Raw genomic sequence first — 42,330 nt, forward strand, 5'->3', positions numbered from 1 at the left:
GGCGACGCTGTTGCCTGCATCACGTGCTCGAAATACACGTTGTGCTCGTTCACCTAAGAGAGGATCAGGCTGCACGATTATGCAGTCTGTGTGCAGCGGGTTGTCATGGGCACTTTCGGGCACTAGTTCATTGAGTACACTTAACAGCTGTTTTTCTCGAGCGAGGGCAATGGTGTCTTTCGTTGCGTAAAAGGTGACGGCAATTAATGCGGTGCAGACTAATGCGAACACGCCCAATATCGCTCCGTTTTTACCCATGTAACGAATCATCCTACGGTTCCTTTTTCGAATGGATGGCCGATGCTTTGACACGGTGACCATAGGTGCGAGGACGAGTATAATAGTCGATTAGAGGCACAGCCATATTTAACAACACGACCGCAAAGGCGACCGCATCAGGATAGTTCCCCCACGTTCGAATAATGATGATCCAAGCGCCAATAGAAGCACCAAATATGATGCGCCCTTTATTTGTGGTAGATGCCGATACGGGATCTGTAGCAATAAAAAATGCGCCTATAATTAACGACCCATTTAATAAATGAAAGCTTGGAGATGCATGTTGAGAGCTATCAACCAAGAATAGAATCAGCGCAACCGTCATTGCCCCTGCAATCATGCTAATGGGTATATGCCAGTTTATAACTTTGAGTTTTAGCAGCGCAATACCGCCTGCTAAATATGCCAGTGAGATGGGCGCCCATCCAATTCCCCAAGAGCCCGAAAAAATGCTGCTTTGCAAGGCTTCGCCAACAGTATAATTTTGCACCAGCTGGGTTTTCACATGGTCAAGAGGCGTTGCCATGCTCATTCCATCATAGCCAACTCTAAGTTGCGCGATACTGTAACCATCCACCGTGAAGCCAGTAAAAATGGTGTATATTGCATCCATAAATGTAAAGCTCTGCTCAGCTAAACTTAAGGGGGGAAGCCAAGAAGTCATCTGTACCGGAAACGAAATCAGAAGCATCACATAGCCGGCCATGGCCGGATTGAACATATTAAATCCTAGGCCGCCATAGGCTTGTTTGACTACTGCAATTGCAAAAAAGCTTCCGATTACCACCACCCACCATGGCGCAAGCGGCGGAATACAAATTCCTAACAGCAATCCAGCTAAAGCGGCGCTTGAATCTTTTACGACCCGCTCAGTGTTTTTTTTGCGTAGCTCAACGATCAAGGCTTCGGTGACCACCGCAGTGATGATGCCCAATGTGATTTGAAACAAAACGCCTATGCCAAAAAACCAAAACTGCAGCAACACACCAGGAATACAGGCATACATAACAAGGCGCATTACCTGTCCGGTATCGCGCTGATTGTGATGATGAGGGGAGCTGGCCACTTGTAGTTTACTCATCGGACGCTTTGTTTTCCTTTGCTTGTTTCGCTTGCTGTGCTTTTTTCGCTTTTGCTCTGGCAATCGCGGCTGCAACTTTTGCTTTTTTTGCATTAGCGGCATCGTCTGCTGATGAATTAGGTTCAGCGTTTACCTTTAAGGCATCAATATCTTGGGCGTCGCTATCAGTAGGTAAGGCCGCAGACTTAGAAATTTCAGTATTGGCAGAAGGGCGTTCTTTTGCCCTTTCAACATAAGTTTCTTCGCTTACTGCAGAGATTTGCTCATTGTTTTGCTTCGCCATCGCCGCTTTTTTCGCTTTCGCTCTGGCTAATGCCGCTGCGATTTTGTCTTTTGCGGCGCCACCATCGTTCGTCATGGTTTGCGCTCTTGCTTGTGCAGCTAGCCTATGCTTTTCCTCGCGAGCGTCTTTGTCTTTTTGTAAGCGTGCCTTTCTTGCTTCAAAACGGATACGTGCTTTTTCAGCTTTTTCTTTTTCAACTTGCTGCAGGCGAATATCGGCTTTGGCTTTTCGATAATAATGTACTAATGGAATTTCGCTTGGACAAACGTAGGCGCAAGCACCGCACTCTATGCAATCAAATAAGTTATATTCTTGAGCTTGTTCATATTCTTTGGCTTTGCTATGCCAAAACAGTTGCTGTGGCAATAGTGAGGCTGGACAGGCGTCAGCGCAGGCTGAACAGCGAATGCACGCTCTTTCATCTTCAAGGGTTGGCAATTCTTTATTCGCCGGCACCAATATACAGTTAGTAATTTTGACCACAGGCACTTGCACCGAACTCAAGGTAAAACCCATCATAGGACCGCCCATAATAATGCGCGGATATGCTTGTTTATCACTGTCGTAGTTTGCATGTGTCAGTAAGTGCTTTACGGGGGTACCAATCCGCGCCCACACGTTTTGTGGTGTTTCGACGGCATCACCGGTAATCGTTACTACGCGCTCAATGAGCGGTTTGCCTTCAATTACGGCATCGGCAATTGCGTAGCAGGTCCCAACGTTATACATCAAGCATCCTACATCAACGGGTAGACCATCAGCCGGCACTTCCCGCGAGCTCAGCACTTGGATGAGTTGCTTTTCACCGCCTGCGGGATACTTCGTAGGCACACTGACTACCTGATAATTATCTTGCTGCTGGCAGGCGATAGAAAGCGTATTAAACGCTTCCGGCTTGTTATTTTCAACGGCTACGATAACTTGTTTAGGCTGCAATAGGTGATACAAAATATCGATGCCCTGACGAATTTGCCAGGCATGCTCTCGCATCAGCCGATCGTCTGAAGTAATGTACGGCTCGCATTCAATGCCGTTGATAATCAAAAATTCAATGGGTTTTACATTGTTCGATTTTAAGTGGGTAGGAAATCCTGCTCCCCCCATGCCGCTGATTCCGGCTTGGCATATGGCCTCTATAATTTCGTTTTTTGTGCGTTTGGTATAATCACTGAGCGGTTTAAACTCATAAGCGGTATCAAGACCGTCGACTTCTATGCTAATGGTGAGCTCACTGATACCAGAGGGGTGCGCAGCTACATGGTCGCCTATGGCGATGACCTTACCAGACGTGGAAGCATGCACCGGCACAGCGAAGGCACTCTCACTTGCGGTTAAAGGCTGCCCTTTAGCCACTAGCTCGCCCACCTTGACAATGATATCGCCATTCACGCCAATGTGCTGCTTTACGGGGATATGAATAAGGTCGGGCAAGGCAATGCGCTGAATCTCAGTTTGATTTGATTTTGTTTTATTCTGCTGGGGATGAACCCCACCTGGGAAGTCCCAAAGTTGCTGAAGGGCAAGGCGTTCCATAATATGGTCGTAATCTGCAAACATCGTCATGATACCTGCTTAATCTGAATGTCGCCGACCGAAACGCGTTTAAAGTCCCATTGCCATGCTTCACTGCTATCGTTAAGGGGGATCATATCAATGCAGTCTACAGGGCAGGGATCAACGCATAAATCACATCCTGTGCATTCGTCTATAATGACAGTGTGCATCTGTTTTGCTGCACCTAAGATAGCGTCTACGGGGCATGCTTGAATACACTTCGTGCAACCGATGCATTCATCTTCTCGAATAAATGCGACTTTTTTAACATCTTCGACACCATGTGCAGCATCAAGTGGTTTTGCATCAACTCCCATTAAAGCGGCAAGATCTTTAATAGTGGCCTCGCCACCAGGCGGGCATTTATTGATTTCATCACCATTGGCGATTGCTTCAGCATAGGGGCGACAACCGGGGTAACCGCACTGTCCACACTGGGTTTGCGGCAAAATCTGATCGATTTGTTCGACTAGTGGATCACTTTCAACCTTAAAGCGGATTGATGCATAGCCCAATAGTGCACCAAAAATTAGTGCAATTAGCGACACGACCAAAATAGCAATGAGGGTTAGCGTCATTTAATCAAGCCTGTAAAACCCATAAATGCCAATGACATGAGTCCTGCGGTGATCATGGCAATGGACGCACCTTTGAATGGCGTTGGCACGTCTGCAGCAGCCAACCGCTCGCGCATTGCAGAAAACAAAATTAATACGAAAGAAAAACCAACCGCTGCGCCAAAGCCATACACAATTGATTCTAGAAAATTATGTTGTTTAGTGGTGTTTAACAAGGCCACACCTAATACGGCGCAGTTTGTGGTAATGAGCGGTAAAAAGATACCTAACAGTCGATAGAGACTAGGGCTTGTTTTGCGCACGACCATTTCGGTAAATTGCACGACTACCGCAATGACTAAGATAAAGCTTAAGGTGCGCAAATATTCTATGCCCAAGGGCAACAAAATGTACGATTCAACTAAGTAGCTACTCATAGAAGCAATGGTCAGCACAAAAGTCGTGGCCATCGACATTCCCATTGCCGTCTCTAGTTTGCCAGACACCCCCATAAAGGGGCATAGCCCAAGAAACTGAACTAGTACAAAATTGTTAACCAGTACTGTGCCTAAAAGTAGCAGCAATATTTCAGTCATGTGTAAGGTTTATGCCTTTGCGCAAGCGATATATTCATTGGCACTGAGTGTTGCAGGTTTGCAATTGGATGACAAAAACCATCGAGTACCAAAACGATGTGGAATTATCGCTTTTTCAGCTCGATTAAACAACACGTTATCGCTGTGCTTGTATGGATAAATTTGAAAGTTTGTAAAGTTACAACGCAAGTGGTGATGATAAGCACTAGATTTGGAAGCGTGAAGATTTTTAAACAGAAGCTAGCAACGTTGATGGCTCCCCCTCCCCGACTCGAACGGGGGACCTGCGGATTAACAGTCCGTCGCTCTAACCAACTGAGCTAAGGGGGAATTCTCAATGTTATATTCGCTAAAAGATGGCTCCCCCTCCCCGACTCGAACGGGGGACCTGCGGATTAACAGTCCGTCGCTCTAACCAACTGAGCTAAGGGGGACCGGCCTTTTAACGGATGCGCATATTAATGAGCATCTACTTAACTGTCAATAAACAATTGCTGTTTTTTGAATTTTATTGTTACTACTATCGCCTTGAACATATATTTATCGGCGGTAAATCACAGTACATAATTACTGAATCAAAAATGTAATTTTAGTCACTCTGGTATTTTTTTAATGAGCATAGATTTAAAGAATATTTTAAAAGTTAGCAATACCCTCGTTAGGATTGAGATGTTTTTTATAATCACGTTTTTTGCAAGTGCTTTTATCGATTGTATGTAAGATATTAGGCAAAAATTTGTTTGGATATTGTTTTTATTACTTATAACTTATTTATTCTAAATTTAAATTAATTTGAAAAAAAAGTATTAAAATTATATTGATCACTGTGCTTGTGTACAGGTGTTCATAAAAGTGTAATAGAGCAATCGGAATTGAATGGTTAGTAACAACTTACATTAGCTTTTGTAAAAAACTTTGGAGATACCGTCAGTATTAAGGCGTAGCCACTTATCCACTTTTTCTGTGGATAAGTATGTGGATTAAATCTTTTTCAAACGACTTCAAGATTCAATAGATTGTCAATCTAGTTTTTAAAAAATCACTCAAAAATATTAAATTGTATTTTAAAACAATGAGTTAAGTTGAAAAATAAATTTTAATAGTGTTAATCTAAAAATCCGCTTGTTTTATCGTTCTGCCTGTGTGTTATTTTCAGCAGTATTCACAGTGTGAATGCGCAGCGAAGTTCATACGTTTTATTTATGTCAATATATTGACATTTTTATGACATAAAAGTGTCACTGAGAGCTCATCGTTTACACACAAATTACCAAATTTATGAGAGTTAATTCAAATTCATACGCATAACTGATGTATAGTTACCCAATAGCAAATCTTTATCCATAAACCGTGAAACCATTAATGTGAGCTCAGCTTCTACTTCCAGAAATTTGGTCAGTGATGATATCCCCTCGACGCTTCGTAATATGACCGTGCCGATGATTGTTGGGATGATTATGTTGATGACATTCTCATTGGTCGATACTTACTTTGTGAGCTTGTTAGGCACAGACGAACTTGCCGCAATCAGTTTTACTTTTCCTGTTACATTTACTGTTATTAGCCTAAATATTGGGCTTGGTATTGGCACTTCGGCGGTTATCGGCAAATTTTTAGGCAGTGGCGATACAACTCAGGCTAAGGCAATAGCCAGCGGCTCGTTAATGCTGTCGGTATTATTGGTGAGCATTCTGTGTTTGATTGCGTATTTTTTAATAAACCCTGTGTTTACAGCCATGGGTGCAACCGAATCCTTAATGCCCTTTATTCGCGACTACATGAGCGTTTGGCTGTTTTCAGGGGTTCTGCTTGCCATTCCCATGGTCGGTAACAGTATTTTACGCGCATCGGGCGACACTAAAACACCCAGTATAATAATGGCGGTGGGCGGTGGTATTAATGCTTTATTAGATCCCATATTAATTTTTGGGTTTGGACCCGTTCCGGCATTTGGAATTAAAGGTGCAGCTATTGCTACATGCATCGCTTGGGCGGTTTGCGTAGTATGGATTTTATATCTACTGGCGGTTCAAAGAAAACTCATCGAACCCAGACTATTGAGTTTTACTGAATTTAAGCAGTCCGCAAAAGGGGTCATGGGAATTGGCTTACCGGCTGCCGGTGCAAATATGTTTACGCCTATTGCCGGAGGCGTGCTAACTGCCATTGTTGCTGGCTATGGAGCAGAAGCAGTTGCTGCATGGGGAGTCGGCAGTCGCCTAGAATCTATGGCCTGCATTGTAGTGCTTGCTTTATCGATGTCGCTACCGCCGTTCATCAGTCAAAACTTTGGGGCCAGCAAATTTGACAGAATAAAAGAGGCGTACCAAATAAGTTTGAAGTTTGTCATGTTGTGGCAACTACTCATGTTTGCGATCCTCGCTATGACTGCACCTTGGATCGCGAGCATTTTTGCGAAGGATCCTGTTGTTAGCGAATACATTGAATTATTTTTGTATGTGGTTCCCCTAGGCTATGGCCTGCAAGGCATCATAATATTAACCAATTCATCGTTTAACGCTATGCATCTGCCAATTTCTGCGCTAATACTCAGCATATTGAGGCTGTTTGTATGCTATGTACCGATTGCCTACGCTGGAAGCTCGATGTTTGGATTGTTGGGTTTATTTTGGGGCTGCGTAATTGCTAACTTTGTAACCGCTACACTTTCTTACATTTGGTTTCATAAAGATGTGAACCAACAAAAGCGATTATTCGAACAAACCAATATGAAAATTAATCTTATCGAAAAGGTCACCAATGACTAAGGGTTTTGATCTCGTCTCACACTATGCCCCCGCCGGTGATCAGCCTCACGCAATTGCTTCTCTAGTTGAAGGACTCGAGAGCGGTTTAGCAGCGCAGACTTTGTTGGGGGTGACTGGCTCGGGTAAGACATTTACGATGGCGAATGTTATTTCGCAGGTACAGCGTCCAACTTTAATCTTGGCTCACAATAAAACCTTAGCAGCTCAGCTATACGGAGAGATGAAAGACTTTTTCCCAAACAACGCTGTCGAGTACTTTGTTTCCTATTATGACTATTACCAACCCGAAGCATACGTGCCGAGCACCGATACCTTCATCGAGAAAGATGCTTCTATAAATGACCATATTGAGCAGATGCGCTTATCAGCGACAAAAGCGCTAATGGAAAGGCGTGATGTCGTAATTATTGCATCGGTTTCTGCTATTTATGGCTTGGGCGATCCTAAAAGTTATATGAAAATGCTCTTACATTTGCGTAAAGGCGATTTAATGGATCAGCGCGACATTTTGCGCCGACTCGCTGAGCTTCAGTATAAACGTAATGATATTGCCTTTGAACGCGGTACCTTTCGTGTGCGCGGGGATGTCATCGATATCTTTCCCGCGGACTCTGAAAAACAAGCTGTGCGAGTGCAGCTTTTCGACGAAGAAATTGAACAAATCAGTTTGTTTGACCCACTCACCGGCGCTGTCGACAAACATGTTGTGCGTACCACTGTTTTCCCAAAAACTCACTATGTGACCCCGCGAGAAAAGATCGTGGATGCCATCGAATTTATTAAAGCTGAGTTAAAAGATCGTCAAAAGCAGTTAAAAGATAATCATAAGTTGCTCGAAGAACAACGTATCTCGCAGCGCACGCAGTTCGATATTGAAATGATGTTGGAACTCGGGTATTGCTCGGGCATCGAAAACTACTCTCGATACCTGTCTGGCCGTGCGCCGGGCGAGCCTCCACCGACACTGATAGATTACTTCCCCGCCGATGGCCTGTTATTTATTGATGAGTCTCACGTCACTGTGTCACAAATTGGCGCGATGTATAAAGGCGATAGATCGCGTAAAGAAACTTTAGTTGAATATGGTTTTAGATTGCCATCAGCCCTAGATAATAGGCCCTTAAAATTTGAGGAGTTTGAGCATATCTCTCCGCAGACGATATACGTGTCTGCTACTCCAGGTAACTTCGAGTTAGAAAAGTGTCAGGGCGATATTATTGAACAAGTGGTGCGCCCAACCGGCTTATTAGATCCTGAAATTGAGGTACGCCCGGTGGCGACGCAGGTCGATGACGTGCTTTCTGAAATTCATAAGCGCGTGGCGAAAAATGAGCGGGTATTGATTACCACCTTAACCAAGCGTATGTCAGAAGATTTAACCGAGTACTTGAGCGAACATGGTGTCCGCGTGCGCTATCTGCACTCAGATATTGATACGGTCGAGAGGATTGAGATTATCCGTGATTTACGAATTGGTAAATTTGACGTGTTAGTCGGTATCAACTTATTGCGAGAGGGCTTAGATATGCCTGAAGTATCTCTGGTCGCAATTTTAGACGCTGACAAAGAAGGCTTTTTGCGTGCTGAAAAATCTCTTATTCAGACTATCGGCAGGGCGGCGCGTCATTTAAACGGCCACGCTATCTTGTATGGCGACAGAATTACAAATTCAATGCGTAAGGCGATTGATGAAACCGACCGACGCAGAGAGCGTCAGCGGGCCTACAACCTCGCTAACGGCATTGTGCCGCAGCAACTCAATAAACCCATCACCGATATCATGGACTTGGGAGATAGTTCAGCGCATCCTGCTTCAGGCAGAATTAAGCTGAAGAAAGTCGCAGATAAGCAAAAAGCGAAAAAAGCTATGTCGGTCACGGACATGATGGGGCAAATTGGTCAATTAGAGAAACGTATGTTTGAACATGCGCGAGACTTAGAATTTGAAAAAGCCGCCTCGTTAAGGGATGAAGTTGAGACTTTGCGGGCAGAAGTGCTGAAATTGTCTTAATTTTGCACGAATTAATAGAAAAAGGTAAAGTTTAAGTTATATAAAACGATAACTTAATTGATATTGTTGGTGTATGCCTGTCGCGTTAACAGATACTAGATATGCCAACTCAAACTTTACTTTTTGCTATTGAGGAATCACCATGCTTAACCGTTTGCAGGAATCAGACATTAAATTGTTGCGCGTATTTTACGCGGTTGCCTCATGTAATGGTTTTACTGCCGCCGAACCGGTGTTGCGAATGCAGCGTCCTAACATCAGCGCCGCAATCAAAAAACTTGAAGAGCGCTTAGATTTGGTTTTGTGTCATCGCGGTCGTGGTGGTTTTCAAATGACCAAAGAAGGCGAAGTGGTATTTCAAGAAACCAAACGTATCTTCAACGCATTCGATAATTTCGTGTTCAATTTAAAAAGCCTGCACGATGATTATTCCGGACATATCACCATCGTGTTGATGTCAGGTTTGGCCACCTCCATGCAGTTAGCAGTGGCAAAAGCCGTTAAAAGCACCATGAAAAAATTTGATGATATTCATGTGAATATCCAGACGCGTTTATACAATGAAGTTGAGCATGTTGCGCTATCTGGAGAATGTCACCTGGTGTTGTCTACCTATGATATGGTAAAACCAGAGTCGGTCATGTTTCATCCAGTGGGCATTAAAACTGAAGGACGACTGTATTGTTCGCCTACGCATCCTTTAGCGCGCTATCGCGATGTAGAAGCGCTACCAGACTCAGTCAACATCGAAGATTATCCAGCAATTGGTATTTCGGGCTTGTCATCCTCCAACTATATAAACAATGATAAGCGCTTAAGCATTCAAACGTTCTCAGATTCTTTCGAGGTCTGTATGGCAGCGATCATGACCGGTGAATATGTGGGTTTGTTACCCGACTATATTGCCAAAGAGCAGGGCGCCGCAACAGGGCTTGTGCCAATAGCAAAGGGCTCTCTGTTCCCGTTTGCCCATGATTTGTTTGTGATGAACGGCAAGAACACCCGCTTAAATCCGGTACTGCGTTACTGTATTAAAGAAATTGAATACTTTGTCTCTGAGAGCCAAAAGTAGCCCTAAGGTTAACTATAATATTCTATAGGGTCTACCGCGTTGTTTAAGGCAAATGCTTCTAAACGCTCTTGGCAAGACCCACATTTACCACAGGCCTTTTCTAGACCTTTATAACATGTCCATGTTTCTGAATAATCCAATCCTAATGCCAAGCCAATGCGCAATATGTCAATTTTGCTTTGCCCGATAAACGGTGCGCGAATATCTACCGGTTCATAATTTGCAATTTGACACACAGCATTCATTGCCTCTACAAACGAAGTTCTGCAATCTGGATAAATCGCATGGTCGCCTGAATGCGCGCCAAAATATACGGCTTCAGCACCAATTGATACGGCATATCCCACCGCCATCGAAAGCATGATCATATTGCGATTAGGCACCACAGTTTGCTGCATAGAAGCTTCTTCATAATGACCTTCAGGCACATCAATGTCGTCGGTAAGCGCAGAGCCTTTGATTAAGGGGGTGATACTTGAGACGTCAACTAATTGAAACGGATAACCGTATTTTTTGCAAACACCGGCGGCTACTCCCAGCTCCTTGCTATGGCGTTGTCCATAGTTGAATGCAACCGGATGAACCTCAAAACCTTGAGCACTGGCTTGGCGCAGCACGGTATAAGAATCCATGCCGCCTGAATAAATCACCACTACTTTACGACCTAGACCCTTTGTTTGTTCGTCGTGTGTGTTATTTTGCCCGTCGCTCATGCTCACCTTATCTGTGTTTATGTGTATAATCTGGATCTTAAGCCATTGTTATTAAAAAACCCATGTTAAATGCAAGGAAAACGAGATATTTATGACAAGCCTGTTGGTCAACGAAGTATTTGAGTCTATTCAAGGCGAAGGGGCCTTTACAGGAATGCCCTCCATTTTTATTCGCTTGCAAGGTTGTCCAGTGGGATGCCCCTGGTGTGACACCAAACATACTTGGGAAGTAAAGCCAGAATTACTGCGCAAGGATGACGTCATCATGATGCAATCTGAGGATAACGAAGAGTTTTTTAGCGCCGACGTTGATGCCTTGTTTTCACTCTTTGACCGCTACGGATATAATGCCAATCACTTGGTGTTTACCGGTGGTGAGCCATGCATGTTTGACTTAACTGAGGTCACAAGTGTTGCAATAGATAAAGGCTTTTCAGTGCAAATAGAAACCAGTGGCACCTTTGAAGTATTGTGCCATGATGATGTTTGGGTAACCTTATCACCAAAGATTAATATGAAAGGTGGTTTTGAGGTGCGAGACGATGCACTCAATCGTGCTAACGAAATAAAACATGCCATCGCAATGGAAAAACATATTGAAGAGCTAGACGAACTCTTGGCTCGTCCGGCTCGAGAGGGTAACCCGGTGATCTATTTACAACCCATTAGTATGCAAGCTAGAGCGACCGAACTTGCGGTTGCCACTTGCATCGCAAGAAATTGGCGACTATCGTTACAAACGCATAAGTTTATTGGAGTAGAATAAGTGAACGCATATGCCTTAAAGGTAATTGCCGCGCTCTTGCTAATCACATGCCAGACTGCGCACTCTGCTGTGTGGGTAATCACCTATCCGCAGCCAGCGCTTGAAAACGACGTGCGATACGACTACCCCTTGGCGCTTTTGGCCTTGGCCCTAGAAAAAACCAGTGTGCGATTTGAATTAAGGCCATCAGCCCAAGCGATGCGGCAAACTCGCTCACTCAAACGACTCGAAGAGAATTTAGAAATTAATGTGTATTGGTCGATGACTGATATCGTTAAAGAAGAGCAGTTATTGCCAATTCGCATCCCTATTGCAAAAGGCTTAATTGGCTGGCGAATGTTTTTGGCACCCCAAAACAGTCCTTTTTTACGTGCCCGAATTGATACCTTCAGTGACTTATTGGCCTTTGAGGCCGTTCAAGGTATTTCTTGGCCCGATACAAAAATTTTGCAGGCGAATGGCTTCAATGTCGTTACCGCCAGAGACTATGCTGAGGCCAAAGACGTTGTTATTGCAAAGTTAGCGGATGTTTTTCCACGCTCGGTTATTGAGATCGAAAGTGAAATGCAAAGCGACCCTGCTAGCGGATTAGCCTTACGCAAAGATATAGCCTTACAATATCCGAGTGCGATGTATTTTTTTGTGAATAAGCGAAATGTGACCTTAGCTAATTTAATTGAAACCGGACTCGAGCGCGCCATCGCCGACGGTAGCTTTGATTTGCTGTTTGCAGAACATTTTGGTGAAACCATTAAATCATTGGACTTAGATAACGTAAAATATTTTAGACTGGCGAATCCTTTACTGCCTAAACTTACTCCCACCTCAAAGCAGGAACTTTGGTATCAACCTAAGTAGATGCTCAAGCAATAAAAAACGCAGCCAATTGGCTGCGTTTTTGTTTACGGTCAAGAGGTCTTAAGAGCCTTTAAACTCCCCTGTATGCACTGACTTCATTGAGCGGCCAGATGGATCTGCCATTTCTTTAAACGACGCGTCCCACTCTAATGCCTCGACGGTGCTGCAAGCAATAGATTTGCCGCCGGGTACGCATTTTGCGGCAGTCTCTTGTGGAAAGAAGTCCTCAAATATGGTTCGGTAAAAATAGCCTTCTTTTGTGTCGGGCGTATTGATAGGGAAGCGATAGCTGGCAGTCGCTAACTGTTGATCACTTACCTGCACCGCCACATATTCACGAATTGAATCAATCCAAGAGTATCCGACGCCGTCGCCAAACTGTTCCTTTTGACGCCATAACACTTCAGCGGGTAAATAGGTTTCGTCATCAAAGGCTTTTCTTAAGATCCATTTTTCCATGCGTCCGCCTACGCACATTTTATCTTTAGGATTGAGACGCATGGCCACATCCATGAATTCTTTATCTAAAAATGGCACTCGTGCTTCAACACCCCACGCAGACGTCGACTTGTTGGCTCTAGCGCAGTCAAACATGTGCAAGCGGTCGAGCTTTCTGACGGTTTCTTCGTGAAATTCTTTGTCGTTCGGCGCTTTGTGAAAATACAAATAGCCACCAAAAATTTCATCTGCACCTTCACCTGAAAGCACCATCTTAATGCCCATCGCTTTGATTTTTCGGGTCATTAAATACATCGGTGTGGCTGCACGAATGGTCGTGGTGTCGAAGGTTTCAAGGTGATAAATCACATCACGAATAGCATCTAAACCTTCTTGAATAGTGAAGTGGATTTCGTGGTGCACAGTACCAATCATGTCTGCCACTTTACGAGCCGCGAGCAAATCTGGCGCACCTTCAAGGCCTACCGCAAAGCTGTGCAGTCTTGGCCACCATGCATCGCTCTTGTCTTCATCTTCAACCCTCTTCGCTACGTAGCGCGCAGCCACAGCTGAAACCAATGATGAATCAAGACCGCCCGATAACAGCACGGCATAAGGTACGTCTGACATTAAGTGGGATTTCACCGATTTTTCGAAGGCATGTTTTAAATCTTCTAAATTGGTTTCGTTGTCCTTAACGTTTTCGTAGTCCATCCAATCTCGCTGATAGTATTTTACCAGCTTGCCGTTGAGCATGTAGTGCCCGGGAGGGAACTCTTGAACGGTTTTGCAAATAGGCACTAATGCCTTCATTTCAGAGGCAACGTAAAAATTCCCAAATTCATCAAACCCAGTATATAGAGGAATAATACCGATATGATCTCTCGCCACCAAATAGTCGCCGCTTGCTTTGTCGTATAGAATAAACGCAAACATACCTTGCAATTGGTCGATAAAGTCCACACCAAACTGCTGATACAAAGGCAAAATCACCTCACAGTCAGAGCGAGTTGAAAACGCGTAGTCATTGCAATGCTGCTTTTCTAATTCTTTGTGATTATAAATCTCACCGTTGACCGCAAGCACCTGCTGACCGTTGTCGCTAATAAGCGGCTGTGCACCAGTGTCAACATCGACGATAGCCAAGCGTTCATGGCATAAAATTGCGCGCTCATCGTGCCATATCCCAGACCAATCAGGCCCGCGATGACGTAATAACTTTGAGAGTTCTAGCGCTTTAGTGCGCAAATCTGTTACATCGGATTTGATATCAAGGATACCGAAAATACCACACATAAAAAGGGTCGCCTCTGCTAAACGGATAATGTGAATTACATGCTGTTTTCTGTCGGAAGATGTGCAGCTCAGATTGCTTTTGCAGTTTTTATTTTTATTATGTTTCTGCTGCGTTGAATGTGCCACGCTGAATATGAATTGCAAGTGTTAATTGCCTGAAACAGGGACGTTTTGCATAAAAAAAGGTGGATTGTAAACGCATCCACCTTTTTGACTCGCTATGTTTACATTCTATTAACGTTGAAATTCGCTGCTAGCATTCCATTGTGGCCATACGTCAGCATTGGCAATATCAAATCCAACTTCAAATAAAAGCTGAGTGTCTTCGGTTATGCCTGACAAATCCCAGGTGTCGCGAAATTGGTCACAGACTTGATGATAGCAGCCGGTTACAATTACGTTCATACGCTTACGATATTGCGCAGTTTCTTCGTCAATCGATTCGCTGCCGCCCTTCGCATAAAGAGCGGGTACCCCAAATTTCGCAAAACTGAAGTGATCAGAGCGATAGTATAGCCCAGCCTCAGGACGATCTTCTTGGCTGAGTACTCTGCCTTGATTAGCAGCTGCCTCGCGTAAGTAATCTTCGAGCTCTGATTTACCCATTCCCACAACCGCAACATCGCGGGTTCTGCCAAGTACATTCATTGCATCCATATTGATATTAGCTACAGTTTTTGCAAGAGGAATCACAGGGTTTTCTGCATAGTATTTTGAGCCTAATAGGCCCTGTTCTTCAGCCGTTACGATTAATAAACTGATAGAACGTTTTGGTGCAGTCTCGAGCTTTGCGAATGCTCTGGCCATTTCGAGGATAGCGGCAGTGCCGGTGGCGTTATCGTGAGCACCATTGTAAATTTGATCGCCATCTTTGCTGGTATCAACTCCTAGGTGGTCCCAATGCGCTGTATAGATAATATGTTCGTCAGGCTTTTCGCTACCGGGCAAGGTGGCTAAAACATTGTAACTCTTAGATTGTTCAAATTGATTGTTAACGGTTACCGAAGCGCTTAAATCGAGGGCTTTCGCATAAGGACCCGCAAGGGCATTTTGTTTTTCAGTATCAAAATCTAAGCCCGCTTCGGCAAATACTTTCACGGCGGCATCGCGCGATAGCCAGCCTTCCATTTTGACGCGGCTCTTGCCTTGGTCTGGGCTTACTAAGCCATATTGTGCTCCGCTCCAGCTATTTGCCACAACCGACCAACCGTATGAGGCCGGTGCTGCTTCGTGCACAATAAAAACCGCATCAGCGCCTTGACGACTGGCCTCTTCATACTTATAGCTCCAGCGGCCATAGTAGGTCATTGTCGATCCTTGAAATTTACCAGAATTTGGTGCGGCATAGCCTGGGTCGTTAACCAAAACGATAACGGTTTTCCCTTTGACGTCCATCTGAGCGTAATCATTCCACTCATATTCAGGCGCGTTTACGCCATAGCCTAAGAAAACCACTTCTGAATCACTCAGATTGACGGTTTCAACTTCTCTTTTTGAGCCAACCACCATATCGGTTTTATACGCAAATTCAGAGCTACCCATGCGCAGCGTCATATCATCGCTGGCAGTAATTTGCATCAGCTCGACTTGCTGAAAAAAGCTATCGTTATTTCCGGGCTGAAAACCTGCGCTTGTTAATTCTTGAGTTAAATAATCGAGTGTCTTTTGCTCGCCTGCGGTTGTGGGCAAGCGCCCTTCAAACTCATCTGAAGCCAATACTTTAATATCTTGTTTAATGCGTTCTGTTGAAATGCTGTTATAGACTTGCCTAAAATTCGTTTCAATGTTGGTCGCGTTAGCTTGCGAACTTTGCTCTGGTTCACTGCAAGCGCTAAGCAACAGAGTACCGCCTAAAATTAGCGCAATGCTTTTCATTATCTGCGGTTTATTCATATGAGATCTCACTGTTTTGTTGTTATTATTGAGGCTTATGTTTAACGAGGCCTATTAACTGCATCAGGGCTAGGTTACTCGTTCATAGCTAAAAAGTATAAGGTATTTAAATATTCATACAAGATTATCAGAAAACGCAAACTCATTTGTTTATCGCCAACTGTCAGATCTAATCGAGCTAGACGCTTCGCATTTAGATCACGACATTGCATTTATAGATAGGCTTAAAGCGGCGCATCTCAATGATTTAAAAGCGCTTAACGCGCAAAATTTAAAGCATCGTTTTGTCGACCAAGACAGCTTGAGTGACGAACGATATTACGAGCAGATTATTTTTCAGGATAAAATAATACCGACTCGAAATGGCAGTTTGCATGACTACTTTAATGGCCTGATGTGGTTAAGGTATCCCAACACCAAGGCATATCTAAATTCGCTACATTGGCAGGATATCGAACAATTAGGTCATCGGCAACGTTCACCGGCACGAGACAGGATCACGCATTTTGATGAATGCGGGCTGGTATTGGTGACGGATATTCCTGAGTTGAAAGAGAGGATAGCCGCTCACGATTGGCAATGGTTATTTGTTGAAAACAGACAGCGTTGGTTCTCACCAAAAAATGGCATTATGCCCCTACATTTTGGTCATGCGAATTTAGAAATGCTTTGCAAACCATTTATCGGCTTAACGGCGAAAGTTCTCACTATTGAAGACCCAGAAGCGTTGCATTTGACGTGTGCTATTCAAGCCGCAAATATGTCATCGATCAACCATTTTAAGACTTTTCAGAAGCTTGACTTAACTTTGTTGCAGTGCTTACAGGAGCATCGGATATTTGCACAAAAAGGCAGGCTACTTCCACTGCCTTTGTTGGGCATTCCGGGGTGGCATAATGCAGCCCAAGATGCTGCCTTTTACGCAAATAAGGACTACTTTATGCCACACAGGTCAATGCGTTAAATCCCTGCGGTTTAGATGTGCTTCGCGTTTACTATGCTTACATTAAATATAAGAAAGTTAGGGTCCAAATCAGCGTATTTGGAATGGCGGCTACTACAATCGCTTTGGTCATACTGAAGTTCGTCCAAGAGTTCAAACAAATGGCTGCAAGCATCATTGTCCAAAATGTATCAAGGCGAATTGAACTTAACATGCCATACCATTTGTCGGTCATTTCGGTGCCAAAAGCGAAGGCAACAGACAGCGGTGCGAGAGCTGATTGACTGATTTCGGTGCCCGCTTCTTGAGTCATGAGATATAAGCAAGCTAATAAGGCGTTAATAATTGACGGCATTGCCATCCACCACGTAGCGCCATACCAGTCAGTAAATCCATGTATGCTTTTTTCGTCGTTTCTTGTCCAAAGGGTAAAATAACCAGCAAGCAGCACCATGAAAATAGGCACACCTAATGCGATGGATAGCAGAGTGATGAGTTGCGTCATTCCAAACGTTATGTTGTTTGACAAGGCCTCTATTTCAGCGGGACTACCTTCGGGCGACTGCATAGTAGCAAGGGCCACGCGGTACCATTCGAAATCAACAATATTAAAATGCAAATAAACGGGCACTGCCGACACCGCCAGCACTAAAATAAATGGTATCCAGGACCAATTGTCCTTTACTGATAAAGCATTGAACACAGCTCTAGGATGATAAAAAATTTCGCTGGCGGCTTGCAATGGATTGCTAACCGTTAAATTTGTTTCCGATTGTGGCGTGGATTCCTGCATGAAATATCTCTCCTTGTGCTACTTACTCTACGGTAAGCAATATTGCCAAAATATTAGTTTAATTGCCTTAACAATTACCTTATCAATAAGCTTGTATCTCTATGTCAATCATTATGAAGGCCTTTCAGCAATTACTCAATACGGTACTTTGGTTGGGTTTTTTATTTGTGAGCTTGTATTTGTCATGTTTTGAAACAAAAATAGCGCATTGCGATCATGAAAATGGGTCGATTATCAAAGATGAATAGCTTAAGCTAGCGCAGCATTGCACCGAAGAGACACTGATATGATTGAGATTTCTGGATTAGCGAAAAAATTTAAAGTCGAAAATCCCAAGAAACTTAGCGAACAAGACAAAAAAGATCCTCGCCTCGAGGGTCGTTTTTTTCATTCTGTTAAAAATGTGAGTCTGCGCTGTGACAAAGGCGAAGTGTTAGCGCTCTTGGGACCTAACGGTGCGGGCAAAACCACGACACTTCGCTTGCTGTCAACTGCATTGCAGGCCGATGCGGGTAGCATGCTGATTAATGGTATTGACGTAATTAAGGACCCTGTAAGCGCGCGCAAAAAAATTGGTTTTTTGTCGGGGACCACAGGCCTATATGGACGTTTAACAGGAAGAGAGAATATCGCATATTTTGGCCGTCTGAATGGCATGAGCGAGCAACAAATAGAAGAACGGATTGCGATCATTGCTGACAAGCTTGATATGCATTCATTTTTAGATCGTCGCAGCGAGAACTTTTCGACCGGCATGAAGCAAAAAACCTCAATTGCGCGAGCCGTCATCCATAGTCCGGCGGTAGTGGTGCTCGACGAGCCGACGACCGGCTTAGATATTATGGCGGCAAAAACCGTCATTGATTTCATCAATGATTTAAAATCCCAATCTGTACCGGTTATATTTTCTACTCATCATTTAGAAGAAGTAACCGAACTGTGTGACAGAGTCACCGTTATTGATTATGGTGAAACCAGTTTTGACGGCACGTTAGAGGCATTTAAAGCACTCTCAACTCAAGGCCTGCACGCTTCATTTATGGCCAGTTTAAAACAAGGAGTTGCCGTGTAATGTGGTTAGTATTTAAAAAAGAAATATTAGAATTGTTGCGTGATCGCAAAACCCTGTTTTTTATGGTTGCTCTTCCCATCGTGGTGTTTCCACTACTCTTTGGCGGCGCAATTTATTTTACCTCCCAAGCAATGTCAGAAGCGCAAACTAAAACCCTGAGCTATGCGATCGTGGGCAAGCAGTTTGCTCCTGATTTAGTGTCAGAGTTTAAAACCGTCGAAAACTTAGATTTAAAAGAGCTGCCAGTAGGCACAGACACTGAAGAGCAACTTAAGGCTGCCGTCAAAAATGGCAGTTTTGATTTTATAATCGCAATACCAGAAAATTACAGCGCTAACATTGAAAACAGTGGTCAAATTGTCTTCAAAATCTATTTGAATGATGCTGAGTTAAATAGCGTGCAGTCGCGGCTGAGTCAAATTATTGATACCTTCGAAATGCAATATCAGCGCGAAGCCTTTGCTCGCTTGGGAATGGATGAAACCCAGCAAAAAACCTTGCTCGACCCCATGATCATTGAAAAAGTCAATGTTGCCGACGAGCGAGAAAAGGTCGGTGCAATGATTGGCGGAATGATCCCCTATATTCTGTTTTTACTTTGCCTGCAGGGCGCGATGCTGCCGGCTGCCGACATTGGCGCTGGCGAGAAAGAGCGCGGCACCCTTGAAACCCTATTATTATCGCCGATTAGCCGCACTGATATTGTAATGGGCAAGTTTTTGACTATCGCTACCGCTGGTGGCGTATCTGCTCTGGTCACTGTGTTGAGTATGGCGATTTGGAGCGTGATTTTAAGTCAAGGCATGGCAATTAGTTTTGTGAGCAATTTTATGGCCTCTATCGGCTTGTTGGATGTAGCCTTAGTTTTCTTAATGTTAGTGCCTATCGTGTCAATGTTTGCAGCGATCTTGCTGTCATTGTCGATTTATGCGCGCTCCTACAAAGAAGCGCAAGGATATATGACGCCTTTGGTATTTGTGGTTATTGTTCCCGTTATTATTGCGGCAGTGCCCGGCATTGAGCTTAAAGGCATTTGGGCGTGGATACCGCTGACCAATGTCGCGTTGGCGATTAAAGAGTTAATAAAAGGCACGATGGACTACCTGCAATTGTTTGCTATCTTCGGTTCGTCGGTGATAATAGCCGGAGCACTTATCGCGTTTTGCGTGTATTGGTTTAAACAAGAAAAAGTGCTTTTCCGATAGCCGTAATACGATTCAATTTTCGCTCGTGATAGTGAGATGTCGAGCCAAGGTTTGATACCAATGCCGCATTTCCACGCGCCACTACCTATACAGGTTGACGATACATGACAGCAGTAACTGATTTTTTTGACGAAGAGGGTGCACTCGCGTCGATTATTCAGGGATATAAAGTGCGTCAACCCCAAGTGGACCTGTCGAATGCGATAGCCGAAGCAATCGCCACCCAGTCTACCTTAATTGCAGAAGCGGGCACCGGCACGGGTAAAACCTTTGCTTATTTAGTGCCTGCGCTGTTATCAAAGAAAAAAGTCATTATCTCTACGGGAACTAAGAATCTTCAAGAGCAGCTATTTACGCGTGATTTACCTCTCATTAAAAACGCCATCGATAAAACGCAAGACGCGGCCTTGCTAAAAGGCCGTTCCAACTATCTATGCCTGCAACGTTTAAGATTAAATGGCGGTGAGCATATTCGCTTAGAGAAAGAGACGTTAAACGAATATAGCATTATCAAAAAATGGAGCACTACTACTAATACCGGTGATATTGGCGAGATTTCGGCTTTGCCAGATAATGCGAAAGTCATACCTTTAGTTACCTCGACGGTGGACAATTGTTTAGGCAAAGACTGCTCAGATTACCAAGACTGCTATCTATTCAAAGCGCGTAAAAAAGCCATGGAAGCCGATGTCATTGTGGTTAATCATCATCTTTTTTTTGCTGACTTAGCCTTAAAAGAAGGAGGCTTTGGAGAGTTAATACCTGAAGTCGACTTAGTAGTATTTGATGAAGCACACTTGATCCCAGACATTGCCAGTGAGTATTTTGGCGAGGCCATATCTAGTCGCCAGCTCGATGACTTATTATCAGACATGGGTAAGCAGCAGCGAGTGAGTTTAAAAGATGCAGATCAAATTCATCAGGTAGCCGAAAAAACGCGCCAGCTGATTGCTGATTTACGCATGCAGTTTGATATTGACCCTAAGCGCGGTGATTGGGATGAGGCAATAAGGTCAAAGCATCTGCTGCCGATGCTCGAACAAATTCACGGGCAGTTAAAACAGCTTTTAACGGTCTTAGAAGTGCACTCAAGCCGAGATAAAGACATCGACCAGTACGCAGAAAAACTATTGGGCATGACTGAAACCTTTTATCGTTTGATGGACACCAATACCCCAGATGTTAGCTATTGGTTTGAGACAACCCGTAGACACATTGTTTTGCATATCACGCCGCTCAGCATTGCTGATAAATTCTCAAAGATTGTCAGTAAAAGTGATGCTGGCTGGGTATTTACATCAGCTACACTGGCTGTGAACAATTCATTTGAACATTACCAGCAGTTGATGGGTTTGCAGAACGCAAGGACCATTGAAATGGAAAGTCCATTTGACTATCCGAATCAGGCCATGCTTTGTGTACCTCGATATTTGCCTGAACCGCATGAGCGCAGCATCGCTAAACATTTAGTCGACATATCAGTGCGTTTAATTGCAGCGGCAAAAGGCAGGGCATTTATTCTGTTTACCAGCCATCATATGATGCGAGAGGTTGCCCGGCAGGTCAGAGATTTACAAGATTCACCTATTTTAGTGCAGGGTGAGAGTACAAAAACCAGCTTATTAGCGCAGTTTAAGTCAGAGCAAGACGCTGCTTTATTTGCAACCGGTTCATTCTGGGAAGGCATCGACGTTAAAGGAGACGCTCTGCTGTGTGTTATGATCGATAAATTACCGTTTGCGTCACCCGATGATCCTTTATTGCAGGCGCGCATAAAAGACTGCAAGAATAAAGGTGGTAATGCCTTTGCTAACATTCAGATCCCGCAAGCGGTAATTGCACTCAAGCAAGGTGCCGGAAGATTAATTCGTGACAGTGAAGACAGAGGCGTTTTAGTGATTTGTGATAATCGTTTACTCACCAAGCAGTATGGTCAAACATTTATCGCCAGTCTGCCACCTATGCGCCGCACTCGCTCCTTAGACAAGGTGTGCGAGTTTTTAGAAGAGATAGAAGACTAGATGAAGATACTTTGCATAGACACTGCCACTGAGGCCTGTAGCGCAGCACTTTTACTTGACGATACCAGAGACGGTATTTTCGAAATATGCCCTCAGCAGCAAAGCCAACGCATACTGCCGATGATAGATGAGCTGTTAACGCGAAACAATATCAAGTTAAGTCAGTTGGATGCTATCGCCTATGGCCGAGGGCCGGGTAGTTTTACCGGCGTTCGTATTGCCAGCAGCACCATTCAAGGCTTAGCCCTCGGCAGTGACTTGCCCGTGTTAGAAATTTCTACCCTCGCGGCGATGGCGCAGGAGAACTTTGAGCGCTTTGGGGTAAAACAAACCCTCGCGCTCATAGATGCGCGCATGAGCGAAGTGTATTGCGGTGATTATCAGATCAATGAAAATGGTGTTGCCTGTTCAGTTGCGGATGAGTCAGTGCTTCCGCCTGCCGATGTTAAAGCCATCCTTGCGAAACACCGTAGCGAAGAAAGCTATGTAGGAACCGGTTTTCATGCGTATTCACAGGAATTAGGGATACAATTGCAATCAGATGCGTTAGCTGTAAACTATCCGAACGCAGAGTTTATGCTATCTCTTGCACTGTCACAGTATAAAAGTCATCAACGGGTGTCGGTTGAGAATGTTCAGCCGGTGTATTTACGCGATAAGGTGACATGGAAGAAATTGCCAAATAGAGAATAAATATGGAAAGTATTTCGAGTACGCAAAAAAACCTATTTATCAACAGCGATGCCGGCAATGGGCAAAAACCGACTGTTAACCATGCAAATGGTGATGCCGCAGAACAACAGCCGCCGCTAAAAAAGCATGTTGTCAAAACCGGTTCACAGCAGACAATGGCTGATGCTGAGGCGATTTTTTCGCGCGCCAACAGTTATGCAGATGTCTCTGCTAAAGTTCAAAAAAACTTACAGGCCTATGAGACTGTAGAGCTTTCGCAAAAGCGGGAGGCGGTCAGTAAGTTAATGGGTGTCGACATTTACGCTTAAATGTTTACACCTTATGCCTGCCCATAATTTATGCGTATGGAACTTTCGCAACGCGCGAATTGTCTCAACGCCGATGACTACATTAGTTCAATTATCATAGAGGTCGCATCGTGAATAGAGTCTTAATTATCATGTTTGCAGGACTGCTGTTAAGCGGATGCGCTTCGGTGCCCGAGCAAATTAAAATTCCTGAAAATGCGGTATTAGTGCCGTTTAATCAAATTATCAACAACCCAGAAGCGGTCAGTGCTATTGGTGAAAAAGCCCGATGGGGCGGTCGTATAGTCAGCGTACAAAATAAGCAAAAAGTTTCCGAAATCGAGGTTATATTTTTTCCCGAGGCTAGTAACGGTAAGCCCAAAACTGGCGAAGAGAGTCCAGGAAGATTTAAAGCGGTAGTTCCGGGGTTTGTAGACCCATTGGTGTTTGAAAAAGACCGATTAATCACAATTGTAGGCGAAGTTGCAACTTCTGAAACGGGTATTATTGGTGAACAAAACTACACCTATCCCACGCTCAGCGCGGTAGGCTACTTTATGTGGCAACAGACTTCAGATGTGCAAGTGCAAAACATTGGCTATGATCCGTTTTTGTTTGGCATGCCGTTTCATAACCGTGGTTGGAGCACTTGGTATAACCCTTGGCATTCAGGGTTTCATAGCTCTAGAGTCCGCGTAATCCGAAATAACGGACATTCTCAGGGTAGCAGGGTAGAGCGCTCTAGAGGCTCGTCGAGCTCTAGCTCAAACTCAAACCGTCAACCTTCGTCGGCGCAAAGAACAACGCCTTCACAGCCTGCGACACAACAGCGCTAGACATGGTTGATACGCAACTAGAAGAAATTACTCTTTTAAATGGGCGAATAAGTGCATTGCAAAGCGGTAAAGGTAAGTCATCACCGCTATTATTTGTTCACGGCTATTTAGACAATGCAAATAGCTTTGCCGAAATTATACCTTTGTTGCCGTCCTACCACTGCGTGGCTATCGACCTGCCCGGTCATGGTAAGTCTGCCCATCGAAGTCTAGATGCGCATTATCATCTCAGCGACTACGTTCACGATCTATATTGCCTGATTTCAGAAAATAGTTGGAATGATGTCACCTTAGTGGGGCATTCTTTAGGCGGTATTTTGTCTACGATCCTCGCGGCGTGTTTTCCTGAATTGATAAAACAAGTCATCAGTATCGAGAGCTTTGGGCCGCTAACTGAGCCAGAATTTACTAGCACAAAGCAGCTGCGTCAAAGCATGATCAGTCGCCAATTAGCAGATAAACCCATTAAGCAACCGGAGTCACTGGCGAGCATTGTGGCATCTCGACTGCGCGTGAGCGACATGCAGGCTGCCCATGCAGAGCTTATCTTGACTCGCAACACAGAACTTGTAAATGGACAGTTGCAGTGGCGAACGGATAAACGCTTACGCACCAAATCGGCCCTCAGACTGAGCTCTAGTCAAGCTTTGGATTTGCTTGAGAATATTCAGTGTCCCTATCATGTTGTGCTCGGGAGCGAGGGCTTTAAAAAAGTAAAACGTCTTTTTACTCACCGTAGTACAATATTTAAGCAATTACACTGTATTGAGTTAGCCGGCGGTCATCACGTGCATATGGAACAAACAGAGGCAATCGCAACATACATAGAGAATACTCTCAAAAGTCATTAAATTAAGCTTGGTAAGATGTTTTCATGGAATGATACGTTTCATTTTTTCGCATACTCCTTTAGTATTACGATTACGCTTTTCCTAATGGTTTGACCATTCACTCAAGATGTGATGCACGCCATGCAATCAATCGATTTTGTAGGATGTTTTTGTGGAAAAAATTTGGATAAATCAGTACGACGAGTCGGTAGACGCTGAGATCAACCCAGATAGAGTTCCTTCCCTTATAGAGATATTTGAAAACGCTGTCAGCCAATATGCAAATCAAACCGCGTTCATCAATTTAGGGCATAAAATTAGTTTCGAAGATCTTGATGTATTGTCGATACAATTTGCTGCCTATTTGCAGAATTTAGGGCTAAAAAAAGGCGACGCCGTTGCGCTTATGATGCCAAATTTACTGCAGTATCCTGTTGCATTATTTGGTGTATTGAGAGCAGGGCTAACAGTCGTAAATGTGAATCCTCTTTACACGCCGCGCGAACTTCAGCATCAGCTTTGCGATGCAGATGTAAAAACCATTGTGATTGTCGAAAATTTTGCGTCTACCTTAGACAAAGTGTTATCCAACACGCCAGTGCAAAATATTATATTGAGCAATTTAGGCGACATGCTGCCGTTTCCCAGAAAATGGTTGGTCAATTTTACGGTAAAGCATGTCAAAAAGATGATCCCATTGCATGGTTTAAGCAAGACGGTTTCGTTTTCTGAAGCCCTTGCTCGAGGTGAGAAGCAGGAATATACAAGGCCGAGCTTGAGCGGCTCCGATATTGCATTTTTGCAATATACAGGTGGTACCACAGGGGTATCGAAAGGTGCCATGCTCACGCACCGCAATATGGTTGCCAATTTAGAGCAGGTAAGCGGAATTTTAGAGTCAGCGGTCACCCCTGGCAAAGACATGGTAGTAACTGCGCTGCCGCTTTATCATATCTTTGCGCTTACCAGTAACTGTTTAACCTTCTTAAAATACGGTTGTCCCAATTTATTGATCACCAATCCTCGTGATATGCCAGCGTTTGTAAAAGAATTAAGCCGCTATCCTTTTGCTGTGATAACCGGCGTAAATACCTTATTCAATGGTTTGCTCAACACCCCAGGCTTTGCAGAGCTAGATTTTTCTCATTTTAGTTTTGGTCTGGGTGGTGGCATGGCTGTGCAAAAACCAGTGGCTGATAAATGGCAAGCGGTTACCGGTAAAATGCTTATCGAAGGCTATGGCCTCACTGAGTGCTCCCCTGTGGTATCGGTCAATCCAGTTAATGCAAAAGAGCACAAAGGCTCCATCGGGCTACCTTTACCTTCTACCGATATAAAGATATGCGATGAGCAGGGCAATGAAGTTGCCCTCGGGGAAGCTGGCGAACTATATGTGAAGGGACCGCAGGTAATGCTCGGTTACTTAGGGCGGGAAGACGCAACGGCTGAAGTTCTTCAAGATGGCTGGCTGGCTACCGGCGATGTTGCCAGAGCTGACAATCAAGGTTATCTCTATATTGTTGACCGCAAGAAAGATATGATTCTAGTGTCTGGCTTTAACGTATTTCCAAACGAAATTGAAGAAGTAGCCGCCATGCACGACGGCATTCTAGAGGCTGCCGCTATCGGTATACCGCATGAGGTTTCTGGAGAAGTGGTAAAATTGTTTGTAGTAAAAAGTGACAGTAAACTGACCGAGTCGATGGTGATTGCCCACTGCAAGTCCTTGTTGACCGGTTACAAAGTACCGAAGATTATTGAATTTAAAGACGAGCTACCCAAAAGCAACGTGGGTAAGATACTCCGCCGTGAACTTAGGGATTAATCAGGTTTGAATAGCGCCGAAATAGCGAATCTACATCAACTAGCATATGAATACATATGCGACGAAGCTGCCTTGAACAATCTATGTGACGACTTGCGACAGGCCAGTGTTGTCACTCTCGATACAGAGTTTGTGAGAACGCGCACCTTAAAGCCTCAACTTGGGCTATTGCAGGTTTATGACGGTAAGCGACTCGCTCTCATTGACCCGGTTTTAATCTCTGATTTATCGGCATTTACGCAAATTTTGACGAATGAAAATATTGTCAAAGTACTGCACTCTTGCTCAGAAGACATCGAAGCGCTGCATACCAATTTGGGCGTGACGCCAAATCCACTTTTTGATACGCAGTTTGCTGCAAGCATACTCGGAAAAGGCGCGAGTATTGGCTATGCCAATATGGTTGAAACATTTTTTTCTATTAGCTTAGATAAAGGCGAGTCAAGAACCGATTGGATGGCACGCCCTCTATCGAATAATCAGCTTGACTATGCTGCTGCCGATGTAACGTATTTAATGGCAGCCTATGATGAGCTAGCAAGCGAGCTTGAGGAGCGAAATCTGACTCACTGCGTTTTTTCAGAGTCAGAAGCACTGATCTTAAAAAAGACCCATCCATTTCCAGCGGAATATGCGTATTTGACGCTATCGAACAATTGGAAACTAAGCCCGCGTAGTTTGTATGCACTTAAGCATTTAGCGCACTGGAGATTAGACTTAGCAAGGTTAGAAGACATCGCCATCAACTTTGTGATCAAAGAAGCTTCTATGTTCGAAATTGCTATGAAATTGCCACAAAACAGCAGTCAACTGCATCAAATTCACGGCTTGTTTGGAAAACAGCTGAGGCTGTATGCGAATGATATTTTAAGAATTGTGAATGATGCCAGATCGGCATCTGAAGAAATGTTCCCTGCAAAGCCGCAACGACTGATTGACTTTCAAGTACATAAAAAAGCCACTGCCGATATTAAATTGATCATTGAAGAAACCGCTGAAAAAACCGGCATCCCCTCGCCGGTATTGGCCTCTAAAAAGCAAATAGGGCAAGTGTTAAGATGGTGCTGGGTTACACAAGACGAAACTGAGCTACAGGGGCTTAAACCCGACTTGCTCACAGGCTGGCGAAGAGTCTTATTCATCGAGCGTTTAGAAGCATTATTTAGCGAACAAGGAACATATGAAACTTTGCGCGGTTTATAAGGCCTCAAGAAGAGCCGACACTTATTTGTATGTGCCTGAAAAAGGTGACTTCACAAAAGTACCTTCGGCGCTTTTAAAGGCGGTGGGTACGCCATTATTTGTGATGTTAATTCCCGTTGGCAAGCGCGAGCACATTGCCAATTTGCCCCGCGACACTTTTATTGAAAAAGTCCAGGCTGAGGGTTTTTATCTGCAGTTACCGCCTAAGGTTGAAAGCTTGTTAGAAAGTCACCGCCAAGATCTAGGACACGATCCTAAGCCGTAAAAGGAAGCATAAATGAAATTGATTTACCAATTTACGATATGTGTTGCCTTGCTAATGCTAACGGGCGCGCGATTTGCTGAAGCGCAATCAGAACAACAACTTGATTTCGAAGACTATGTTGCCTCACTAAAACAGCAAGCACTTTCGAAGGGATATTCCGAAGCGTTTTTGGGTCCTATTTTTGCAAGTATCGAACAGCGCGAGAAAGTCGTAAAAGCAGATCGAAATCAACCAGAAAGGCGCCTTACCCTTGATACTTATCTAGAAACCCGTGTACCAGACTGGAAGGTTAAACAGGCCATGGAGCAATATGAACTTCACCGTGAAACTTTAGAGAGAGTAGCTTCACAATATAATGTTCAGGCGCGCTTTATTGTTGCGCTGTGGGGCAATGAAAGTAATTTTGGCCGTATTCAAGGCAACCATCCAATCATATCGTCCTTGGTTTCTCTAGCTCACGAGGGCAGGCGACAAACCTTATTCGAATCTCAGTTTTTTGCTGCTTTGGATATTTTACAGCAGGGTCATATTGCTTTAGAAGACTTCAATGGCAGTTGGGCCGGAGCTATGGGTCAAAGTCAGTTTATGCCTAGTTCCTTTCTTAATTTCGCAGTCGATGCCAATGGTGATGGTAAAAAAGACATATGGGGCACCCCAGAAGATGTTTTTGCCTCTATTGCAAACTATCTAAATAAAGAGGGCTGGAACGGCTCACAAACTTGGGGCCGGCAGGTGAAATTGAGCGATACCTTTCCTATCGATAAAATAGAGGATTTAGAAGGCTTAAGCTCAACTCGCAAAAAAACACTACAGCAGTGGCAAGAGCTCGGCGTAACGCGTTTTGATGGCTCAGCTCTACCCAGTGCATCGCTTAGCGCGGGATTAATCTTGCCTGATGGTCCTACGGGCAGGATTTATTTAGTATATGGTAATTTTGATACTCTTATGCGCTGGAATCGCTCTTATTACTTTGGAGTTTCCGTGGCATACTTATCGGAAAGGATCGCGAAAGGCATAGGCGAAGGGTTGTAATACAGTGGTTAAGCATATTGTATAAAAACATACTGAGTTAAAGTTTAGCCCTTTTTAAACCCGAGTATTGAAACCGAATTGACGTTAAAGTTGTAGCAGCCATCATGACAGAACTCTATCAGCATCTTAACTTACAAGGCCAAGCCTTTAGGGGCATTAAGTCTGGCCAATTTCCCGTTGGCAAAGTAGTGTGCGTTGGCCGCAATTATATGGACCATATAAAGGAGCTAGGCAATGAAGTGAGTGAATTGCCTATTTTGTTTATGAAACCTGCTTCTGCGCTGGTGGATATCAATCAAGGTATTACGCTGCCAAAGCATGCTGGCGAGTGCCATAATGAATTAGAGCTTGCGTTTTTAATTGGCGAAAAGCTGAGTAATGCAAGCGAGCAAGAATGCGCAGACGCGATTGTTGGAGTCGCGTTGGCCCTTGATCTTACCTTAAGAGACCTCCAAAACCAGCTCAAAAAAGCAGGGCAACCATGGGAGCGCGCAAAGGCTTTTGACGGCAGTTGCCCGATAAGTGGTTTTATGCCGATTGCACAGTTTGAGGAGCCACAGTTTGAATTTACGCTGCATGTAAATGGGGAGCTTCGTCAGCACGGCAATTCGCAGCTGATGCTTCATAAAGTGCTACCCTTGGTTGCAAATATATCGAAGACATTCACGCTGATGCCAGGCGACATTGTGCTCACCGGCACCCCTAAGGGCGTTGCAGCGCTGCATACTGGAGACAGTATCGATGCCGAATTAGTTGGGCATTTCGCTATTCATACCCAAGTAGACCAACAAGTCAGCGGAGCATAAACATGAAAGGGGTGCCATATACTAAAGCCTTGATGGATTCTAAGTATTGGGAGACCGTGTCGTTAGAGCAGATGACTCCCGCACAGTGGGAAGCTATTTGCGACGGCTGCGGGCGCTGTTGTTTGCATAAGTTTGTTGACAGCGAGGATATAGAAGATGGCACTCAGCCAACTGAAGTGGAAAGCCGGCAGGGCGATGTGGTGTATACCAACATCAGTTGCTACCAGCTAAACGAAAAAACCTGTGCATGTAAGTCTTATGATAAACGCAAAGAGCTAGTGCCTGAATGCGTGACCTTAAACAAAGAAAACCTCCAGCATATTAACTTTATGCCGCCCTCATGCAGCTATCGCAGAATGCATGAGGGCCAAGGCTTGGCGACGTGGCACCCAATGCTCAACAAAGGCAAAAAGACCAAAATGCACGAGCTTGGGATCACTGTTCGCAACAAAGTGATCAGCGAAGACAAAGTCGACCTAGAAGATTTTGAAGACTACATTGTTACTTGGCCACTGTCTGAAATTGCTTAGTTCTTATTAAAGCCTAACTTCCCAGTTTTTTCTTTTTTTATGAGGGAAATTTTCACTCATTTACGCATTACCTCTATGAACGCAATACATTTATGGAGAATGCAAACAATGGGACATATTAATACACTTAGTTTAGTGAGAGAAATATCAGGTTTACACAAATTATTTAGCCTATCGCTTATCACCCTCGCTCTTAGTGCTTGCGGTGGAGGCGGTTCAAGCAGCGGCGGTAATACGCCGTCGCCACAACCACAAAACCAAGCACCCGTTTTAGCCGATATTGCACCAATGCTGGTAAGTGCGGGAAATAGCGTAACGCTCTCATCTACTGCAACCGATCCTGAAGGCGATAGCATTAGCTATGCATGGGTACAAGTAGATGGAAACCCTGTTTCTAATGCTCAAGGTTTTGATAGCAATCAGGCAAGTTTTAGTGCTCCTGATGAGGTTGATACGATAAAATTTAGAGTCACTGCAAGCGCGCAAGGAGGCAGTGATACAAAAGATGTCCTTGTTATTATTGTAGAAGATACCAACACAGCAGTGTTTGTTGATGCAAGTTACACAGGAACATCCGATGGCTCTTTAATGGCACCCTATACTGACTTAAACAATGCTATTCACAGTGCAAATTCAGACGCTGATTTTTATGTACAGACACCTCAAAACGATGGGTCTTTTATTTTGTGGCCGAGTGAAACCGGAAATAAAACATTAAATAGTGGCCAATCAATTTATGGTAGCTATGACGCCAATTGGGACCCAGATAAAGCGAATAATAAAACGCCTATTACTATAAACAATCAACATGGCTTGATATATGGTTCAGAATCAAATCTAACCACGACTATTTCTGGTTTAGATATTGAACTGATTGCTAATGATATTGCCAATTTGGTTTACACCCCAATTGCTATTTCAATGTCAGGAAATGGCGGTGAACTTATAGTTGAAAACAATAACCTAGATGTAAAATATGAGATTGAGCCTACTACAGAATCGTCAGTCCGAAGTGTTTTTGGAATTGTTACTAGGGATGTTGAGACCGTAAGAATATTTGGCAATACCATTACAACAGGTCATGCTTTGTCGGCGGCCTCTGCTTCTGGTCGGACATTAGGTATTGGTGAGAACGGCAATGATGGCGAAGATGGCCGAGTAGGTGACAACGAAACGGGTGGTGCTGGGGGTAGTGGTTTATCGGGTGCATGGAATGGCGGCACTGGGGGTAATGCAGGGATTAGGCGCTCTCAAGATGGTTTTGATGGAACACCAGGAAATGGGCGCACAGAAGCACCGCTCGTCCAAGGAGGCTTTGGCGGGTCGGGTGGACTTGCAGGCGATACGCCCAATGGTGGCAATGGCGGAAACGGTGACGACGGCGTGCGCGGTCGAGGAGGTGAAGGCGGCAATGGATCAGGCGCTACCACTTTTGACACGTTTTTTGGCAGTAGTCAGGGGCAAATGGGCTCCAAAGGATTCTCTGGCGCCGGTGGCGGCGGAGGCGGCGGAGGCGCGGCAAGCTCAGGCGGCAGCAATGGGGGGGCTGGCGGCGGTGGAGGTGAAGGCGGTGAAGGTGGTGAGGGCGGTTTTGGCGCATCACAAGGTGGCTTTTCTATTGGCGTGAACATTACCGGAGGAAGCTTAAACGAAATAAAAGATAATACCATTACAAGTGGGAATGGAGGTACCGGCGGCGTAGGCGGGGTTGGGGCACGCGGTGGCTTTGGAGGTCAAGGCGGAGTAGGTGATCCTGGCAATCTTTCGGGTGGCGAAGGTGGTGATGGTGGAAATGGTGGGAGCGGAGGCTTCGGCGGCGCAGGAGGTTCTGGTGGCGGTGGCGCAAGCTATGCTATTTTCTTAGGCGCTGATACACCAGCTACAATTGAAAACAACAATTTAACAAGTGGCAATGGTGGAAACGGCGGGAATGCGCGCTATTCAGATGATGCTCTGTCTGGCGGTGACGGTGGTTGGAGCTTTGGTATCTTTGACTCAAACCCGAATGACAATTTTGCTGTGTTCGTATCAGATAATCAATTTACTATTGGTCAAGGCGGTGCCGATGGCGCACCCAAAACAGGTACCGGAGAGACTGGCGATACCAATTTATAGTGGTGTTACGCTTATAACTGCACAATGTTGACTGCATTGTGCAGTTATTATGACAAGGCGATAAGGCCTAAACACATAAGTTCCAGTAACTTCTATCTGGTGCCACTGTGAGCGTAAGCCCCAAATAATAGTTATGCCTTGTATATTTTTTGTTGAACTGGAATATCTAAAACGATAATTTGTGATCAGACGACCTAAATGAGGCCGATTATGCAAGATCCATTTACACAAGCTATTCAAGATTTACCGGCTCATATGCAGTCTGCTTTATTAGCAGAGCTCAATCAAATTGCCCATAGATACATGCTGGCAGAGCACGCTGGGCATACTCTTCAAGCTACGGCCTTAGTAAATGAAGTGTATGTAAATATGGCAGGAAAGAACATAAATGTAGATAGTAAGAGTCACTTTATAGCGTTGGCAGCGCAAAATATGCGTCGAATTTTAGTTGATCATGCGCGCGCTAAAACCTCAGCCAAACGTGGCAATAGACCGATAATGGTCACGCTTGCAGAAGCAATTAACCAAGCCGACAATCATAATATAGATCTTATTTATTTGGATAAACTGTTAATTCAGTTATCTAATTTTGACCAGCGCGCAGCGCAGATTTTTGAGCTGAAATTATTTTCAAGCCTTACTAACGACGAAATAGCAAAGGTATTAGCGTTGTCAAACGCCACCGTAGAACGGGATTTAAAAGCAGCTAAAGCTTGGCTTAAACATCAAATGCAATCGACATTTGATGAGGATGAAAGCAGATGAATGCAAAAAAATGGCAAATAATAAAAATTATTTTCAATCAAGCCTCTGAAAAGCCTCGTGATGAACAAGCAGAGTTTGTTGCGCAAAAATGTAAAGAAGTCATAACTAACGAACTAATTAATGAAAACACTTTTGATGATGACTTAGTTGATGTAGATGATGCTCGTAACAACATTTACCGCGAAGTCATGGCAATGTTAGCTGCTGAGAACGACCAAGCTAACGATGTTCGCTTAACAGAAATAGTGTCTGCTAACGCCGAGACGTTGAGCGAGTCCTCTGTATCGTTGCAAGCAGGCGATAAGGTTGAACAATTTACTATTGTGTCTTGTATTGGCGAAGGTGGGATGGGCAGAGTGTATTCAGCTAAGCGCAGTGGTGAAGATTTTGACCAATGGGTAGCCATTAAAGTAATCCATCAGCGGTATCTTAATCATGATAGTGTTTTGCGCTTTAAGCAAGAACGTCAAATATTAGCTTCATTACAACACAAAAATATCGCCAGTTTGATTGGTGGTGGAGAAATGAATGCGAGTATTCCTTACATTATTTTAGAATTTGTAGACGGCATTCCTATTACCGATTATTGCCAACAGCATCAGCTCGACGTTGAACAGCGGCTTTCTTTGTTTCAACAGGTTTTATCGGCAATCGATTATGCTCACCAGAATTTAGTTGTTCACCGTGATATAAAACCGAGCAATGTATTAGTCACCGCCACAGGCGATGTGAAGCTGTTAGATTTTGGGATTGCTAAGCTAATAAATCCTGCTCACCAAGGAAGCACTAGCGATTTAACACAAGAACAAATGCGAGTGTTAACTCCCGGAAATGCCTCTCCTGAGCAAGTTTTGGGCGCGCAAATTACAACACGCTCTGACGTTTATGGCTTAGGCACGCTGTTGATGCACGTATTAACTGGCGAAAGTATTTACGAAAATACAACTGATGCAAGAGAGTTGGAAGACAGTATTCTGAACAAAACACCGATTAAACCAAGTGTTGTGTGCAAAAGGTCACAACACTTGGTTACCCAACAAAGAGCAAAAAAAATAAAGGGTGATCTTGATATCATTGTAATGAAAGCACTGCAAAAATCTCCAGATAGACGGTACTCAAACGTTGCTCAGTTTGCTGAAGATATTCACCGTTATACACATTGTTACCCTATTTTGGCAAAGCCAGACAGTCTGTCTTACAAAGTGAAAAAATACGTCCAACGGAATACTGCCACCACCCTAGTAGGCTCAATATTTCTATGTAGTCTAATAGGCTTTAGTGCAGTTATTTTTCGACAAAGCGGGCAAATAGAGCAACAGCGAGATCGTGCAATTGCCCAAGCTGAAGTCGCCCAGCAAACTTCTGATTTTATGCTGGGTATTTTTGATGCCGCCGATCCATATAAAAATAATGGCAAAGAGCTTAGCACAAAACAGTTGCTTAACTTGGCCATTGATGAACTTCAGACAATGGAAACCCAAGACCAGATAAAAGTACAGTTATTGGCTTCTCTGGCACTGGTATTCAATACGCTTGAAGACTTCAAAACCTCAGAGAAGCTGGTCTCACAAGCTTCCCAAATCGTTGAAAAAATTACAGCGGGTGACGCAGAGCTCTCTGGGCAAACGCTTGTTATTATGGGTCGGGCGCGTGGTCAATTACTATTTGCAAACGACGACTACAAAGCAGCCCAGAACTTGTTTCGCGAACTCATTGATCAATTTAAACAGCCCGCGGTATTTAAACAATTTAGCCCCAATCAACAAGTGTTAGTTGAGGCAAAACTTATGTTTGAATTAGCTACCGTTCTTAGTTATGAAGGTAATGAAAAAGAAGCCGTTGAATATTCGAGAAATGCAATAGACCTACTCGAAAACTCTGCTGTTATAGAAAAAGATATGGCGGCGTATTATGTGGGTTACGCCCATTCTTTAAGGCGAATTGGACGGCTTGATTTATCGGAACAAAATCTTAGAAAGGCGATTGCCTTAGAGCGTCAAAAGCCAAACCTTACCCTTGATCTTGGCTATAGTTTAAATCAACTAGCTAGCACATTAATTAGGATGGGACGCCTTGAAGAAGCGCTTGTTTCGGCACAGGAAGGGCTAGAAATAAGACGTAATATCGTGGGTAATAAGCATGTGGAAACACTTGCTAGTCAAGGCATTGTGGCACGTGTGCATAAATACTTACGGCAATTTGATAATGCCTTAGAAATACATCAAGAACGCGCAGTGGCTATTGAAGAAGTGTATGGACGGGAGCATTCATATTATGCTGGTGTCGTACTGTCGATTGCAGATCTCTATTTGAGTAAATCAGATTTAGTAGTGTCACAACAATATTTTGAAGAAGGTTTACGTTTATTTTTAAAGACCACGCCGAATCATTTCAGATTAGCCATTCCTTATATTGGCCTGGGCCGAATTAAGTACAAACAAGGCGATTATCAAGCGGCGATAACACACTTTAAAACAGCGATTGAAATAATGGAAAATCTCGATATGTATAATCATTCATTTCGCGCTGAAGCACTCGGCTTTTACGGCAATGCGCTGATTCAAACTTCTCAAGCAGAGCAAGGAGAAAAGTTAAAAGAAGAAGCTACTCAAATGTTTATGCGTATTTATGGCGAGCAAAGCATTCAGTTGAGTGCGTTTTTGCTGAAACTAGAGGATAACTAACGATGGCTTTTTATTCATGGTCAAATACATGTAAAGGCAGAGTCAGAGCACAAAATCAGGATAGCGTTTATGTGAATGATAAAGCCGGTATTTGGTTAATTGCTGATGGCATGGGTGGGCATGCTGCAGGGGATTTCGCTTCTAATTTAATTAGTCAAGAATTGCCGCGTCTGTTGCTTAAAGGTGAAGAACCACTTGATGCCATATCATCTTGCCATAAACGCCTAATTGAAGCTGAACAGTCAGATGCAAAATATAGAGGCATGGGTACCACGCTTATTCTTGGACTATGGCGTAATAATACCTTGAGTATATATTGGGTTGGCGATAGTCGCGCTTATATACTGAGTGATGATAATATCCAACTACTCACGAAAGATCATACGGTTGTGCAAAAGTTGATAGATTTAAATTTGCTGAGTGAAGATCTTGCAGCGCATCACCCTGATAAAAACAAACTTACACAGTGTTTAGGTGGAGGCAACAATTACCCGCCACAGGTATCTGCAATTGAAATCAATGTAGGCAACAACGATACTCTATTATTATGCTCCGACGGTCTTTACAACGAGCTGAACGCAAAACAAATGCACAAGATACTTCATCACTCAAACGATAAAGAAAGTTCGCTAAAGCAACTCTTTTTGCTCGCAAACGCCGCGGGCGGCAGAGACAATATTTCAGCTGTAATTTTAAACCGCATTATGTGAAGGCAGTAATCTCGCAAGTTCGCTCACGTACTCAACAATACTTGTTCTAACCCGTTTTTAGCTCCGCTTTGGGTAGATTTGCCGGTCAAAGCTAACTTTACGAACGTCACGACATGGCACGAAGAAGTAATACGAATTATCTAAATCCAAACACCTCCATCCGTTTGGCGTTTAGATAAAATAGGCCTGTTCCAAACCTAGAATGCAAATAGCCTTTATTTCTTGGCTTTCAGAGACAGATTAACCGAAAGAATTTGTCCAAACAAAGCCACTATCCAGCCCGCGATATAAAGCGAAAAGATAATTTGCATCCACTCAGGCATGCCCATGCTTAAAAACTGCCAGTCATTGGTGTTGCAACTGCCTGGGGCATCAAACACCATTGGTAGCCATTCGTGCAATGGCATAAAGCTTGGGAATTCTGGAAAAAACGGGCAGGGCGGTACAAAGAATCCTTCTGGAAATATGACCTCTAAGTGGGCCTTTGCTTGCAACAAGCCCCAAATGGCGGCGGCGCCCCAAAGTATCAACGACAGCATGCGAATAAAAAAGTGTGGATACAACACGGGCAGCAAAGTGGCAAAAAAGATAGCAATAATGGCAGTGCGTTGATAAATGCACTTTACGCAAGGTGCATGGCCCAGCACATGTTGAAAGTACAGCGCAGCAAGCAATAGCGCGAACGCACTGCAACAAACAATCGCCCAAGGTGTTCTTGTTCTACTCCAGTTGGCTAACCAAAACAGTTTTTGCATGAAATCTTCGCACGTTTTTATAACTGCCTGCTAATTTAGCCTCTATACACTAAAAATCAACTGCTAATAATCATTTGTTAAAATTGGATAAGAACCCTAGCTCTGCATCTAATATTTTGTATAGCCCAAAAATATTCAATGTAATTGCTCTTCATAACTTACTTTGTATTGAACACATGCTGCCAAACGCTGCTGGCGAAAATATTCAAATATAGTAAAGCATGCAGTATTCAAGTACATTTAGCGTCCATGCATAAGGAATCTTGCTATAAAACCTTCGTCTCCAACAATTGCTTCGGCAGCGTCTAACCCTTCTCTTACCAGTGGTTCTATTTTATCGCATATGATTCGACTGGCGATCCCAGCGTCGATGGGTATGTTATTTAACACGCTGTACAATTTAACCGACATTTGGTTTGCGGGTTACTTATCTGCCGATGCGCTGGCGGGAATGTCGATTGCGTCAAGTGTGTTTTTCTTGCTTTTGTCGATCGGGATCGGGATACAGTCAGGTGCTTCGGCGATGATCGCGCCAGGCGCTGGCCGAAACGACACAAGCGAGGTTAAAGACTGGGTCAATAATGTCAGTGGCTTAGCGATAGGCTTTAGTGCGATATCCTTTATTATTGGCTACTTTGCAGCGCAGCCACTGGTGGTATTGCTTGGAGCTGAAGCTCATATCGAACCGTTGGCGATGGAGTATCTATGGGTAACCTTGGCCGGCTCTGTTGGCTTTACGCTATCATTTGGTGCTGCCGGAGCTTTAATGGCGCTTGGTGATACCAAGTCAAATCGCAATGCCTTGGCCATCGGCTTTTTTGCAAATTTTATATTAAACCCGCTTTTTACGTTTGCGCTAGATCTTGGCGTTAGCGGCATAGCGTTGGCAACCGTCGTGATAAAGTTCGCCACGGCTTTTTACTTACTGCGGGTGTTAGCAAAACGCCTAAATATAAGAATACGACCTGCATTTGATTGGCATCGATACAAAGCACTGTTAGCGCAAGTATTGCCAGCAAGTTTTAATATGTTGACCATTGTTTTGGGCAGCTTTATCACAGTGGCTTTAATTGGCCAATTTGGCAGTGAACATGTGGCTGGCTACACGGTTGGTTTGCGTCTAGAGCAAGTGCTTTTGTTGCCTGCATTGGGGCTAAATAGCGCGGTTATGGCACTAGTGGGTCAGAATATGGGCGCAGGTAACAATGAGCGCATCGCAGAAACATTTCAAAAAAGCTTAATGATTGGGCTTGTTATGGCGGCAGTATCTATCCCGCTGATGTGGTTTTTATCTCCCTTTACCGTTGGCTTATTTACCGACAGCGAGAGCATTAAAAACACAGGTGTGACTTACCTTCGGATTGATACTTTGGCGTTTTATGCCTATGTGGTGTTGTTTCAAAGCGTAGCGGTGCTGCAGGCCATTCAAAAACCCATGTTTCCAATGTATTTGGGCATTGCGCGACAACTGATTATTCCGGGCTCGATTAACTATGCCTTAATTATGCTGTACGATTTTCCGATGGTCTCTATGTTTTATACGATAGTCATTGTGGTTATCCTTGCCGCTGTCATAGCTTATTTCTATACAAGGCGAGAAATAGGTCTATTGCAAACATCTGGAAAAACGTAATACTCAAACAAGGCTATAAAGTGATGTTTAATTGCGTTGACATTTAACTCCTTTTTTTCATTCGCAAGGAAGCAAAATTCGTAACTATTTCGGGCATACAACCGGCCTCAATAGGAAGTAGTGATTGCCTTATAAAATTAAACATTATGCACGACCTGTCTCCACAAATGTTCACACCTTATGGGAAGCCGCTCTTATTGAGCTTTGCGTTGGTTTGATAAGTGCTGGCATGGCATTTTGGGCAAGAGACATTGTTGTGCAGTTATTTGTTGGTTGCTTAATTGTCGCAGCACTTTGCTTTCTGTTAACTTTTCATAATATTTATATAATTATAAAGTTACAGCTAAAAAACCGAAAAGCCAACATGCCAAGAAAGAGTCAAGAATGAGTTGGGCACAAAGTCCGGTAACCGGCAAGTAAGAACGTGTCTTCAACATAGACATTATCGGGTGACCGACGCGTGAGATGTGAGAAATGCCAAAAGCTCAATGTGACGATAATTGCTTGTATCTCAGAACCCACCATCATCCACAAGATATTGGCATATCTGGACAAACAAAGGCTCACCCATCACTGCCAACAATTCCAGAGCACCGCCAGTCGAAGCTTTAGAGCAAACGGTTATGTTTGATAATTTTACCATCCAAAGGGATTTTGACTTTACTGGGGCGGTCACCGACGCTTGACACACGAAGGATACAGTGATGCTTGAAGATGCTATACGCTGAGGCAAGGTCTTTCGCGTCTCAGTGTCCCAATTTCAGCACCAAAAGTCAGCTTACTTACCCACCTCAACGACAAATATTTCACAAATTTCTTCAACACCACATATGAGTAAACGCGAAACTGCTCTCAAATACAGCTGTGACAATGACTAGTACATAGCGTTAATGCGTCTTATACTCTCAAAAGTGCTTTTTTCTAAAGCCTCCTTATCTCTCTAGGACAGTATGAATAATTTTGACATCGCTTATTGGATATTGTTGATAGCAGCCTTTATTGTATCAAGTTACTACTATTCCAAACGGAAGAAACGGTTTTCCATTTCAAGAGAGCAATTCATTTCTAAGTACTCTTTCAAAGAGGCGGACTCTATTTTTACTGAAATGCACAAGCATGGTTTTAACATACTTTCTAGAGCAAGTGGTGGCTATGGTGACTATGAATTTGACCATGTAATTAGCAAGTCATCTGAAAAAGAAGACTTTTTTATTTTTGATTTTGTGTATACATCAAAGTCACAAGATAAAAGTACAGCAACTAGACAAGCGACATTAAGGTCAGTATTGATAAAACTAAAAGACAGAGAGCTTTTTACCTTTGAATTATTTCCAGAGAATATTTTTGAGAAAATAAAACAAGCTTTTGGAGCAGCAGATATAGATTTTGATGAATATAAGCAGTTTTCAAAGATGTATGTTTTAAAAGGCGACGATGAATCTAGAATACGAAACACTTTCTCGCAGTCACTAATTAGAAAATTGGAATCCACAAAAAGTATATGCATTGAGGCTCGCAAGTCGTGCTTATTAATTTATAATTTAAACCATGGTGAGTTTGCAGATTACGAGGCGTTGTACAAAGATGCCAAAAGCATTAACGAAGCTTTGCGATGAGGGGCGAGAGCTAACAAAGCCATCAAGCCAGTCACTGTCGTTCCTTCGGATGCGCAATTATTTATGCAATTTGCATTTAGCTACGCTAGTGATATAAACACTGTCATGTTACACGGAGTTAATTTGAACTGGGAACGAATTGTAAAATACTCAGCTGTTTTATTTGTTGTGCCGATAATGGTAAGCGCCTTCATCCACACAGTTTTGAGCTTGCTGGGTTTAGAGTTATATTCAGCGTTAGCGTCGCTATTTGTAAACTACATACTACTCAGTGTTTTTTCTATTGCTGTTTATGCACATCTTGTTAGGTATCAGTTATTACATCCAATCTTACATGTGCTCATTGTCGGTTTTAGTGTTCACCTCTTCGGTTTCATAACAATTTCTATGCTAATGGGAAGGATACATATATCTCAATTGTGGCTTCTAGATATTAGCGTTTTTGTTATCACACTAATCTTGGGCACGGTTATAGGTACGCAATTACGCAAAGATATCGAGTAAACTAGTAGCGTTTTAATATTAACATTTCCACTATTAGAAGCACCTTTGCGAAGTTCGGCTGTGAGCGATCAGCCGGCGTTGCCCTTGCTTACACTCAAAGGAAAGGTTACGGCAATTGCCGTTACTCGGGAACGATAATTTTATTGCTTTTCAATTCACGAGCTCAGTTAAAATAAGCGCTTCTTTATTTGCCCTTTGGTTACATTCAAACTAATGGCATGAACTATCAGAATTAGAAAAGCGGACGGTCGTCCGCGCACACTAATCAATATCAAATGGGCTTATCGCCCCTGATGAATGTTGTCCAATTACATGGGTATAAATCTGTGTTGTTCTTAGGTCGTTATGGCCTAGTAACTCCTGCACTGTGCGAATATCCGCTCCGGCTATAAGCAACTGCGTTGCAAAGGAATGCCTGAATGTATGAGCAGTAACATGCTTTGTCACGCCAGACTTTCTGACAGCTAACTTCAAGGCTCTTGCCAATGCTGTACTGTGAAGGTGGTGCCGACACTAATAACCATCATAAGGGTGTTCACAGCGAGTGGTTGATGGGAATAAATACTGCCACTTAAACTCTTTCACAGCATTCGGGTACTTTCTTGCTAGGCTTGGCGGTAAGCTGGTCATCCCGCTTCCCTCAGCAATATCTTTCATGTGGATGCCGCGCACTTTTTCTACCTGTGCTTTTAATGGCTCAATCAGCTTTTTAGGTAACATGGTAGTACGGTCTTTAGCGCCTTTTCCTCTAAACACAAATACTGTCTTAGCCTCAAAATCGATATCTTTGACACGCAATTTAAGTAACTCTGCCTTTCGCAAGCCGCTGCCATATAGCAATGAAAATATGAGTTTATATTGGGGTGTCATTAATCCAATGATTGATAGCGCTTCTTTGTGTGAGAGCACAGTCGGCACTCTAGTAGGTGCTCTGGCTCTCACTGCATCAGGTAGAAGCGTTAACTCCCTTTCGAAGATATGCTTATACATAAACACAATGGCGCACAATGCCAAATTCTGTGTAGATGAGGTCACTTCTCGA

38 protein-coding genes, 2 tRNA genes and 1 pseudogene (1 of these 41 running past the window's edge) are annotated in these 42,330 nt (G+C 43.7%); 27 read left to right on the plus strand and 14 right to left on the minus strand.

The window, feature by feature from the left end:
* The 7 genes from rsxG to AB9H30_RS01555 all read right to left on the minus strand — a co-directional run.
* Positions 1-270 carry the 5' portion of an electron transport complex subunit RsxG gene (rsxG, locus tag AB9H30_RS01525; RefSeq protein ID WP_371192853.1) on the minus strand. Its footprint begins 387 nt before the window's first position, so only the first 270 of its 657 coding nucleotides appear in the window; it begins with the start codon at positions 268-270; its stop codon lies off the left edge, out of view.
* 1 nt (position 271) lies between these two features.
* Positions 272-1,360 carry an electron transport complex subunit RsxD gene (rsxD, locus tag AB9H30_RS01530; RefSeq protein ID WP_371192855.1) on the minus strand — a complete coding sequence of 363 codons (1,089 nt, stop codon included), beginning with the start codon at positions 1,358-1,360 and terminating at the stop codon, positions 272-274.
* Positions 1,353-3,206, minus strand: a complete 1,854-nt coding sequence (rsxC, locus tag AB9H30_RS01535) for an electron transport complex subunit RsxC (protein WP_371192856.1) — start codon at positions 3,204-3,206, stop codon at positions 1,353-1,355. Before rsxC ends, rsxD begins: the two co-directional genes overlap by 8 nt.
* Entirely contained in the window at positions 3,203-3,775 is a 573-nt protein-coding gene (gene rsxB, locus AB9H30_RS01540) for an electron transport complex subunit RsxB (RefSeq protein ID WP_371192858.1), read from the minus strand. Before rsxB ends, rsxC begins: the two co-directional genes overlap by 4 nt.
* Complete coding sequence (gene rsxA, locus AB9H30_RS01545) at positions 3,772-4,350, minus strand: electron transport complex subunit RsxA (RefSeq protein ID WP_371192860.1); 579 nt, start codon at positions 4,348-4,350, stop codon at positions 3,772-3,774. The genes rsxB and rsxA overlap by 4 nt, the downstream gene beginning before the upstream one ends.
* 253 nt (positions 4,351-4,603) lie before the next feature.
* Positions 4,604-4,680: transfer RNA gene (locus tag AB9H30_RS01550), tRNA-Asn, on the minus strand.
* A gap of 27 nt (positions 4,681-4,707) precedes the next feature.
* Positions 4,708-4,784, minus strand: a tRNA-Asn gene (locus AB9H30_RS01555).
* Between the two features lie 930 nt (positions 4,785-5,714).
* On the opposite strand from AB9H30_RS01555, the gene AB9H30_RS01560 reads away from it, so the two are divergent.
* From AB9H30_RS01560 to AB9H30_RS01570, 3 genes are all read left to right on the plus strand, one after another.
* Positions 5,715-7,118: an MATE family efflux transporter gene (locus AB9H30_RS01560; protein WP_371192861.1), complete on the plus strand. Its 1,404-nt coding sequence runs from the start codon at positions 5,715-5,717 to the stop codon at positions 7,116-7,118.
* Positions 7,111-9,129 carry an excinuclease ABC subunit UvrB gene (gene uvrB / locus AB9H30_RS01565; RefSeq protein ID WP_371192862.1) on the plus strand — a complete coding sequence of 673 codons (2,019 nt, stop codon included), beginning with the start codon at positions 7,111-7,113 and terminating at the stop codon, positions 9,127-9,129. The genes AB9H30_RS01560 and uvrB overlap by 8 nt, the downstream gene beginning before the upstream one ends.
* 142 nt (positions 9,130-9,271) lie before the next feature.
* Positions 9,272-10,201 carry a LysR family transcriptional regulator gene (locus tag AB9H30_RS01570; protein ID WP_371192863.1) on the plus strand — a complete coding sequence of 310 codons (930 nt, stop codon included), beginning with the start codon at positions 9,272-9,274 and terminating at the stop codon, positions 10,199-10,201.
* Positions 10,202-10,209: 8 nt separating this feature from the next.
* Here AB9H30_RS01570 and queC read toward each other — a convergent pair whose 3' ends face one another.
* Positions 10,210-10,914, minus strand: a complete 705-nt coding sequence (queC, locus tag AB9H30_RS01575) for a 7-cyano-7-deazaguanine synthase QueC (RefSeq protein WP_371192864.1) — start codon at positions 10,912-10,914, stop codon at positions 10,210-10,212.
* Positions 10,915-11,005: 91 nt separating this feature from the next.
* Between queC and queE the strand changes: the two genes are divergently transcribed.
* Positions 11,006-11,680, plus strand: a complete 675-nt coding sequence (gene queE / locus AB9H30_RS01580; RefSeq protein WP_371192865.1) for a 7-carboxy-7-deazaguanine synthase QueE — start codon at positions 11,006-11,008, stop codon at positions 11,678-11,680.
* A complete protein-coding gene (locus tag AB9H30_RS01585) occupies positions 11,681-12,538 on the plus strand; it encodes an amino acid ABC transporter substrate-binding protein (RefSeq protein ID WP_371192866.1) in 858 nt (285 codons plus the stop codon). It abuts the gene before it with no gap.
* A 60-nt stretch (positions 12,539-12,598) separates the two neighbouring features.
* Here the strand turns inward: AB9H30_RS01585 and asnB are convergent, their stop codons facing one another.
* On the minus strand, positions 12,599-14,272 hold the full coding sequence (asnB, locus tag AB9H30_RS01590) for an asparagine synthase B (protein WP_371192867.1): 1,674 nt from the start codon (positions 14,270-14,272) through the stop codon (positions 12,599-12,601).
* A gap of 234 nt (positions 14,273-14,506) precedes the next feature.
* The gene (locus tag AB9H30_RS01595; protein ID WP_371192901.1) at positions 14,507-16,147 is read right to left on the minus strand and encodes a M28 family metallopeptidase; all 1,641 of its coding nucleotides are present in this window, start codon (positions 16,145-16,147) and stop codon (positions 14,507-14,509) included.
* A 232-nt stretch (positions 16,148-16,379) separates the two neighbouring features.
* Here AB9H30_RS01595 and AB9H30_RS01600 point away from each other — a divergent pair, with 232 nt between their 5' ends.
* Entirely contained in the window at positions 16,380-17,129 is a 750-nt protein-coding gene (locus AB9H30_RS01600; protein WP_371192902.1) for a DUF3025 domain-containing protein, read from the plus strand.
* A 37-nt stretch (positions 17,130-17,166) separates the two neighbouring features.
* Here AB9H30_RS01600 and AB9H30_RS01605 read toward each other — a convergent pair whose 3' ends face one another.
* The gene (locus AB9H30_RS01605) at positions 17,167-17,901 is read right to left on the minus strand and encodes a YIP1 family protein (RefSeq protein WP_371192868.1); all 735 of its coding nucleotides are present in this window, start codon (positions 17,899-17,901) and stop codon (positions 17,167-17,169) included.
* Positions 17,902-18,187: 286 nt separating this feature from the next.
* Here AB9H30_RS01605 and AB9H30_RS01610 point away from each other — a divergent pair, with 286 nt between their 5' ends.
* From AB9H30_RS01610 to AB9H30_RS01690, 17 genes are all read left to right on the plus strand, one after another.
* Entirely contained in the window at positions 18,188-18,973 is a 786-nt protein-coding gene (locus AB9H30_RS01610; protein WP_371192869.1) for an ATP-binding cassette domain-containing protein, read from the plus strand.
* Positions 18,973-20,178 carry an ABC transporter permease subunit gene (locus tag AB9H30_RS01615; RefSeq protein WP_371192870.1) on the plus strand — a complete coding sequence of 402 codons (1,206 nt, stop codon included), beginning with the start codon at positions 18,973-18,975 and terminating at the stop codon, positions 20,176-20,178. The genes AB9H30_RS01610 and AB9H30_RS01615 overlap by 1 nt, the downstream gene beginning before the upstream one ends.
* Positions 20,179-20,282: 104 nt before the next feature.
* The gene (locus AB9H30_RS01620; protein ID WP_371192871.1) at positions 20,283-22,199 is read left to right on the plus strand and encodes an ATP-dependent DNA helicase; all 1,917 of its coding nucleotides are present in this window, start codon (positions 20,283-20,285) and stop codon (positions 22,197-22,199) included.
* Entirely contained in the window at positions 22,200-22,892 is a 693-nt protein-coding gene (gene tsaB / locus AB9H30_RS01625) for a tRNA (adenosine(37)-N6)-threonylcarbamoyltransferase complex dimerization subunit type 1 TsaB (protein WP_371192872.1), read from the plus strand.
* A gap of 2 nt (positions 22,893-22,894) precedes the next feature.
* Positions 22,895-23,200, plus strand: a complete 306-nt coding sequence (locus tag AB9H30_RS01630; protein WP_371192873.1) for a hypothetical protein — start codon at positions 22,895-22,897, stop codon at positions 23,198-23,200.
* 110 nt (positions 23,201-23,310) lie between these two features.
* Entirely contained in the window at positions 23,311-24,015 is a 705-nt protein-coding gene (locus AB9H30_RS01635) for a Slp family lipoprotein (protein ID WP_371192874.1), read from the plus strand.
* 2 nt (positions 24,016-24,017) lie between these two features.
* The gene (locus tag AB9H30_RS01640; protein ID WP_371192875.1) at positions 24,018-24,866 is read left to right on the plus strand and encodes an alpha/beta fold hydrolase; all 849 of its coding nucleotides are present in this window, start codon (positions 24,018-24,020) and stop codon (positions 24,864-24,866) included.
* Between the two features lie 151 nt (positions 24,867-25,017).
* Positions 25,018-26,670 carry an AMP-binding protein gene (locus tag AB9H30_RS01645; protein ID WP_371192876.1) on the plus strand — a complete coding sequence of 551 codons (1,653 nt, stop codon included), beginning with the start codon at positions 25,018-25,020 and terminating at the stop codon, positions 26,668-26,670.
* Between the two features lie 6 nt (positions 26,671-26,676).
* Positions 26,677-27,873 (plus strand): ribonuclease D, encoded by a 1,197-nt coding sequence (gene rnd, locus AB9H30_RS01650; RefSeq protein ID WP_371192877.1) that lies wholly within the window; start codon positions 26,677-26,679, stop codon positions 27,871-27,873.
* Complete coding sequence (locus tag AB9H30_RS01655; RefSeq protein WP_371192878.1) at positions 27,851-28,138, plus strand: YcgL domain-containing protein; 288 nt, start codon at positions 27,851-27,853, stop codon at positions 28,136-28,138. Before rnd ends, AB9H30_RS01655 begins: the two co-directional genes overlap by 23 nt.
* 12 nt (positions 28,139-28,150) lie before the next feature.
* A complete protein-coding gene (locus AB9H30_RS01660) occupies positions 28,151-29,170 on the plus strand; it encodes a lytic transglycosylase domain-containing protein (RefSeq protein ID WP_371192879.1) in 1,020 nt (339 codons plus the stop codon).
* Between the two features lie 104 nt (positions 29,171-29,274).
* Positions 29,275-29,976, plus strand: coding sequence for a fumarylacetoacetate hydrolase family protein (locus AB9H30_RS01665; RefSeq protein WP_371192880.1), 702 nt, complete (start codon positions 29,275-29,277; stop codon positions 29,974-29,976).
* 2 nt (positions 29,977-29,978) lie between these two features.
* Positions 29,979-30,506 (plus strand): YcgN family cysteine cluster protein, encoded by a 528-nt coding sequence (locus AB9H30_RS01670; RefSeq protein WP_371192881.1) that lies wholly within the window; start codon positions 29,979-29,981, stop codon positions 30,504-30,506.
* 108 nt (positions 30,507-30,614) lie between these two features.
* Positions 30,615-32,621 carry a hypothetical protein gene (locus AB9H30_RS01675; RefSeq protein ID WP_371192882.1) on the plus strand — a complete coding sequence of 669 codons (2,007 nt, stop codon included), beginning with the start codon at positions 30,615-30,617 and terminating at the stop codon, positions 32,619-32,621.
* Positions 32,622-32,831: 210 nt separating this feature from the next.
* On the plus strand, positions 32,832-33,386 hold the full coding sequence (locus AB9H30_RS01680; RefSeq protein WP_371192883.1) for an ECF-type sigma factor: 555 nt from the start codon (positions 32,832-32,834) through the stop codon (positions 33,384-33,386).
* On the plus strand, positions 33,383-36,070 hold the full coding sequence (locus AB9H30_RS01685; RefSeq protein ID WP_371192884.1) for a tetratricopeptide repeat protein: 2,688 nt from the start codon (positions 33,383-33,385) through the stop codon (positions 36,068-36,070). The genes AB9H30_RS01680 and AB9H30_RS01685 overlap by 4 nt, the downstream gene beginning before the upstream one ends.
* A gap of 2 nt (positions 36,071-36,072) precedes the next feature.
* Entirely contained in the window at positions 36,073-36,780 is a 708-nt protein-coding gene (locus AB9H30_RS01690) for a PP2C family serine/threonine-protein phosphatase (RefSeq protein ID WP_371192885.1), read from the plus strand.
* 215 nt (positions 36,781-36,995) lie between these two features.
* Here the strand turns inward: AB9H30_RS01690 and AB9H30_RS01695 are convergent, their stop codons facing one another.
* Positions 36,996-37,535, minus strand: a complete 540-nt coding sequence (locus AB9H30_RS01695) for a disulfide bond formation protein B (RefSeq protein ID WP_371192886.1) — start codon at positions 37,533-37,535, stop codon at positions 36,996-36,998.
* A 370-nt stretch (positions 37,536-37,905) separates the two neighbouring features.
* Between AB9H30_RS01695 and AB9H30_RS01700 the strand changes: the two genes are divergently transcribed.
* The 4 genes from AB9H30_RS01700 (at position 37,906) to AB9H30_RS01715 (ending at position 40,784) form a co-directional block, all read left to right on the plus strand.
* Entirely contained in the window at positions 37,906-39,168 is a 1,263-nt protein-coding gene (locus AB9H30_RS01700) for an MATE family efflux transporter (protein WP_371192887.1), read from the plus strand.
* A 124-nt stretch (positions 39,169-39,292) separates the two neighbouring features.
* Positions 39,293-39,556, plus strand: a complete 264-nt coding sequence (locus AB9H30_RS01705) for a hypothetical protein (RefSeq protein ID WP_371192888.1) — start codon at positions 39,293-39,295, stop codon at positions 39,554-39,556.
* Positions 39,557-39,668: 112 nt separating this feature from the next.
* Positions 39,669-39,854 (plus strand): hypothetical protein, encoded by a 186-nt coding sequence (locus AB9H30_RS01710; protein WP_371192889.1) that lies wholly within the window; start codon positions 39,669-39,671, stop codon positions 39,852-39,854.
* Between the two features lie 264 nt (positions 39,855-40,118).
* Entirely contained in the window at positions 40,119-40,784 is a 666-nt protein-coding gene (locus AB9H30_RS01715) for a hypothetical protein (protein ID WP_371192890.1), read from the plus strand.
* A gap of 765 nt (positions 40,785-41,549) precedes the next feature.
* Here the strand turns inward: AB9H30_RS01715 and AB9H30_RS01720 are convergent.
* Together AB9H30_RS01720 and AB9H30_RS01725 are read right to left on the minus strand one after the other, a co-directional pair.
* Positions 41,550-41,783, minus strand: a pseudogene (locus AB9H30_RS01720) (tyrosine-type recombinase/integrase); the annotation flags it as partial.
* A gap of 18 nt (positions 41,784-41,801) precedes the next feature.
* Positions 41,802-42,330 (minus strand): tyrosine-type recombinase/integrase (locus AB9H30_RS01725; RefSeq protein WP_371192891.1); only part of this gene is annotated, 529 nt, incomplete at its 5' end.

The organism is Glaciecola sp. SC05 (assembly GCF_041380235.1).
In the GTDB taxonomy this organism is placed as follows: Bacteria; Pseudomonadota; Gammaproteobacteria; order Enterobacterales; family Alteromonadaceae; genus Glaciecola.

Excerpts from the sequence above, each read along its gene's own strand:
- AB9H30_RS01595 (WP_371192901.1), bottom strand. The coding sequence starts at position 16,147 with ATGAAAAGCATTGCGCTAATTTTAGGCGGTACTCTGTTGCTTAGCGCT.
- rsxA (WP_371192860.1), bottom strand. The coding sequence starts at position 4,350 with ATGACTGAAATATTGCTGCTACTTTTAGGCACAGTACTGGTTAACAAT.
- AB9H30_RS01620 (WP_371192871.1), top strand. The coding sequence starts at position 20,283 with ATGACAGCAGTAACTGATTTTTTTGACGAAGAGGGTGCACTCGCGTCG.
- AB9H30_RS01690 (WP_371192885.1), top strand. The coding sequence starts at position 36,073 with ATGGCTTTTTATTCATGGTCAAATACATGTAAAGGCAGAGTCAGAGCA.
- AB9H30_RS01640 (WP_371192875.1), top strand. The coding sequence starts at position 24,018 with ATGGTTGATACGCAACTAGAAGAAATTACTCTTTTAAATGGGCGAATA.
- AB9H30_RS01630 (WP_371192873.1), top strand. The coding sequence starts at position 22,895 with ATGGAAAGTATTTCGAGTACGCAAAAAAACCTATTTATCAACAGCGAT.
- AB9H30_RS01655 (WP_371192878.1), top strand. The coding sequence starts at position 27,851 with ATGAAACTTTGCGCGGTTTATAAGGCCTCAAGAAGAGCCGACACTTAT.
- rsxB (WP_371192858.1), bottom strand. The coding sequence starts at position 3,775 with ATGACGCTAACCCTCATTGCTATTTTGGTCGTGTCGCTAATTGCACTA.
- queC (WP_371192864.1), bottom strand. The coding sequence starts at position 10,914 with ATGAGCGACGGGCAAAATAACACACACGACGAACAAACAAAGGGTCTA.
- AB9H30_RS01605 (WP_371192868.1), bottom strand. The coding sequence starts at position 17,901 with ATGCAGGAATCCACGCCACAATCGGAAACAAATTTAACGGTTAGCAAT.
- AB9H30_RS01660 (WP_371192879.1), top strand. The coding sequence starts at position 28,151 with ATGAAATTGATTTACCAATTTACGATATGTGTTGCCTTGCTAATGCTA.
- AB9H30_RS01615 (WP_371192870.1), top strand. The coding sequence starts at position 18,973 with ATGTGGTTAGTATTTAAAAAAGAAATATTAGAATTGTTGCGTGATCGC.
- AB9H30_RS01695 (WP_371192886.1), bottom strand. The coding sequence starts at position 37,535 with ATGCAAAAACTGTTTTGGTTAGCCAACTGGAGTAGAACAAGAACACCT.
- AB9H30_RS01700 (WP_371192887.1), top strand. The coding sequence starts at position 37,906 with ATGGGTATGTTATTTAACACGCTGTACAATTTAACCGACATTTGGTTT.
- rsxC (WP_371192856.1), bottom strand. The coding sequence starts at position 3,206 with ATGACGATGTTTGCAGATTACGACCATATTATGGAACGCCTTGCCCTT.
- AB9H30_RS01675 (WP_371192882.1), top strand. The coding sequence starts at position 30,615 with ATGGGACATATTAATACACTTAGTTTAGTGAGAGAAATATCAGGTTTA.
- asnB (WP_371192867.1), bottom strand. The coding sequence starts at position 14,272 with ATGTGTGGTATTTTCGGTATCCTTGATATCAAATCCGATGTAACAGAT.
- uvrB (WP_371192862.1), top strand. The coding sequence starts at position 7,111 with ATGACTAAGGGTTTTGATCTCGTCTCACACTATGCCCCCGCCGGTGAT.
- AB9H30_RS01570 (WP_371192863.1), top strand. The coding sequence starts at position 9,272 with ATGCTTAACCGTTTGCAGGAATCAGACATTAAATTGTTGCGCGTATTT.
- AB9H30_RS01680 (WP_371192883.1), top strand. The coding sequence starts at position 32,832 with ATGCAAGATCCATTTACACAAGCTATTCAAGATTTACCGGCTCATATG.
- AB9H30_RS01715 (WP_371192890.1), top strand. The coding sequence starts at position 40,119 with ATGAATAATTTTGACATCGCTTATTGGATATTGTTGATAGCAGCCTTT.
- AB9H30_RS01665 (WP_371192880.1), top strand. The coding sequence starts at position 29,275 with ATGACAGAACTCTATCAGCATCTTAACTTACAAGGCCAAGCCTTTAGG.
- queE (WP_371192865.1), top strand. The coding sequence starts at position 11,006 with ATGACAAGCCTGTTGGTCAACGAAGTATTTGAGTCTATTCAAGGCGAA.
- AB9H30_RS01670 (WP_371192881.1), top strand. The coding sequence starts at position 29,979 with ATGAAAGGGGTGCCATATACTAAAGCCTTGATGGATTCTAAGTATTGG.
- rsxD (WP_371192855.1), bottom strand. The coding sequence starts at position 1,360 with ATGAGTAAACTACAAGTGGCCAGCTCCCCTCATCATCACAATCAGCGC.
- AB9H30_RS01610 (WP_371192869.1), top strand. The coding sequence starts at position 18,188 with ATGATTGAGATTTCTGGATTAGCGAAAAAATTTAAAGTCGAAAATCCC.
- AB9H30_RS01685 (WP_371192884.1), top strand. The coding sequence starts at position 33,383 with ATGAATGCAAAAAAATGGCAAATAATAAAAATTATTTTCAATCAAGCC.
- tsaB (WP_371192872.1), top strand. The coding sequence starts at position 22,200 with ATGAAGATACTTTGCATAGACACTGCCACTGAGGCCTGTAGCGCAGCA.